Source organism: Nocardia sp. NPDC004711, assembly GCF_053601595.1.
Window position 1 is genome coordinate 99937 of sequence record NZ_JBSGCB010000021.1, and the last position, 54716, is coordinate 154652.

Consider the following 54716-nt stretch of genomic DNA (forward strand, 5'->3'; position numbering starts at 1 on the left):
GCGGGGAGACACTTCGGGACCACAACGAGGGAATCGGCTAGGGGCTGAACGGTTCCTGGCAGACTCCGCAGAGGATGGGTCCGGCGGCGATGATCTTTTTGTGCGCTCGGATCCGGCGGGGTGGCTGGCACTGGCAGGTCAGTGGCTGGCCGTTGCGATCAGGTTCGGCTGCGGTCGTGTCTTCGGCATCTTCGTCCTCGGTCTCGTTGACCGCGGTGGCGGCGTCGGTGTCCTCGGCGGTGTGCTCGGGCCGGCGGTGGGCGACGATGGCGCGGTCGAGGATCGTGATTTCGCGCTGGTATTCGGTCGAGGTGGCGTCGGGCAGGGTTGTCAATGACCATCCGGAGTGGGGGTGGCGGGCCGCGGTGAGGCCGATTTCCTCGGCGAGTTGTTTGAACTTCTTGTTGTGATAGCGGCCGTTATCGCTGGCGGCGTTGATATCTCGGGTGAGCGCGATCCCGTGGACCGCTTCGTGTAGCAGGGTGGCGAGCACGTCGCAGGCGCCGCCGGCGAGTCCTTCGGCGCCGATGAACAGCTCCGGTAGCCACTGGCCGCGGTGTTCCCAGCGGTCGGGCCCGAAGTGCCCGCGGCGCACGCTGCGCCCGCGCCCGGTCGAGCCCGACGCGATGGACACGACCGCCTCCGGGACGTCGGGGTGACGCGCGCGGATGCTGTCCCACACCTGATCGATTGCTGTGGCCAAAGGGCCGCCGATGGGCATCTAGACCTCCGGAAATGGGGGAATCTCCGCATAAGAGGGGACCTGGAACCGGTCGCGGGAGATGCCTCCATTCTATCTCGGAATACCCGCTTAAGCGGGTGAAAGATATTGCAGCAAGGCAACATTCGCGGTTCCTGGCTTCGGCAATAACTTGTCGAGTGCAGATGAAAGTGCAAGTGCAACAGTCAATTACGCATCTGTGAGACTTTCTGCTGTCTGTCGGTGTTCATGGTTATCGTTGTGCAGGTCAGTATTTCGCGACTGTCGGGGTTGGGGCATGAACGAATCCAGCACTGCTGGGCAGTGTTTTGCATCGGAGATGACTGCCGGGCTTGGCCGGTACGACGAGTTCATCGACATCGCCGTGGAGGAGAGCTTCCAAGCCTGGCACAACACGGCTGGCCTGCGGTGCCTGGTGTGCCGGCATCCGGTCGTGGTCTACCGCTCGCGGGGCAAGAACCCCTTTGTCCGTCACAGCAAGGGCCACGGTGTCACCGTTAGCGCCCGGGACCGCCAGTCAGCCGGAGAGACGTTCCAGCACCTGCGGTTCAAGTACTGGGTCCGCGACGAACTCCGCAACCGTGGTGTCGACGCCGAGATCGAAGTATGGCAAGACGGGCGCCGCCCGGACGTGTTCGGCAAACGCGACGGCCGCGGCTACGCCGTCGAAATCCAATGGTCGCCACTGACTGTCGAGGAAGCCCACGCCCGCACCGAGCACCACCGCACGGCCGGCGCCGACGAGGTGCTGTGGCTAACCCGCTCGTGCAACTGGGTCGAGCAGCTGCCCGCGCTCGGGATCAAGAGCTTCACCCCGACCTCGGGCGGGCACTACTTCGCCCACACCGGATACCTACGCCACGGCCGCCGCGCCGAACTCCGGGTCGAGCCGATCGCCGTGCGCCAGTTCCTCGACGCGTGGATCGAGGGCGAACTCGCCTGGGGATATCGAGAGACCGAGAAAGCAGGGTGGGCCACCGTGACTGACTGGACTGCATACACCGCCGAGCAGGCCGACGAGATCGACCAGATGCGCCGCAAGGTCGAGTCCGCCAACGCCCGCGTCGCCAAACAGGCCGAGGCGATCGGCAAGCAGAACGTACGCATCGACGCACTGATCGCGGAGGGTGCCCGGCACAAGCGTGACCTCACCGCCCGCACCGGCGAACGGGATACGGTCACCGCCGATCTCGCCGCCGCCAACACCGATCTGGCCGAAGCCAATCAGATCATCGCCGGACTCAACGCCACCCTGCAGGCGGTGCGGAAGAACCTCGACACCGCCCAAGCTGCTGCGGTTCAGCAGGAAGAGCGATACCGCGGCGCCACACAGGAGCTCACGTCTCGGACCCGCTGGGTCCAGGTTCTGCTGCTGATCGCCTTCGTGCTCGCCATCGCGGCCATCGCGGGATGGATCCACTGACCACAACGATCGATCCGCCTTACCCATCGAGGAGAGATGATGCGCCGCAACCGCTACCGAGACATCTGCGTCGATTGCAAAGGGCCTGTTGGGGAGAACCAGGGATACCTGTTCGGCAGCTGCAACGCTGTCGTGTGCGAGGCCTGCGTGTACGACTTCTACGGACTTGAGCACCGCTACTTCGTTCGTATCGAGAACCCGAGCACCGACACTCCGTAGCCCGGGCCCTCGGCAGGGCCATAGGGCTACTCTGCGGGCCTTGCGGCCAGGTTCGGCGAGCGACACGGGTGGCATGTGCCACGGGATCAGCCCGCGGTGGGTGTAGCCTTGGCGCAGTTGCAACGGGCCGGAGAGTTCGCACCCAGGCGGTGGTTCTCATGGAGTATGACCGTTCAATCCAGTGAGCCCGGAGGGCGAGCTGCAGGAATAGGCCGCCAGGCGCGGTGCCCTGAAAGTTTCTACCCGGGTAACGGTTGCTCCGCCAGACCCCGGCTAAACCCACATCCAACTGGATGGGTTCAGCCGGGCTGTGCACGTCATCTATCTATCTGCATTCGTCCGGTCTGCTCCCATCCCATGCCCTTCGGCAGGAGCAGATGACCGACAACGCTTTTCCGACCAATTCCATCTCCACGATGATCGGGTTGGGCTACGTGTGCTTGATTGCCCTGGTCGTGGGGCTGCTGGCTGTCCTGTTCTTCACCCTGCTCAAGCAGGGATGGATCCGAACGATTGTGGCTGGCAGTAGCAGCGCCTCAGTGACCTTCGCGCTCGGGTTGCAGGTGCTGGGGCTCTTCCATTAGCCGTTCGGCTCTGATTCGCGGGATCTGAATCAGAGCTCTCGCGCTGCGCAACGCGATGACCGAGCCGGCCAGCGCACCCCGTCGGCGCGCTAGATGATGTCGTCCGGCGGGGGCAGCAACGGGTACGGCCGGGTGCGGTTCTGCTCTTCGATCCGCGCCCGGCACTCCGGGCACATCATGGACATGTAGCCCTCGCCGACCGGGCGCTCTCCGCAGATCTGGCACATTTTCTGATCGTCCGACACGCGCAGATCATAAGCGACCGCTCGGCTATCATTCGCACATGGGTTCGAATAACCGGCGTCGTGTCTGGTATCTGCACCCGGACGGCCATGCGATCGACAACGACCGGCTCGTCGAGACATCGCATGGATGGGTGCAGCCGAGGCCGATGTTCTGCACGGGCCCGGCCCGCCATGTACTGGCGGACGGTGGATTCACCCTCGGATGGACGGCATGCCGCCGCGAGGGATGCCGCCGCGGCCATCTCCTCTATACCTGTGGTCGGTGCGGTGCCCGGGTATATCAGCCGGAACTCGCGGCGGGCTGTAGCCCATTGGCTTTCGATGGACGGGACGGTGTCAGCGATGACATTTGACCATCTCCTCGCCGCGGTCCTCGACGTCCTTGCCGAGGTCGATCCGGCCGAGTTGTTCGACGGGCGCGATGTACTGCGCGCGGTCCGGCCCGCGGTCGACCCGGCACCGAGCCTGGACGATGTTGATGAGGTGCTCGCGCTGCTCGCCTTGCCGATGCTCGGTGGCATCGTCGCGGTGTGCGACGGCGTCTATCGGACCGGGGCGGCGGCCGAGATCGTGGTCGCGAGGTTGCGGCGGCTCGCCGATGCCGTGCGCGTGGTCGACGACGAGGATCTCGCCGACCGGTATTGAACATGCCGGGAGGCATTGCCGCGCTACCGATGTCGACCGGGGCGTGCCGGCCACCGCCGTCCACACCGAAGCCCGCGCGGCATCGTTGTAATGATCAGGATCCGGATCTGATGAAATCGCCACCTGCTAACGGGGTCGGTCAGGTCGAGACCCGCACGCCGAAGGCAATGGCTCCGTTCGTCATTCATGCCTGGTTTGACGTCGAGCACGGGCCGGACGTTGCGGCGGACACGCAAGTGTCCGCTGTTGGCTCGGACCTCGCTCCGCCTTGTGCTCGGATGTCCAGTTCTGGGACTGTCGATCGCCCGGAATTGGCACGTATCTGGCATTTATGCGCGTCTGTGTGCAAATGCCCAGGTCAGGATGTGCCCTCGGCAGGATTCGAACCTGCGAACCGTCACTTGAGGCTCCGTCGCATGGGTCGATGGTCGTACGTTGAAGATGGAACCAATGGGTGGGGAAGGCTATGTCTAGCACCATATCTCAGAGCTCGAATGAGGTTGCGGCGTCTTCGGTAAGGTACGCGGTTTACATCCCCGTGTCGGTCCCCGGTGATGATTGTGACGACTACGCCCTTCAGTTCGTAATGAACGGATTCGCTCTGCCTCGGATGGGGGAGATGCTTGGTTTCGATTCGGCAGGCGGTGGGCTGAGGGTAGTTGTGTGTCCACACCTTCTTCTGCTCGAATCGATGTTCCCAGACTGACCTCAGCGTGCTCGTTGTAGGCGGTGGACGCCTTTGAGCCATCAGCGGGAAGGTGAGCCGCACGGGTTCACCGTGCATAGACAATGGCGGGTGCGCCCGCGCGGCGTAGCGGTCGAAGCTGCACCCGGCGAAGGCTCGAACCGATCGAGCGCGGGCTGACTACAAGGCCGAGTCGATCAATCGTGATCTTTAGGACGAGATCTAGAGATCGAGAGGTCGGACCTCGCGGCCGGAACCGCTGCCTGCGCAATCCTCCTGGCGAAGTCGCCATGAAACCGTTTGATGCGGCTGATCCGCCAGCGACGCGGTGCGTGATGGATCTGCTGTGCGAGGTGCGAGTCTGGCCTGCACCCCGTGGACGACGGCAGTTCGACCACGGGACGTCGAGATCGTCCCAAGGTAGCCTCACGTAGGGCTTTGTCCTCAAACCCGTAGTCTGCGTTGCCGATCGGATGACCGGTGAGTTGAGGTGTTCCGCTCTCCGTGTTGATTCCATTTGGAAGGATTGCTGTGAACAACGTGGACGATCATGGTGCTTGTGGCGAAAGGGTGGCAGTGGCTGAGTTGATGGGATCCGAGGAACAGCAGTTCTCTACGGCCACCAAGGCTGCTCTTCGTAGTGCGGTAGAGGGGGTCGATACGGGAGTCGTTGTAGTGTGCGGGTTTCCAGCCTCAGGCAAGTCGACAGCGACTCGGTTCCTCGCTGACATGCTTGACGCGATCGTCTTCGACAAAGACAGCTTTGCGCCCAAGCTTGAAGAGTCTGTGATGGCCGAGCTGACAGGTAACCCGCATGACCGAGACAGTACGACTTATCGACGGGTGGTCGGTCCCTATATCTACGAAGCCTTGGTAGCAAACGCGCTGATGGTCGGTCGGCGTCACGTCGTCGTCGTGGACGCGCCCTTCCTTGAGTACGTCGGCTCAGCTGTTCGAGCCGGTCTCAGCTTGTCCAACTACCTCCGGTCGAAGTCTGACCATGCAGTCGACGTGCGAACGGTATGGATGTCGGTTGACCCCAAAGAGATCCGCGACAGGATGATCCGCCGCGGCGCCGAACGCGATCTACCGAAGCTGGCAGACTGGTCGACGTATCGATCGGAGATACTCGACTCCGGCCTCGGCGCCGAAGCCGAAAAGGTTGTCGACTCGTTCGTCATCAACGAGTGAGCGCGTTGGAGGGGCATACGAATATGACCTTGAGGCCAATCTCGTTGGACCAGCTGGCGGACAGGATCACCAATCGCGCATCGGAACTCGGGGCGGCTCGATTCATCGTCGGTATCGCCGGTCCGCCGGCCGCCGGTAAGTCAACCCTCGCATGTGGACTCCGGGACGCGATCAACGAACCTGGATCGACCGAGGCTGCCGTGGTCGCGCCAATGGACGGGTTTCACCTCCCCAATAGCCAATTGGCAGAGGAAGGTTGGCTGTCCGAGAAGGGGCAACCGCACACATTCGATGTCGCTTCGTTTCTAGATCGGCTTCGCGAACTTCGGGTTACCGCTGATGACTCCGGCGTGCAGTGGCCGGAATATGATCGCAAGCTTCATGATCCGGTCCCTGGACCAGTCATCGGTGGTCGGAACCGCGTCGTGATCGTGGAGGGCAACTACTTGCTGCTCGACTGGCCCAGATGGGCAGAGGTACGAAATCTGCTGGATGAAGCCTGGTATGTTGATGTCGAATCAGAGGTAGCAGAGCAGCGGCTCTACCAACGTCATTTGCGGAGTGGTAGAACACCTGAGGAAGCTCGACGGAAGATCGCCGAAAGCGATCTCCCTAACCTTCACTTGATTGCCGAGACGAAGAAGTCAGCAGATCTGATCCTCGTTGCGCACGTCGGCGGATACTTTACTGAGGATCTAACGTAAGAAAGTTTCGCCAAAGTCGAGTTCCGAAGTACTGGCACGACAGGGTTGCGATTTCGGCTGCCCGACTGAGGGCTTCGACGAAGTCATGCCCGCCGGTTGCATAGTGACAGAACGCGCCGTGCAAGATATCGCCGGCGCCAAGGGTGTCGATAGCGTCTACCCGTTGGACGTCGATCTCCCCCGAACCCGTGTCACAGGAGTATCGAATAGGTCCCGCCCCATGGGTTATGGCCACCTTCTGGGGCCCGAGCGAGTGGACGTAGTCGATGACATCTGTCTCGGGCTTGCCCGCCAGATCGGGAGGCTCAAAGGCTATGGAGAGGATCGCAGCGTCAACTAGGGGGAGCAGCTCCCTATGTGCCACTTTCCAGCGGCCAGCGTCCAGAACTACAGGCACTCCGGCTTGGTTCGCCGCAGTCGCAATTCCGATTGCCAGCTCGGGGTGGTGCGCGTCGACCAAGACGATATCGGCGCGGTCCAGCCCCAGGGTGAGATCGTCGTCGAAGCGGGCGGAGATGCGCGAGCCGTCCAGTGAAACGATTGTCCTGGACTGGGATTTGTGCGAGACCAGAATGGAGGACACCGGGGGCTGGTGGTCTCCGTCGGCGGTGGCGTCCACGATCGTGACACCGTATTCCAGGAGATCCTGTCGGGCAATGTCGGCAAGGCGATGCTTACCCAAGGCGGTAATAAGCCGAGGAGGGTTGCCGGATAGGATCGCGAACGCAACCGCCGCGTTGGCTGCGGGGCCACCCGCGCCTAGGAATTGGTCGCGGGCAAGGGTTTTGCTGTCCTCGGGAGGGTATGAGTCCACACCGTAGGCGATGTCTACGGTCGTCAGGCCGACGAATATTGCGGACGCCATCTCACTCCTCTGTCTGGGCTACCAGGATGTGTTCAAGGTGCGTTGTCTGGTCGGAGTACGAACGAACCTTGACCACTGCCACGAAGTCGTTTGATCCAGCTCTGTCGTGCAGGATGTTCCAGTAGTTCGCAAGGTACCAGCTTGCGCCGGTAGTACCGCGCGGCCCGAGCCCGGCGCAGTAGATCCAGTTTCGGTGCGGATGCAGCTCAGGATTCGGTCGTACGCGCGCGATGATCCCCACGTTCGTGTCATCCGTTGAGCTGTAGCGAGTTCCGTCCTGTAGTTCGAGAAACTCCAGGTAGGCGCCGGACTCTGGATCGTCCTGGATCGTGAACAGCGGTTTGCGGCTGTCTTCCAGGTACATATGCGTGCAGTCGTTGCTGCTGAGCCCGAACGAGATGAACGGGCGGTTGCACTGGGCAACAATTTCTCGATCGCTCTCAATCGCGACATCGATGGATGTGTATCGCTGCAGGACGGAGAAGACGTATAGCAGTCCGCGAACATCATTCTCGGCGAGGGCCATTGGAACGTCGATGCGGTGTTTTGCCGGGAAGACACTATCGGGCTTACCGAAGATGTGTTGGCGGGCGATACCAGCATCCGAGAGGGCTTGCGTGGATGCGCGCGCCAGCTCGAAGGTTGGATAGACCAAAGTAGCGCCGTACCTGACCATTTCGGATCCAAGGAACGATTCGAAGCCTTCGTCGGCCTCTGGTAGATGTGTCGCTGGTCTTCCTGCCGCAGCTGGTCGGGCGGCGGCTTCCTGGAACAGCATGTCGGCCGTCCAACCCGGGAACATCGCCTCTAGGACACGGCAGTGATGGCCGCGGGGGATGGCTTGAATCTCTCCCGATAGCCATTTGTAGTACTGCGCCTTGCCCGGTGTCTGTTCGGCAAGCCTCGAGTCCAACCTGCGGGCGACTTTCTTGTACTCAGCGACGAAGTCCGAGTAGCCCTGCAGATGCCGGTCCTGCAGCAGGGTCTTAAGGGTGGTCACCATGGGAACCCCTCCCGCTACGCATTGGTGACGTCGATCACTCAAGTCTACGCCTGAAACCAGACAAAACAAGACTCTTGCGCTCCAAAAGTGGACGATCACAGCCACTTTCATGTCTTCATGAGACCTTTTTTCGCGAAAAGTGCTGATTAGCAAGATATTTCGCCAATTTCGCCAAAGGAGTTGAGTCTGTTGATCAGCAGGGATCGCCCCTCTGCTCTGCCGAGCAGGGTAGGGAGCTTCATCAGCGTCAAGACGGCCGCCGACCTGGTCGGGATGAGTCCGCAGACGATCAGAAACTGGATCAAAACCGGTGACCTGGAAGGGTTCCGCGTTAAGAACGGCCCCTGGCGCGTGAACCGTGACGAGCTGCTTGACCTCGTCCAGCCTGTCCGGCCGGGCTCCGCGGGCGGTGCGGCATGAACCCTCCAAACGATCGGTCGTGCACGACAAGTCGCGTCGAAGGGTTGGCTTCGATGAAGGAAACTCCCAACGGGTGCCACGAGGAGCCGGAGCGTGATCTCGTTTCCGAACACCTCGATCGGCTAGTAGCGCTTTCGCCGCCGGTCTCGGGCACGGCGCGCGCGAAATCGTCTGCACTGCCCGGAACCACCGGCCTGTTGCGGGAGGTGGCGTGATGAGCGACCCCCGTAGGATCGACCGCGCCGATGTCATCGAGGTGTTGTGGCCACTGAACGGCCCTCACACAGCGGACGCCATCGTGACCGCCAGTGTTGCCATCGCGCAGTTGTGGCGGTACCTCGCCCATGCCACATTGCGCAGCGACGCCGAAGGGTTGGCTGCACCGGCGGATGTGTTCGTCACGGTCAACAATCTCGCAATCTCCGGAAACAGTGCTGCACAGGTGCTGTCGCAGTTCAACCAGTGGACTGATCGAGCCAAGAAGCAGCCCGAACTCGCTCACGACGAGGACCTCCCGCGCGACTTGACCCGTGGAGCCGTCACCATCGCGGGGTTCGCGCTGGGTTCAGCAGCCAACCAGTTCGATGTTGTGGCCCAACAGCTTTACAAGGCTGCTTCAATCCTTGGCCACCTCTATCTCGATCGCGACAGCGAAAACGGTGGGCGGTTATGAATCGCCTAGACCTGTTCCTGTTTGTTCTGGTCGTCCTGGGTGTCGCGCTGTTGAGTGCGCCGCAGTTCGTGGCGAGCGTGCTGATCGGCGCGGGCGTGATCGTGTTCGGTTTGCGCTGGTTCGTGCGGTCGTCGCGGAGGAGGTGGCGGCGATGAATCCGCTGGATTTCGCCCGCTACCACTCGGGGATGCCGGCGCTATCGGGCCGCGAGTACGACCCCGCCACTTTGATTGCGCCGGAGGTGTACGTCGAGTCGCTGCGGTGGCGGCTGATGTTCGCTGCGGTGGCCGTGGTGTTCGGGGCGGGTGTCGTGGTCGGGATCATGCTCGGCCAGGGCAGCCCCGCGACGGCACCGTCGCCGAATGTGTGCCGTGCGGACGAGGTTTCGCGCATCGACTGCATCCACGTCACGGTCGCTCCGACCCCGACCGAGGCGGTGTGGCGATGAACTGGACCGCGCTGTTCGGACCGAAGGCGGTTCTGGAGGCCGAGAACCAGCGACTGCGACGAGCTCTGGCCGACCGCGAGGCCCAAGTGTCGGAGCTGTCGACGGCGTTGGACGACGCGCTGGACCGTGAGCAGATGCACGCCCTATCGGCCCCGCATGAGCAGCTCACGCCGGCGGCCTGGATCGACCGGGTCGGCCAGGTCCGCGCCCAGCACCCCGCCCCCGAAGGCCATGAGGCCCGCGGGACGACCGCTCAGACGAGCGTGCGGCCGTGGATGCGGGAACTCGACAGCACCGCCACGAGTGCACCAGTCACTGCAGATCGGAGGCGGTCACGATGAGCATCGAGATCACGACCGAGCAGCAGCCGCTGACCGAGGAAGCGGCACGCGAGCTCACCGACAACATCCGTGCCCGGGTGGAGCAGGTATGGGAGCTCGTCCGGCACGCCTACACGGGCCGTGTGTGGACGGTGCTCGGCTACGACAGCTGGGACACCTACTGTGCTGCCGAGTTCGACGGCGCCCAGCTGCGTATCCCGCGCGAGGACCGCGCCGAAGTCGTGGCCTCCCTGCGCGACATCGGCATGAGCACCCGCGCCATCGCCGCCGCGACCGGTTTGAGCCAGCCGACGGTGTCTCGGGAACTGTCGTCGAGTGATTCAAATGAATCACCTGACTCGGTGGTCGGTTTGGACGGCCGGACTTATCAGCCGAAACCCATTGAACGCGAACCAATTACCGATAGCGACAACGAGATCGGCCCTGCCGAGAACGGCGAGCCGGCGGTGGCACCGCGTCGGCGGCGTCCGATCACCGATTCGTTCGACACCGCCCGCGGAGAGCTGCTGACCAAGACGAACACGCTGGTCCGGCTGACCGGTGATGACCGTTTCGACCGGCACGCGGGGCAGCTCTCGCACCGGTTCCTCGCTGATCTGCTTCGCGCACGCGACGCCCTGAACCAGGTCATCGACCGGCTCTCCGATTCTTCTGACCGTCCCGAGGAGGGATAACCCATGCATCTGGTCGACCCCGATCACACTCCCGTGACCAGCCAGGTCATGGACGTCGACAGCGCCCTGGCGCGGCGTTGGCTCGAACGTAACCCGAACAACCGGCCGATCCGCCAGGCGCGGGTGCAGCAGTACTACGACGACATGGTGTCAGGCCGTTGGCGTTTCAACGGTGAAGCGATCAAGTTCGGCCCCGACGGGGAACTCCTGGATGGCCAGCACCGCCTGCAGGCCATCGCCCGCACCACCGGCATGCGCTTCCCGATGCTGATCGTGCGCGGCCTGTCCCCGGACACCCAGGTCACCATGGACCAGGGCGCCAAACGCACCCCCAGCGACCAGCTCACCATCACCGGGATCACCAGCCACAACACCTCGATGGTCGCGGCCGCGCTGCGCGTCTACATGGTGTGGATGGAGGGCAACCTCTTCGGCGACATCGTGCGCGGGGGCGGTGTGTCCACCACGCGGGTGGTCGAATTCGCCACCGCCTACCCGGAACTGGTCACCATCGCTGACCGGTTCACCGTCGTCGCCAAGCGGTTGAAGGCCCGTCCGGCGGTGGCGTGCGCGGTCGCGATGCGGCTGTCGGAAATCGATGCGGCCGCTGCGGCGGAGTTCGTGCGGCTGTGGGACTGCGGCGCCGGCCTGGCGGCCGATTCCCCGATCCTCGCGCTGCGTGACCGCCTCGATTCCATCCGCGTCAACCGGCTGCGTATCAGCGACCGCGAACAGATCGGGCTGATCGTCACCGCATGGAACCTGTGGCGACGTGGGCGCGCGGTCACCAAGCTGCAGCGTCCCAAGGGTGGATTCACCTCCGAGAACTTCCCGGAGCCGAGATGACCACGCAGCGAGAGGAATCGGCAGAGCTCGCCGCTCTGCATGCCGAACGCGACCGTCTCAACACCGTGAACGGCGTCCTGTCCGACATCGTCAACGCCGCCTGCGACACGGCACAGCGCAAGGGCTACCGCGACTGCGCCGCCGAGGACACCAAACGCGACCACTGGCAGGCGGTTAACAAGCCCGTCCTGGCCGAGTTCCTCGCCGCCGCAGACGCGTACCACGAGGCGCGATGGGGCAGCGAGTCTGTCGCCGAATCCCGTGCCGCGATCGAACGGGCCTATGCAAACGACCCGGACATGCGTGCGTTGATCGTGAAGGCCCGCACGGATCTGGCGGCGCGTCACCAATCTGCTGAGCCGGTTGAGCGTGATCGGCGGCGGTCGCGGTGAACGCTCGATTCCATGATCCCGAAGGCAAGCGGTACGGGATCCCCACTTACCCGTGGCGGATGGCGCCGGCGCATTTGCGGACCGAAAGTCAACTGGCGCAGGAGAAACGGCGTCCGGGCGGCGAAGCCCACGCACAGGTGTTGGGCGGGATGAGCCGTCGCGGGCACAAGTTGCAGGCGTTGCTGTACGACGAGGCCGAGGCAGTACCGAAGCGCGAATGCTCTGACGCGCAGCTGGAGTCGTTGAAGATCGCCCGCTGGGTGCGGTCGGTGAACGCGTGCGAGGACCGCGGGATCGACGCCACCGATATGCGGGAGCTGATTGTGCAGGCCCGCGCCGATCTGGCGGCTCGCCGCGAAACCAAACGTCGGCGTGGTGAGCGTGATAGGAGGCGGTCACGGTGAGCTGCGCATGCGGAACCGATCAGGCCAAGGGCCGCGGGCTGTGTGCGACCCACTATGCCGAGCACCGGCGTCGCGAGATCGCGTATGGGCGTTGGAATCCTCGGGTGCCCGCCGACGCGGTGCGCGCACACGTGGAGGCGATGGCCGCGGCCGGTGTGAACCAGAACCAACTGGCCAAGCTGACCGGCGTCGCCCAGCCGTCGCTGTCCCGAATCATGGCCACCGGCCCGGAGAAGAAGATCGCCACGTGGGTGGAAGCAGCGGTGCTGGCGGTGCCCGTACCCGAGCGGGCCGCCGAGGTGACCACCGACACCGCGCTGGTCCCGATCCTGGGTGCCCGCCGGCGCTTCCAAGCGTTGGTGGCGTCGGGGTATCCGGCGGCGCAGCTGGCTCGGGAGCTGGGCGTGACCCGCACCAATCGCACGATTCATTCGCTGATGGGCCAGCGCGCTGACAGCGACGGGCGTGTCACCCATGAGATTTCGGCCGAGCGTGAGCGCGCGGTCAAAACCTTGTTCGACCGGTTTCAGATGACGCCGGGCCCGTCGGCGCAGTCGCGGGCGTTGGGGGAGCGGCGCGGCTGGCCGCTGCCGATGGAGTGGGACGAACACGCCCTCGACGACCCGAACGCCCGCCCGGTCCGCGCCCGCTGGACCCCCGGATCGGCGTGGGAGGAACGGCGCGAACAGGTCACCGCGCTGACCGCCCGCGGGCTGACCGAGGACGAGATCGCCGACCGACTCGGGATCAACCCCCGCCAGGTCGCGCGCGACCGCGCCCGCCACACCCACAACGCAGAACGCACCGACGCCGCGGCCGGCCGCGCCACCACTTCCACGCCAGAGAGGAGGCGCAGCCGATGAGCCAGGTCAATGCCGACCGTTTCGCCGCGCTGGACCGGCGTCACCGCGTCGCGATCATCGACGGGCTCCGCGTCGCCGGGCTTACCTACCACGAGATCAACAAACTGCTCGGGGTTTCGTTGCGGCAGATCGAAACCGTGCTCGGTGAGGCGGAAGCCTTGCGGGCCCAGGGTTTCCGCACCAAGGAGATCGCCGCCGAAATCGGGATACCGGTCGGGTCGCTGGGGCGGGTGTTGCCGCCGCGGCGGCGCGGCACCGTGACCGCCCGCCAGGACGAGGTACTCGCCGGAGTCACGCATATGCGCGGCATGCAGGTCGACGTGCTCGCCGAGTACCTCAACGTGTTGGAGTCCACCGCGTATGCGCTGGTGCGGGAGCTGATCACCAAAGGCATGCTCTGCGAGCTGACGAAGGTTCAGCGCGGCCGGGCGTGGGTGTACGCGCCGCCGCTGGTCGAGCAGCGGTATCTGGGGTGGAAGCCTGGCGAGTGGAGCCCGCCGCTGATGTACGCCGAGCACTACCGGGCTGTCGCACAGGCGCGGATCATGCTCGTCGGCAGCGATCGCCGCGCATTCATCTCCGAGCGCACCCTGCGTCACGACGCCAACCGCTCCGCGCGGGTCACGGCCGAGAAGCGCCGCACCGCAACGATGTTGGAGTTCTCCACCGGGCGTGAGCCGATCCCGGGATGCCCCCACATCCACGACGGCCGGTTCCTGGGTGTGGTACGCGGCACCTACGGCTGGTGGGCCCTGGAGGTCGAGCTTTCGGTCAAGGACCGCGCGTCGATGGACACCGCATTGCGGGGTGCGATCCGCGCCGCCCAGGACGCGCACCCGTACTCGATGGTCGGCCTGCTCTACCTGTGCCGCAGCGAGGCCGTGCTGAAAAACGTGGAGGCTGCGGCCAACCGGCTGGAATCCGAAGCCGAATTCGCGGACTCGCCGCTGGCACTGCACATCCAGGACTTCGACAAGCAATGGAAGTCCTTCCTCGACGCCCGCAATGTGCTGCGCGAAGCCAAACGCAAAGAAAAGCGTGAGCGCGAGGCAAAACGCCAGTCCAGCAGCACCTTTCAAACCTTTTAGGAAACGTCATGACCAACGACTGTGTCGCCCTGATCACTCCCACCGACTGCGGCCCGACCACCACCGCCACACCACTGCCCGCCGACTCGACGCCCACGGCGAACGAGTTCGCCCCGATGACCCCAGAGGCCCCGCCCGGCACCCCGCCGGCGGTGCGGGCGGTCACCGACCCGGTCACCCACTTGTCGGGCCCGAACCTGGCGCATGCCGGACAGGCCGCCGAGACCGCGCTGGTGTGCGGGGCGGCGCTGGCGGCGATGCTTGTGTTGATCGTGGCTGTGGCCGCGGTCCGGCCGCTGGAGCCGCACCGGCTACGCAATTTCGCTGCCGCCGCATGGGCATTGCCACTGACCTCGGCGCTGGCGGGCGGGTCGTGGTCGACCCCGTTGAGCCTGCTGTGGGACGGCGCGCAGCACCTCGCCGGCGGGCAGCTGGGCGGGCTGTCGATGATGCTGATCATCGGCTTGCCCGCGACCATGGTCGCCGCGTCGCTGTGGTGGGCGCATTTCCTGGTCAAGACCGAGACCGTCGGGTTGAAGTCGCTGCGGCGCACCAAACGCGTTCAGGACTCCCTCACCATCCGCCGGCATCAGGCGGCGGCGCGGGCGGCGAAACTCGGTGCGCCCCTGCACCGCGGCCACGACATCGTGCTGGGCACCCTCGTCGAGACCGTCAGCTACAAATCTCCCGGAGTGTGGCGGTCACTGACCAAGCGGCACGAACCGTGGCTGGCCATCCCGTACGCCGATGCCAAGAAGCAGCAGGCCCTGTTCGGCACCACCGGCAGCGGCAAAACCACTCTCTACGAACAGTATTCCGAAGCACTGTTCGACTACGAATGGCGGGCCTGGCAGAAATGGGCCGGCGTGCCGGGCATGGCGGGCAAACACTCGCGTCCGCTGCTGGCGATGATCTCCTGCAAGGGCGGGGTCGACGACCACGAACTCGGGCTCAGCATCCGCAAGACCATGATCGCCCGGGGCGTGGACCCGAAACGCATCGCGTTGGTGGGTGTGCCCGGGATGGACACCCTCGACGCCTGGGACAAGACCCCGGCCCGGGATCTGCGCGCCATGGTCGCGGCACTGCTGGCCGCGACCAGCGAGGCCACCACCGCCGAAGGCCAGCACTTCGAGAGCATGCAAACCCGCATCGCCGCCCTGGTGGTGGACAACCCGACCGGCAAGCCCCGCAACCACACCGAGTTTCTGGACCTGCTGGTCGAGGACAACCTCAAGAAGGCATGGAACTACGCGCCGGATGTGGTGCGCCAGATCGATGCCATGCAGGCCGAGAAGGTCCCGCAACTCGACGACGCACTGATCAAGTGCACCAACCTGTTCGAAGACCTCAAAGACGCCAACGGGCGCATGGTCTTCGACGACGGCGTCGACCTCGACGACCTCGACGTGCTGTTCATGACCGTGCCCGCCCTGGACAAGGACGCCGCCCGCGCCCAGGTCGCGATGACCCTGCGACTGTTGATGCAGCGCGCCGGACGCACCGCGAAAGCGCTGCGGCGCAGCGTGATCCTGTTCATCGACGAACTGTCGGCCCTGACCACCAAGCACGGGTCGATCGGGATCGAGGACATCGCCGAGCGGGGCCGCTCCCAGAAGATCGCCATGGTGTTCTGCGGCCAATCCCCGGAATCGGTCGCCCCCGACGAATGGTCGCTGAACCGGCTGCTGAAGACCTGCGCCGGCGGAGTCCTGCTGGGCTACATGGAAAACGCGGGCGAGCTGTGCAAACACGCCGGATCCGTCCCGGCCATGCTGCCGTCACGGCACCTGATCAAAGGCCAGCGCCACGGCGACGAAGGCCAAGTCTCCATCGGCGAGAAATGGCTGGTCGACCCCGCCCGGGTCAGCCGATTCGACACCGGTGAGTTCGTGTTCTTCAAACAGGGCCGCGCCGACTACGGCCGCGTCGTACTGCGCGACAAATCCGAACAGACCCGCCTGCCCGGGACCTCACCCGCCCCTGCCCCACGCACCGGCGACGACCCCACCCCCGCCACCGCATAACCCGCCCGATCCAGGCGCGAATCGATTGGAGCACAACAACTATGCGCATTTTCCGTGACCACGACGACGACCACGACGGCGACGACCACGACAACGACCAACCCCGCGCCGGCATCAACCGCGACGAGATCGCCGCCCACGCCGACCTGCTGGCCGACGAGATCGCCGACTACCTCGCCGACCCCACCGCCTACGACACCGACCCCGCCGACGAGACCGTCCAGCGCCCGCCGGCCAAACCGATCCTGCGGCTGGTCCCGCCCCTGCCCACACAGGAGCAGCCCGCGACCGCCGCGCCCGTGGAATCGGGCGACCCGGCACCGGTCCCGTCGGCGAAACCCCATACCCGTGGCCAGATTTGGCGCGCGAGCGCGGCCGGTTCCTTCGTTGTGGTCGGTCTGGCCACCACCGCGGCGTGGGGACAGCCCGCCGACGTCGGCGGCCCCGTCGTCGTCTACGGGCTGGGCTGGATCGCCTACCTGGCCTGGAATGCCGCCCGCCGTCCCTCCCCGTCGATGGCGCTGGCCACCTTCACCGAACACCGCGCCGCTCGCGCCCAGCAGCGCGGCATCCACTGACCCCCGCAATTCACCACAAAAGGAGAGGAAACACCTTGCACACCAACACCTCCGGAGCGATCGGCCTCGGCATCGCCGCCGGCGTCGTCGCCGGGATCGCGACCGTTGCCACGATCATCGCCATCGACGATTTCGATCTCGACACCCGAGTCTCGGAAGCCATCACCCGGTCGCGGATGACGGAAGCCGAGCGCACCGAACTCGCCGCGACCCGACGCCTGATCGACCACCAGGCCCAGCAACAGCGCGAACAGCGCGAACGCGGCGAGAGCTACAAGCGCTCCAAGTTCCGCCCTGACCTGCTGTCGGGCACCCGCAGCGAGTTGGTCGACCTGTCGCTGTCCGGGCTGATCTGCGAAATCCTGCACGCGCGCCGCCAAGTCCGCCACGCCTGGACCGCCGACCCGGTCACCGGCGGCCTCGACTACGCCTCGCTCAATACCTGGACCGACCAGCTGCAAGCCATGCGCTCCGAATTCGACCGCCGCCGCGACAACCCCAACGCCGGGCAGGCCCTCAACCTGCTGGACCGCATGCGCTGGCAGGCCGCCTACAGCGAGGTGCACGGCTTCGACGAGCTCACCACTGAGGTGCCCAGCCCCGCAGCCGACACCACCACCGCCGTCGCGCAGTCCTGACGAAAACCCCTATCCCCGAAAGGAATCCGATGTTCAAGAACCGAAACGAACCGATCCCGCCCATCCCCAGCGACCTCTACAACGAGATCGGCCAGCTCGCCGACCGAGTGCAGGCGCTGCGGGCGGACGTCGCCCGAATCCGCGGCGAGTAAGCGCAACTGGCGCAGTCCCCGAAGTCGCTGCGCGTCGACGAGCTCGGCGCCCCGACCGACCCGCGCGAGGCGGTCATCCTCACCCACTCCGCGTTGCGGGCGGTGGACCGCGATCTGGAAACCGTCGAGATGGGCATCACCTACGCCCACGGGCCCGCGTCCCGCATCAGCCTTACCGACGCCGCCGCCGAGCACCGCGAACAGCAACTCGGCCAGCAGCGTCCCCCGATCGAACGCACGCGATAGCTCAAAACCCTTGTGAAGGAAAGGAATACCAACCGCATGACCGACGAACTCGACCCTGCCGAAGATCTGATCCACACGCTGGCGACCGTCGCCGCCGCGACCGCGGACATGACCGTGTGCTGGCGGCGCGCGGCGCATCGGGAGCTGATCGAGCCCGAGCACAACCGCGATCACAGCGACGGCGTGCTGTCGGGGCTCTGGCTGGCGCTGCTGACCCTCGTGGTACTCGGACCCGGAACCGACATCGACAAGGGCCGCCACCTGCTGAGGGTCGAACAGCGGCTTCCCGAGCATCTTCGAGCGCTCACCCACGACAGCGACGACCTCACCGGCCCGGTCGAGGACCTGCCCGACGACCTCGCCATCGATGCCTACTGCGACGCCGTCCACTACCTGCGCAAGACCACCACCGCCACCCGCAAGCAGTGGGACCTGTGCAAGCAACTGCTCGACCAGGCCATCGTCGCGGTCACACCGTGCGACCCCTCCCTGAACTGACCAAACCCGCTACCGCCGAAAGGAATTCACACCCTCATGTCCGAAATGGATGACATCACCCGCGAAGCCGGACGCTTCACCGCCCAGATCGCGCAACTGCTGGCGCGGCTCTCCCACGCCAAGGGCTGGCGGGAGAAGCGCCAGATCAAGAGGGGCATCAACCTGCTGGTGCGCGAACAGACCCGCACCGCCGAACAGCTGCGCACCGTTGAGTTGCAGGCCACCGCCGGCGCGATCGACAACTATCGCCAGCACTCCGCGGCGGTCAATGCCCGCGCGATCGATCCGGGCACCAGCGCCGAACAGCGGGTGCGTGACCGGGAATCGCTGGCGCGCCACCACGGCGACCTGGAGGCGCGGGTCCTGGAATCGGAGATGCTGACGCCTATCGAGCAGGGTATCGCCCTCGATGGGATGGCTGCGGCCACCCGGTTCCCGGACTTCAAACTCGGCAACCTGTTCAAACACGCCCGCAAGGTGCGCGGCCTGGACGCGCTGCGCTACCGCGCCCAGGTCGCCCGCGCCCACGCTGCCACCGGTATCGCCCGCACCCCCGCCTACTCCCGGCCCGTAATCACACAGTCCCACAACGGGAACGGTCAGGCCCATCCGGGCCGTCAACTGGGCAGCGGGTATTCGATGGCGCAGGCCGATGCCGTGCAGATGATCCGGCGCAGCCAGGCCGTCGACCGCCCCTGGGCGCCGCACCCGCAGCAACGGGACGCTGCCGCACAACAGGCCGCCCGGGCTGCCGCGCAGGCCGGGCTGTCGGCTGAGCAGATCACCTGGGAGTTCAACAACGCCACCGCGAACTCCCGCGCCGAGGTCGCCATCGTCGCCCGCTACCCCGGCCCCAACGGTGACCTCGAAAAGGTGGACAACCAAGTCGGGTTGCACCCGAACGAACGGGAAGCCGCTGCGTGGGCCGCGATGCGGCAGGGGCAGATCGCCCAGTTCGGCACCCCGAAGGCGGTGCGGTTGTCCGGGACCGAAAGCGGTCACAGTGAGCCGTTCTTCACCACCGAGGGCAGCCATGCGTTCGTCACCGACGAGGTCAACGGCTGGCGCGCCGAGGTCGACCGCCCCGTCCACGACCAGCCCCCGGAAACCACCGGGCAGGACAGATCCCGCGAAAAGTCTTCCAGCAGTGGAGGTTCGGAGGATCTGGAGCGTCGGGTGCTGATGTTGCAGCGTGGCCTGGACGCGGTCACCGCCGACCGCGACACCCACAAGCAGCAGCTGGAATCGGTGCGCGCGGAACTGGACACGTTGAAAAACACCCAGTTGCGCACCAACCGCGAGTTGCGGGAGGCCCGCGAACAGCTCGACACCGTCGGCGCCGAGCGGGACCGCTACCGCGGTGAACGCGACGAAGCGGTCGAGCGGCTCAAGCAGCAGACCCCCGAACGCGACCGGTACGGCAGCCCAGAACGGCAAGCCGAGCAGGCCAAGGCCGCCGCGCACGGGCGAGCCCTGGCGGAGGACACGCAGATCCAGGACGCGACGGATCAGATGCGACACAGCCAGGGCGGCGACTTCGACCAGACATACCGCCACGGACGAGGCAACGGATTCGGTCCGGAGAAGCCGCGTCCGCCGATCCAGCGGGAGCGGTGATCATGCACAGCGAGCACGAAGAAGCGATGCGCGCGGACTTCCATGACCGCCAGGCGCAGATGTTGAAGATGGCGCAGCCCGAGGTCAGCGACGACCAGCGCTACGAGATCGCCGACCGGATCGTCGATTACGACCGTCGGTGGCAGTCCGGACCGTACGCCGAGGACTGGGAGTTCCTGCGTGCCGCGCACGCCGACTGGCGCGACCGCCCCGAAATGATGGCCCGCTTCGCCCGCGACCTGGATGTCAGCCGCAACGTCTGGGAGGACTACGGGCTCAGCGACGTCAGCCGACGCAGCGTGACCCAGGCCCGCCACATCGCCGATGAGGAACGCGCCGCCATCGCTGCCCTCGCCCATCGGCAGCCGATCCGAAGGGAGCGCTGAGCCATGGAATCCGAGCACGAGGAAGCCATGCGCAGCGACTTCCGGGAACAGGCATCGCTACAGGCACGCACGTATCAGGCCGGGGTGACCGAGAACGAGATCGGGGAGAGCTTCAGCAAAGTCCGTGAGATCCACGGCCGCTGGAACTCCGGCCCGTACGCCGAGCAGTGGCGCTACCTCGCGGATGCGTACACCGACTTCCGCGATCGACCCGACACAATGGACCGGTTCCTCGACAACGTCGAGCACAACCTCGCCCAGGGTTGGGACGGTGGCCTGGACGAGGTGCAGCGTCGCAGCCTGTATCAGGCCAAGGAGCTGACCGAACCGCAGCGGGTGCGCCCGTGGGGCCGGATCCAGCGGGAGCGCTGATCGGTCATGGATCGCGATCCGGCTCACGGGCGTTCGTGGCAGCTGATCACCGCTGCCCTGACTGCCACCATGGGTCCGGGCCGGGACCGGGCACGGTGGACATTGTTCCTGTGCCCGGTCCACGAGGCCGACGGGCAACACCACACCCCTTCCCTCGGGGTCCGCTACGACCCCACCCAGGGCAAAACCATCGTCCGCTGCTTCGCCCACTGCGACGACAAAGACGTCCTCGACAAGATCGGACTCCGCGTCCGAGACATGTGGGATCGCCTGCCCGAACGCAACCCTCACCAGCCGCAGCAGCGCGGGCAACGTCGCCCGCCGTCGGCGGCTCAGCAGGCGCATCAGCAGCGAGTGTCGTTGGTGGACAAGGCGATCGATTACGCGCGGCTGCCGATCCCGTCCAAACCTGATCTCGGCGAGGCGATCGGGCCGACGGAGAGCGTGTGCGGCTACCTCTACCGGCGCGCCGACGGCGGTGAGGAGGGTGTGGTCGTGCGGCACACGACCCCGCACGAGCACGGCGAGAAGAAGTCCTTCACCCAAGCGCACTGGACCGGAACCAGTTGGGAACCCACCGGTTTCGTGCCGATCCCGTACCGGCTCCCGGAACTCCTCGACGGCGTGCAGGCCGGGCGGGAGATCTACGTGGTCGAGGGCGAGAAGGACGTCGGGCGCGCCATGGACGCAGGCCAGGTCGCCACCTGCAACGCCATGGGCGCCGGTAGCTGGACTCCCGAGCACGCGAAATGGTTGCACGGGGCGGGGCGGGTGATCGTGGTCGCCGACCGCGACCGTCCCGGCTACCACCACGCCGCCAAGGTCGCTGAAACCCTGCACGGCCACGTCGGTGAGGTCCGGGTGCTGCAGGCCGCCGCGGGCAAGGACCTGTCCGACCACCTCGACGCCGGCCACGGTTTCGCCGAGCTGGAGATGGTGCCCTACCTCGACCGCCACTACCGCCAACTGCGGCCGGGCCCGCAACCCCGGCGGCAGGTCACCCGCAGCCGCTGACCCTTTCCACTTCTATCCCTGATTGATCACAAAAGGAGAAAACCGTTATGACCAGCACCAATTTCGGACAGCGCTTCACTGCCGCCGCCGCGAAGATCCCGTCGGCGTTCGGCAAGAACAGCACGCCGGGCACCACCGTGTACGGGCGCATCACCAAGATCGGTGAACAGCCGAAGCTGAAGTACGGCGGCGCGCCGGGCGAGGTCGACACCGACGATCACGGCAATGTCATCCAGCAGTTGTTCATCACCATCGAGACCCCGAACGGGACGCGCAACCTGTATCCGACCAGCCGCATGGAACAGGCCATCGGACAGGCGATGAACGCCTCGGGCGCAACCAGTTTCGACGTCGGCGCCACCTTGTCGGTCACCTACACCGGCCCCGATCCCGACAACGACAAGGCCCGCCTCTACACCGCCGTCTACACCCCCGCGGTACTCGCGAACGGCGGTGGCAGGTGACCGGCAACGACGCCGGATCGATCGTGGGGCGCACCAATGCCGTTGCGCCCCACGGCACACCCCGCGTCGACACTGTCGCACCACCGGCAACCAGCCAGCACGGACGCGACACCACCCCACCCGCGCCCCGCCCAGGGCTGGGCGAGGCGCTCACGACCTTCCGTGAGGAGGCGATCATGACCAACGTCCGCGACAGCCGCGACAGCGTGTCGCAGCAGCCGCGCGACACCCGTCGCATACGCGACACCGATGCGACAGACCGCGGCGGCAAGGTCGTCGCCTGGGCCGGATTCATCTTCGGATCGGTCCTGTCGATCGTGATGAACTGGCTGCACACCTGGTTGCCCGCCGCATCCAAGCCACACGGCTGGTCGCCGGGAGTATGGCCGCAAATCGGTTCCGCCGTCTGGCCTGTCACGCTGTTGCTGGCCGTCGAAGCGCTCTCGCGAGTCCGCTGGCGACCCGGTTTGGCGTGGTCGCTGGCCCGCTACGGCGGTGTCGGCACCGTCGCCGCCGGCTCGGCGCTCATCTCCTACGGCCATGTCCACGACGTCCTGCAAAGCTGGGAGTACGGCGCCGTGGGCTCCGCCGTCGGCCCGCTGGTGCTGGACGGGCTGATGGTCGCCTGCGGCTTTGCCCTGCTCTCCGAATCCAGTTCCCGCGCCACCGGCAGGGATGCCGCACGCACTCCTGCGGTTGTGGTCGATGTTCGCGCGCACACCGCGCCCGGCAGCGTTCCGGCTGCGGAGGTCGGCGAACCGTCCGCCGCATCCGTCAACGCGGTAAGCCACCATGACAGCCCTGGAGCGTTTGCTGGGGATGTCCTCGGGTCGGAATTGCCTGTGCGACACCAGGATGCGACGCCGCGACAGCCTGATGCGACGGGCGCGCCACCAGGCGACAGTCCTGCGACAGCCCGCGACAGCGACGATCCGATCACGCGCGACGAGCGCATCCTGGCGCTGCATGCCGCGGGTCGTTCCACACGCGAGATCGCAGACGAAATCGGTGTCCATCACTCCACTGTCGCGCGAGTCGTCGCACGCTACGGCGGCAGCGACACCACCCGCGACACCCTGTCGGGATTGCGACTGATCCAACCTCCTGCAAACGGTGAGGAAACCGCGTCATGACCGGTATCGAATGGACCGAGACAACCTGGAACCCGGTCACCGGCTGCGACCGCGTCAGCAGCGGCTGCACCAACTGCTACGCGCTGTCGATGGCCAAGCGGCTCAAGGCAATGGGCGCGCCGAAATATCAGATCGACGGCGACCCACGCACCTCCGGGCCCGGATTCGCGGTCACGATTCATCCTGCAGCACTGGACATCCCCCGCCGCTGGCGCTCACCGAAGCTGGTGTTCGTCAACTCCATGTCCGACCTGTTCCACGCCCACGTCCCTGAAGCGTTCATCCGCGACGTGTTCGAGGTGATCGCCTCGACACCCCAGCACACCTACCAGATACTCACGAAACGCTCCCTGCGAGCACGCCGGTTGGCCAACCGACTGCCCTGGCCACCCAACCTATGGATGGGTGTCTCGGTCGAGAACCAGGACACACTCATCCGGGCCGGGCATCTGCTCGACATACCCGCAGCCGTCCGGTTCCTGTCCTGCGAACCACTCCTCGGGCCCGTCGACCTCACCGCGGTACTGCGCAGCCGGCACGACGGAATCGGATGGGTGATCGTCGGCGGCGAATCCGGCCCTGGTGCCCGCCCAGTCTCCCAGGAGTGGGTGCGAGCACTACGAGATCACTGCGTCAGCGCCGGCGTGCCGTTCTTCTTCAAACAATGGGGCGGACGCACCCCCAAGCAGAACGGCCGGAGCCTCGACGGCGTCATCTGGGACCAGCTCCCCGTCCGTCTGCCCGAAATCCACCATGCGGAGGCCCAGACCCCAGCGCACGCCGATGCGCGCCATGTCGACCACGAGATTCGAGAAGGGATGAAGCCGTGACGGCGACCAATGAGAGTGAGCGCGCGCCTATGCGCCGCTGGGTACCCACCAACGATGCGGCCGCTCACATCCACCGGCATCCGGAGGTGCTGCGGCGCTGGAATCGGCACCGTGACGAACATCCGTGGTTGCCGATGCCGCGGCGAGTGGGGAAGAACCTGCTCTGGGATCTCGACGAGCTGGACGCTGCCATCGATGGGCAAGTCGACCGACGCGAAGGGCTGTAGAGGTGCCCGGGGGACGCCCACCGCGACCGATCGGAGTGCCCGGCAAAGTGACGTTGACCGAGCTGGCACCCGGACACTTCGAGGCCCGCGTCAAGGTCCGCGACGCTGCCGGCCGACGGCGCGAAGTCTCCCGGGTGTCCCCGGAAAGGCTGGATGCACGAGGACGGAAAGTGCCGGACCGCAACGGTTCTCGCGCAGCCGACGCGGTCTTGGCCGCCGCCCGTGACGTCAAAGTCGACCACGACAGCGAGATCACCGGCAGTATGCGGGTTCGCAAGTTGTGGACGCTGTACCGGGAGCGCCTCGTTGCTCTGCAACGAGCGCCCAGAACACTCGAACGCTATGACGACGTCGCCGTGATGTTCAACAAGGCGTTCGGGGATCTGACCGTAGCGGAGGTCACCACCGGCGCCGTCGAGAAGTTCCTGACCGAGGTCGGCACCGAGCAAGGCCCTGGATCCATGGCCAGTGCCCGCTCGGTGCTCTCGGGCATGTTCCGCTACGCCGTCCGCCGTGGCGCGCGGGAGGTCAATCCGGTGCGCGAGGTGGAACTGCCCCAGAACCTGGAAGCCAAGGGGCGCACCGGCGGAGCCCGCGACATCACCGTCGACGAACTGCGGTTCATCCTCACCGCCGTCCGGGTCTCGACGCTGCCGTGCCCGCGAAAACTCACCAAGCAGGAACGCGAGCGACCCAAACCGCTCAAGGCCTACACCCCGCCCACCGTCGCCGACTACTGCGCCAGCACCGATCTGGCCGATTGGGTGACACTGTTGGCAGCCACCGGACTCCGCCGCAGCCAAGTACTCGCCCTGTTGTGGTCCGACATCGATCTCGACGACAAGACGTTGCGGACGAGTGGGAAGGTCGTGCGCGTCGCGGGGCAAGGACTCGCCCGGATGGTGCAGGAGGCCGACCCAAAGAACCGCAAGGGCCGAATTGCGCTGCCGGAGTTCGCGGTCGTCATGCTCACCCAGCGCCAGCAGCTACTCGAGGAACGTAATCGGACACGCCGACCAGCGAAGCCTCCCGAATACGACCTGGTGTTCCCCTCCACACGGTGGACGATGCGGGACCCGGACAACGTCCAGGACCAATGGCAGCGGGTGCGCGCGGCGCTCGGCATTCCCGACGACATCACCGCGCACAGCTTCCGCGGCGCAGTCGCGACGATCCTCGACGACGCCGGACTGTCCGCCCGCGTCGCCGCCGACGTCCTCGGACACGCCGACCCGTCGATGACTCAGCGCCGCTACATGGCCCGCGGGCGAGTGCATCCGGCCGCGGCCGCCGCGCTGCACAGCGCGGTCAGCGACGAATGAGTTAGTGGGGAGTTTGTGAGGGGATCGGTCCCGGTTTGCGGGTTCCCCGGTACGGGTATTGGTGTAACTGCCAGCGTTGTCGCTGGTCAGTCACCCCTTGTGCGCCCCCGGCAGGAATCGAACCTGCGACCTAGGGATTAGAAGGCCCTTGCTCTATCCAACTGAGCTACGGAGGCAGTGCGGGCATCGGCGGTGATGCGGGCTCCAAACACCTTGACCGAAATCGATCTCGGTGTCCAGCGCGTTAAGTATAGCGAGCGTCCAGATCAGCAAAGCTGGGTCGCGTAGCAACTGTTCGGCGCGTCGGGGCGGTTGTGCAGACCGGAGGACCGGAAACCCCAGGGGAGTCTGGACGGGCACTCCGAACTACGCTGGGCCCATGTCGTCAGTGCAGGACCCGCCCGCGGGATCGGATGTTTCGCCGAATCGGTCGGGTTCGGGGGTGACGTTCGCGGCGATCACGGCACTGGGTGGCGCGGCGACCGCGCTGGTGGCGGCGCTGGTCGTGGCGTTGTCCGCGGCGCAGGCGCTGACCCTGCTGGGTATTCCTGATCCGGGGCCGCTGACCACCTACGGGCTGCCGGCGGTGCGGGCGGTCGCGGATTTCTCGGCCGCCCTGACCGTCGGGTCGCTGCTGTTCGCCGCGTTCTTCGTGCCGCCGCAGAGCAGCGGGCTGCTCGACGTGGGCGGGTATCGGGCGCTGCGGCGCGCTGGGAACGCGGCGCTGGCATGGGCGGTCGCGGCAGCGTTGCTGGTGCCGTTGACCCTGTCGGACACCACCGGGCAACCGCTGCAGGATTCGCTGCGCCCGGAGGAGGTGTGGCGCGCCGCGGACAAGGTCGATGTGGCCGGGTCGTGGCGATTCACCGTGTTCATGGTGGTGGTGCTGGCCATCGGCTGCCGGGTGGCGCTGCGCTGGGGCTGGACGCCGGTGCTGCTGTGGCTATCGGTGCTGTCGCTGCTGCCGGTTGCCCTGACCGGGCACTCCTCGTCGGGTGGCGCGCACGATCTGGCCACCAACAGCTTGATCCTGCACCTGGTTTCGGCCTGCTTCTGGGTGGGCGGCCTGTTCGCGGTGCTGGCCTACGCACTGCGGGACGGCAAATACACCGCGCTCGCCGTGCGCCGGTTCTCGAAAGTGGCGACCGTCTCATTCGTGGTCATCGCGATCAGCGGTGTGATCAACGCCTATGTCCGGGTGCCGCTGTCGGATCTGTTCAGCACCACCTACGGCAAGCTCGTGCTGGCCAAGGCCGCCGCGCTGATCCTGCTCGGCGTCGTGGGGTTCCTGCAGCGGCAGCGCGCCATCCCGGATCTGGAGAAGGATCCGCAGGATCGCGGCGCGCTCATTCGCTTCGCGGGCGTCGAGGCGCTGATCTTCGCGGCCACCGTCGGCCTGGCCGTGGGCCTGGGCCGCACTCCGCCGCCGGACCTGCGCACGGTGCCCACGCCGACCGAGGTGGAGATCGGCTACAACCTGGCCGGCCCGCCGAATATCGGGCGGCTGCTGTTCGACTGGCGTTTCGACCTCGTCTTCGGGACCCTCGCGCTCGTATTGGCCGTGGTCTACGTGCTGGGCGTGCTGCGGCTGCGCAAGCGCGGCGACTCCTGGCCGGTCGGCCGGACCATTGCCTGGCTCGCGGGTTGCGCCACCCTGCTGATCGCCACCAGTTCCGGTGTCGGCCGCTACGCCCCGGCCATGTTCAGCGTGCACATGGCCCAGCACATGATGCTGTCCATGCTGGCCCCGATCCTGTTCGCGCTGGGCGGCCCGGTGCTGCTGGCGCTGCGGGCGATTCAACCGGCCGGTCGGGACGCGCCGCCCGGGCCGCGCGAGTGGATCCTGGCGGCCGTGCACAATCCGGTGTCGCGCTTCATGACGCAGCCCGTGGTGGCCTCGGTGTTCTTCGTGGCGGGTTTCTACGCGCTGTACCTGGGCGGCATCTTCGACAAGTTCGTCGGCACGCACGGTGCGCACCTGGTGATGAACGTGCACTTCCTGCTCAGCGGATACCTCTTCTACTGGGTGGTGATCGGTATCGATCCGAAGCCGCGCCCGGTGGAGCCGCTCACCAAGCTGGGCATGGTGTTCGGTTCGCTGCCGTTCCACGCCTTCTTCGGCATCGCGCTGATGAGCATGGATACCGTGATGGGCGGCTGGTTCTATCGTGGTCTGGGCCTGTCCTGGAACCATGATCTGCTCGCCGATCAGCACACCGGCGGTAGCCTCGCCTGGGCCAGCGGCGAAGTGCCACTGGTGGTGGTGATGCTGGCGCTGCTCATCCAGTGGTCACGCAGCGACAAACGCCTGGCGAACCGGCTCGATCGCAAGGCCGAACGCGACGACGACGCGGACCTGACGGCGTACAACGCCATGTTCGCCGAGCTCGCCCGGCGTGACGGAGAGGTGCGCAAGTGAACGACGTCGCCATGGCGACCCGGAAAGTCAAGCGGCTCTATCGATCCGATGTGCGGCAGGCCCGCCGCCTGCTGCGTGGTCACACCCGCAAGACCCCCGTCTTCCACACCGACATCCTGGGCCCGCGCGGCCCGGTCCCGGTGACCCTCAAGCTGGAACACCTCCAGCACGGCGGCACCTTCAAGGTGCGCGGCTGTCTCAACGCGCTGTTGCAGGCGCGCGGTGACAAGACCCATGTGGTGCTGGCCTCGGCCGGCAATGCCGGGATCGCGGCGGCGCTGGCCAGCGCGTTGCGCGGAATGTCGTGCACCGTGGTGGTTCCCGAGTCGGCCTCGCACACCAAGGTGGCGGCCATGTGGTCGCACGGCGCCGAAGTGCTGTGGCACGGAACGACTTACGCCGAGGCGCACCGGTACGCCCGCCAGCTCGCGGCCGAGCGCGGCGCCATGCAGCTGCACGCCTACGATCTGCCCGAGATCGTGGCGGGCGCGGGTGTGGTCGGGCTCGAGATCGAGGAGCAGGTGCGGGGCAGGCCGCCCGTGCTGGTCGCGGTGGGTGGCGGCGGTCTTGTCGCCGGTGTCGCGGCGGCGCTGGGGCTGCGTGGCCGGGTGATCGGGGTCGAGCCGCAGGGCGCGCCGACCCTGCACTCGGCGCTGGCGGCCGGGCACCCGGTGGATGTCGAGGTCTCCAGCGTGGCCTCGGATTCGCTGGGCGCGAACCGGATCGGCGATATCGCCATGGAGGTGGCGCAGCGCTACGCGGTGCGTTCCATCCTGGTCAGCGACGATGCCATCGTGATGGCGCGCGAGTATCTGTGGCGCGAGTTCCGCATCGTGGTGGAGCCGGCCGGCGCCACGGCGGTGGCGGCGATCCAGAGCGGCGCGTACGTGCCGGCACCGGGGGAGCGGCCGGTAATCGTGTTGTGCGGGGCCAATACCGACCTGGCGACGCTGTAGCGCGCCGCGAACCTATCCACACCCCGCGAGTTGTCCACACTCGCCGATCCGGTCCTGTCGCCGCCCGCGCTTGCGCGGGAACCTTGAGATCGACGGCAGGCACAGGCTCGAATCGACAAGGGGGAGTGCAATGTACGAGGCGAACACCGCGGTGATCGGCCGGATCGTCACCCATCCGGTGCGGCGCGCGCTGCAGAACGGTGAACAGCTGTTGAGTTTCCGGCTGGCCAGTACTGCCCGCCGCTACGATCAGGGCGCGGGGGACTGGGTGGACGGTGGCACCCTGTACCTCACCGTAAACTGTTGGCGACGGGGGATCATCGAAGGAGTCGAGGCGTCACTGCAGCGAGGTGATCCGATCATCGCGTACGGGCAGCTGCGCTCGAACGAGTACACCACCCGAGATGGCGCGGAGCGCACCGACCTCGAGATGCGGGCCCTGGCGTTGGGCCCCGACCTGGGTCGTTGCACCGCCCCGGTGGTGCGCAAAACCTTCGGTCGAACCGACCGGACCGAACCCGTGGAACGGCTGTCCGTGGATGCGGACACTGCCGGAGAACCCGCTACTACACACAGTTAGGCTTGCCGATATGGCTGAGTTCATTTACCAGATGGTGAAGGTGCGAAAGGCGCATGGCGACAAGGTCGTGCTCGACAATGTGACCTTGAACTTCCTTCCCGGCGCCAAGATCGGTGTCGTCGGCCCGAACGGCGCGGGTAAGTCCAGTGTGCTGAAGATCATGGCGGGACTGGACCAGCCGAACAACGGTGATGCCTGGCTCGCGCCGGGCGCGACGGTCGGCATCCTGCAGCAGGAGCCGCCGCTGAACGAAGAGAAGACCGTGCGCGGCAACGTCGAGGAGGGCCTCGGCGAGATCAAGGTGAAGCTGGACCGCTTCAACGAGATCGCCGAGCTCATGGCGACCGACTACTCCGACGAGCTGATGGAGGAGATGGGCAAGCTCCAGGAGGAGCTCGACCACGCCGACGCGTGGGATGTCGACTCCCAGCTCGAGCAGGCCATGGACGCGCTGCGCTGCCCGCCGCCGGACGAGCCGGTGACCAACCTCTCCGGTGGTGAGCGCCGTCGCGTCGCGCTGTGCAAGCTGCTGCTGAGCAAGCCCGACCTGCTGCTGCTCGACGAGCCCACCAACCACCTCGACGCCGAGTCGGTGCTGTGGCTGGAGCAGTTCCTCGCCTCCTACCCGGGCGCGGTGCTGGCCGTCACCCACGACCGGTACTTCCTCGACAATGTGGCGCAATGGATCCTCGAGCTGGACCGCGGCCGCACCTTCCCCTACGAGGGCAACTACTCCACCTACCTGGAGAAGAAGGCCGAGCGCCTCGAGGTGCAGGGCAAGAAGGACCAGAAGCTGCAGAAGCGCCTGAAGGAGGAGCTGGCCTGGGTCCGCTCCGGCGCCAAGGCACGGCAGGCCAAGAACAAGGCGCGTCTGGGCCGGTACGAGGAAATGGCCGCCGAGGCCGAGAAGATGCGCAAGTTGGACTTCGAGGAGATCCAGATCCCGGCCGGTCCGCGCCTGGGCAATGTGGTTGTCGAGGTCGAGCACCTGGACAAGGGTTTCGGCGACCGGCAGCTGATCAAGGATCTGTCGTTCACCCTGCCGCGCAACGGCATTGTCGGCGTCATCGGCCCGAACGGTGTCGGTAAGTCGACGCTGTTCAAGACCATCGTCGGTCTGGAGCAGCCGGACAGCGGCGCGGTGCGGGTCGGCGAGACGGTCAAGCTGAGCTACGTCGACCAGGGCCGCTCCGGCATCGACCCGAACAAGACGGTGTGGCAGGTGGTCTCCGACGGGCTGGACTTCATCCAGGTCGGCAATCAGGAAATGCCTTCCCGCGCTTACGTTTCGGCGTTCGGCTTCAAGGGTCCGGATCAGCAGAAGCCGGCCGGTGTGCTCTCCGGTGGTGAGCGCAACCGCCTGAACCTGGCGCTGACCCTCAAGCAGGGCGGCAACCTGATCCTGCTCGACGAGCCCACCAACGACCTCGATGTCGAGACCCTGAGCTCGCTCGAGAACGCGCTGGAGAACTTCGCCGGCTGCTCGGTGGTCATCTCCCACGACCGCTGGTTCCTCGACCGCACCTGTACCCACATCCTGGCGTGGGAGGGCACCGAGGACAACCCGGCCTCCTGGTTCTGGTTCGAGGGCAACTTCGAGGCATACGAGGCCAACAAGATCGAGCGCCTGGGTCCGGAAGCGGCGCGCCCGCACCGCGTCACCCACCGCAAGCTGACCCGCGGATAACGGGCCACCCCAACCGAATTCACCGCCGCCCTCACCCACCGACGCGGGTGAGGTAGCCGGATCGCGTCCGTCATCGGTCCGCTATCGAGCGCTGGATTCCGTACGGTCCATCGAAGGACGGTCGATTGATCACCGTTTCGTCGGACCGAAGACGTTTACCGGACGGTTCACGGCCCGCTGGATGGCGGGCCGTGACCGGCCAGATGAACGGTTATCGAATAGCGAACTCAGCGGTTTCGCATTCGCAGTTGTGCGTGAAAACTGTTTTGGTGCAAGGTTTGTCGTATGCGACCTGGCGATATCGGACGAAGTCGGCGACGGCCGAACCGTCCGGTTCGTCCGTATGATAGACGCGGCGCGGCATTGAGAGGAATTCAGCCCGGCAGTTCTAGCGCCCAGCTACTCTCGCATCGGCGTCACTTTGTTACGGAACCGAATCCGAGGAGTTGGCGAAATGACGGTCTCGTCCGAATTGTCCAGCGCGGCCTGGGCTGCGAGTTTGCCCGCGTCTCTGCGGGGCAATCTCGTATCCCTCGAGGAGGCGTACTTCCGCCACGTCGACGCCGGCGATGCTGACTGCGCGATCCCCGCGACATCCACCCACATCTTCCGCTGCCATCTGGATCTCGGCATCCAGCGCACCCCCGGCACCGCGAATGTCCGTGTGTACCATGCGGATGACGAGGCCGGGCTCGGCGTCGCCATCCAGCTCGTGACCGATGACATGCCGCTGCTGGTCGAATCCGTGACCTCATCGCTGAGCCGGATCGGCGTCAGCGTCAGTGAGGTCGTGCACCCCATCTTCGAGGTGACCCGAGACGCCGCGGGCCGCCTGGAGAAGGCGGTGCCGCACGAGGTCGACTCCAACGGCACCACGGGCCTGCCCGAGTCCTGGATGCACGTGCAGCTGCACCCCGCCACCAGCCGCGCCCAGCTCGAGCAGATCGAGACCGCGCTGCCCGACGTGCTCACCGACGTGCGCCGGGTCATCGAGGACACCGAGGCCATGCGCGAGACGCAGGAGCGGGTCGCCGCCGAGCTCGACACCGCGGTCACCGCGGGCAGATCCGCCTTTCCCGCAACGGATCTCACCGACTGTGCCAATCTGTTGCGCTGGCTGGCCGACGGTCACTTCACCGTGCTGGGCTACGCCCGCTACGAGCGGAGCACCGTGGACGGTCAGGCCAAGTCCATCATCGTGCCGGAGACCAGCCTCGGCGTGCTGCGCCCCAACGTCGGCACCGACTTCCGGGTCCCCGACAACAGCGGCGACCAGCCGCTGCTCATGCTGACCCAGGGCCTCGTCCCGGCCACCGTGCACCGGGCGGTCTACCCGTACTTCGTCGGCGTGGCCGAGATCGACGACTCCGGTGCCGTCACGGGCGAGCACCTGTTCATCGGCGTCTTCACCGTCACCGCCCTGCACGCGAACGTGCTCGACATCCCCGTCATCGACCGCCGGGTGCGCTCCATCATCGAGTCCAGCGGCTTCGACCTGGACTCCTTCTCCGGCCAGGAGATGCTGGAGGTCATCCAGGCCTTCCCGCGTACCGAGCTGTTCTCCTCCGAAGGCGAGGCACTGCGCCGCACCGCCAGCGCGGTGCTGAATGTCGGTATGCGCCGCCAGGTTCGGCTGTTCATGCGCATGGACGGCTACGGCCGCTTCGTGGCCTGCATGGTGTATCTGCCGCGTGACCGCTACACCACCCGCGTGCGCCTGGAGATGCAGGACATCCTGGTGCGCGAGCTGGGCGGCGTATCCATCGACTATTCGGCGCGCGTGTCCGAAAGTGACCTCGCCAGTGTGTATTTCACGGTCCGGCTGCCTGATCAGGGCATCGTGGCCGACACCGGCGAGCCCAACCGGCTGCGCATCCAGCACCTGCTCGCCGAGGCCAGCCGCACTTGGGACGACCACCTGCGCGACGAGGTGGCCAACTCCACCGTGCTCGACCCGGCGGTGGCGCAGCGCTACGCCGAGTCGCTGCCGGAGAGCTACAAGGAGGACTTCGAGCCCACCCGTGCCGTGGCCGACATCCTGCGGCTGCAGCGGCTGCCCGACGGGGGCATCGACCAGCATCTGTACCGCTGGTCCGACTCCGACCCGGGCTCTTGGCGTTTCACGCTCTATATCGGTGGTGGTGGCGGCATCTCGCTGAGCCAGGTGCTCCCGCTGCTGCAGAGCCTCGGTGTGGAGGTGATCGACGAGCGCCCGCACCACGTCGAGCGCGATCAGGGTCCGGAGCAGTGGATCTACGACTTCGGCCTGCTGGCCCGTCCCGAGCTGCTGCGCAGCGCCCTGGACCGGAACATGGATGCCGAACTGGTGGAGTCCGCGAGCCGGCTCGACGTGCTCGACGCCCAGGTGCGCGGTTTACGCGAACGCTTCACTGAGGCGTTCGCAGCGCTCTGGTACGGCCGCGCCGAGGCCGACGGACTCAATGAGCTGGTGCTGCGCGCCGGCCTGCACTGGCGCGGCGTCGCGATCCTGCGCGCCTACTCGAAGTACCTGCAGCAGGCCGGATTCCAGTACAGCCAGGCCGCCATCACCCGCGTGCTGCTGGCCTATCCGGAGGCGGCGAGCATGTTCGTCGAGCTGTTCACCGCGCTCTTCGATCCGGACTCGGCCAACCCCGACCATGCCACCGAGCTGGAGGCCGTGGTCCGCTACCGCATCGACGAGGTGGTGAGCATGGACGCAGACCGCATCCTGCGCGCCATCCTCGGCCTGATCAAGGCCACCCTGCGCACCAACTACTACGTCACCGACGCCGAGGGCACTGTGCGTGACTACCTGTCGTTCAAGGTGGAACCGCAGGAGATCACCGAATTGCCCAAGCCCAGGCCGCAATTCGAGATCTTCGTCTACTCCCCGCGGGTGGAGGGCGTGCACCTGCGCTTCGGCCCGGTGGCGCGCGGCGGCCTGCGCTGGTCGGACCGTCTGGAGGACTTCCGCACCGAGGTCCTGGGCCTGGTCAAGGCGCAGGCGGTGAAGAACGCGGTGATCGTCCCGGTCGGCGCCAAGGGCGGTTTCGTGGTCAAGCAGCCGCCGGCCGCGACCGCCGATCCGGTCGCCGATCGGCAGGCGCTGCAGGCCGAGGGCATCGCCTGCTACCGCACCTTCATTTCCGGCCTGCTCGACGTCACCGACAATGTCGATCGCGCCACCGGCGCGGTGCTGCGGCCCGAGCGGGTGCTGCGCCGCGACGCCGACGACACCTACCTGGTGGTCGCCGCCGACAAGGGCACCGCGTCCTTCTCCGATATCGCCAATGATGTTGCCCTGCAGTACGGTTTCTGGCTCGGCGACGCCTTCGCCTCCGGCGGTTCGGTGGGCTACGACCACAAGGCCATGGGCATCACCGCCAAGGGCGCGTGGGAGAGCGTGAAGCGGCACTTCGCCGAGATGGATATCGACACCCAGTCCCAGGACTTCACGGTGGTCGGCATCGGCGACATGTCCGGTGACGTGTTCGGCAACGGCATGCTGCTCTCGCGCCACATCCGGCTGGTCGCGGCCTTCGACCACCGCCACATCTTCCTGGACCCGAACCCAGATGCCGCAACGTCTTTCGCCGAGCGCGAGCGCATGTTCGCGCTGCCGCGCTCGTCGTGGGCCGACTACGACCGGTCCCTGATCAGCGAGGGCGGCGGGGTCTACGACCGCACGGTGAAGGCCATCCCGGTCACCGACCAGGTCCGCGAGGTGCTCGGCCTGGCCGCCGACGTCGTCTCGCTGTCGCCGCCGGAGATGATCCGCGCCATCCTGCAGGCCCCGGTGCAGCTGCTGTGGAACGGCGGCATCGGCACCTACATCAAGGCCAGCACCGAGACCAATGCCGAGGTGGGCGACAAGTCCAATGACGCGGTCCGGGTGAACGCGAACGCCTTGCGGGTCAAGGTGATCGGCGAGGGCGGCAACCTCGGCGTTACCGCTCTGGGCCGCATCGAGTTCTGCCGCCACGAGGGCAAGATGAACACCGACGCGCTGGACAACTCCGCCGGTGTGGACTGCTCCGACCACGAGGTCAATATCAAGGTCCTGCTCGACGGCGTGGTCTCCTCCGGCGAGCTGCCCGAGGCCGAGCGCAATCCGCTGCTGGCCTCGATGACCGACGAGGTCTCCGCACTCGTGCTGCAGGACAACGTCTCCCAGAACATCCTTATGGGCATGTCCCGGGCCGAGGCCCCGCACATGCTCAATGTGCACCAGCGCGTCATCGAGGATCTCGAGGAACGCCGTGGCCTGGACCGCGAGCTCGAGGCGCTGCCGAGCGACGCGCAGATGAAGTATCGCGCCGAGGAGGGCACCGGCCTCACCTCGCCGGAGCTGTCGAATCTCATGGCGCACGTGAAGCTTTCGTTCAAGGCCGATCTGCTGGCCAGCGATCTGCCCGATATGGCGTACTTCTCCGCACGGTTGCCGCTGTACTTCCCGACCCCGCTGCGCACCCGCTTCGGTGTGGCCATCAAGCGGCATCGCCTGCGCCGGGAGATCACCGCCACGATGCTGGTGAACGAGGTGGTCGACCTGGGCGGCATCACCTATGCCTTCCGTCTGGGCGAGGAGATCGGGGCCTCGGCCTCCGACGCGGTCCGCGCCTTCACCGCGGCGACCCAGATCTTCGATCTGCACTCGGTGTGGGGACGTATTCGCGCCGCGGAGATCTCCACCGGGACGAAAGACGTGCTGGAGCTGGAGACCAAGCGCACCCTGGACCGGGCCTCGCGCTGGTTGCTCAACAACCGCCCGCAGCCGGTCGCGGTGGGCGCCGAGATCCATCGCTATGCGCAGGGTGTGCGCACGCTCTCGCCCAAGGTGCCGGGCTGGCTGCGCGGTCACCACATCGACAGTCTCAATGCGCAGTCCCAGGCGATCGTCGAGCAGGGCGTGCCCTCGGAGCTGGCCACCGAGGTGTTCGGCCTGCTGAACCAGTTCCCGCTGCTGGATGTGCTCGATATCGCCGACATCACCGATCGCAGCGGTGAGGAGGTGGGCGCGCTGTACTACGCGCTCAACGATCACCTCAAGATCGACTGGCTGTTGCAGGCGGTCAGCCACCTCGAGCGCGGTGATCGCTGGCACGCGCTGGCCCGGCTCGCGCTGCGCGACGATATGTACGGCTCGCTGCGCTCGCTCACCCTCGACGTGCTCTCCGGCGGTGACCCGGAGGAGACGGCCGAGGAGAAGATTGCATACTGGGAGTCCAAGAACCAGTCCCGGCTGGGCCGTGCGCGCTCTGCCCTGTCGGAACTGTTCGAGTCCGGAACCCACGATCTGGCCACGCTGTCGGTTGCGGCGCGGCAGGTGCGCAGCATGGTAAGTGGGGTGGGTGCGCAATCGGAGGTACCGCGTTGACAAGTGTCGGTTCGCTGAACGGCCAGGCGAAGACGGCAGCACCGAGTCCGGGGGAGTCCCCGGTCTCGGCCGAGCCGAAGCGTTTCCACACCACGGTGGAGGTGCGCTGGTCGGATATGGACGCCTTCCAGCACATCAACCATGCCCGCATGGTCACCCTGCTGGAGGAGGCCCGCATCCCGTGGCTGTTCCTGGATGAGCGACCGACGGTTGCGCTGCGGTCCGGCTGTGTGCTGGCCGATCTGCGGGTGCAGTACAAGGGCCAGCTCCGCCATGAGGATTCGCCGCTGGACGTGTCCATGTGGATCGACCGGCTGCGCGCGGTGGACTTCACCGTCGGCTACGAGGTGCGCGCGGCCGGCGCCGCCCCGGACTCCCCGCCGGCGGTGATCGCCTCCACCCAGCTGGCCGCCTTCGATATCGACACCCAGCGCCTACGCCGCCTCACCGCCGAGGAACGCGATTACCTCGCGCAGTGGCTGGCCGACTGACCGAGAACGACCGTTGTCGGGACAACTGACCCTGCACGTTCCGGATCCCGCGGAACGCGAGAACCTGGCCACCTTCATCACGCACGCCATCCGCCTCGACCCGGCGGCCGTCATCCGGCTGCGCCGGCGCGGGGACCGCTACGTCTCCGCCTGGGCGACCACCGGATTCGAGGCGCTGGCGGTGCGGACGGTGGTGGCGGAGCTCGGGATGGACGACGTGTCCGTCGGCGCGGACGCCGTCCTCGCCGGGCTGCACGGGCCGGACGCGGGCGCCGCGTTCGGGCTCGGCTATGCCATGGACTCCGCCTGGCGCGCTGCGCTGCCGCCGGAGGCGGGCTTCGTCCACGTGGAGGACGTGCCCGCCCGCATGCTCGTCGAATTGGCCGAGCGCGGCGCCGAATTGGCGCAGGAGCACGGCAGCCAGCACGGCCCGCCGGCCGCCCTGCTGGATCAGACGGTGCTGACCGTATCCGGCGGCGGCGAGCAGGTCGAGGTGCCAATGCGGGTGGTGTTCGCCCTCGCCGCCATGGATTTCATTCCGCACGGCGGCGAGAAGACCGACTCCCGCCGCATCCCGGTGGACGAGATCGTGCGGGTGCGCGCGGCCCGGACCTGGCTGCGCCTGGACGCCCGCTACGGTTCGGTGGCCCGCCGTCGCGGCCCCGCCATGCCGCTGCTCCCGCACTGATGCTCTGCCGCTGCTCCCGCACTGAGGCTCTGCTGTTGCTCCCGCATGGAGGCTCTGCTGTTGCTCCCGCACGGAGGCTCTGCCGCGCTTCCGGCGCCGAGTCCCGCCCGAACCCGCCCCCAATGCGCGGGGCACCGAATTTCCTGGCTCGTAAGGTTTTTCGAGCCCAGCTACGTTCGAGTCGGGCCGAACGTAACCACAGTGAGGGGCCATCATCATGACGATCCTGAGGTGCATTCTCGCAGGTGTGGCGCTGGGCATCGCCCTGCTGGCTCCGGCCTTCGCGCCCGTGGTGGGTGGCTGACACGACAGCCGGTCCGTCGGCCATCGGAATCGCGATGGCCGGCATAGCCGCAACGATTGGTCGCCCCGCCCCGTGCCGATTACCTTGGCGGCATGAGCGATGCCGCGATCGTGACCGAGTGGACCGACCTGAAGGTCGGCGATGCCGTGATGAGCGCCTATGTGGCCCGTCCGGCGGAACCGGGTGAGTATCCCGGAGTCGTTGTGGGACACGAGATCTACGGCCAGCACGCCACGGCGCGAGCGGCCGCCGACCGCCTGGCGTCCCTGGGCGTCATCGCCGTCCTGCCGGACCTGTTCCACCGCGTCGCGCCGCGCGCCGAGCTGGAATTGCACGTCGACCGGGAACGTGGCCTGGAACTGCTGCGCACCCTGACCCGTCCCGGGGTGGTCGACGATGTCTCGGCCTGTCTCGACGAATTGCGCGGCCGCGGCGCGGTCTCGCTGAACATGGTCGGCTTCAGCGCGGGCGGGCATGTCGCCTACTACGCCGCCACTCAGCTCCCGCTGGCCGCCACCGCCGCGTTCTACCCGGGTTGGCTCACCAATACCGATATCCCGCTGTCCACACCCGAACCCACCGTCGAAGCCACCCCCGGCATCACGGGCCGGGTCGTGTTGTTCTTCGGCGGTGGGGATCCGCTGATCGATGCCGAGGCTCGCGACGAACTCGAAGAGGCGCTGAGCACGGCCAATATCCAGCACGAGATCGTGGTTTACGACGACGCCCCGCACGGCTTCCTCTTCCCCGGCCGCGATTGGTACCGGCCCGAGGTCGCCGAGGATTCCTGGGCCCGGCTCGCGGACCTGTTGCGCGGCTAGCGAATACGGCACGCCGAAGGTGCGCTCCTCAGCAGACACCGAGGACTCGTTCCTCAGTGCACGCCGAGCATCCGCAGCCCCGCCGTGACCACCGCCGCGGAGAGGATCACCACCAGCAGCGGCGCGCGCTTCCACGCCAGCCCCGCCGCGACCAGCACGCCCGCGGGCAACGCCCACCCGAATTGGCCGCTGCCCGTGGGCACCAGCGTGGTGACCGCCAGCGCGGTGAGCAACACGACCGACGCGATCTCCAGCAGCCGGATGGTGCGCGGCGAAATCCTGACCCGGCTGCGCAACAGCGGCCCGGCGAATCGGAATGCGAAGGTGCCCATGGCCAAGGCCATGGCACCCACCAGGAGAGTCTTGGTCATCGGCGCGCGCTCCTGGAGCCGAACCGTCGAAAGATCGCCCGCATCACACGGTCCCGGCCGCAGCGGGGGTGCACTCGGTCCTCGTCGCCTGATCCGCGTTCGCGGTGGTGGTGGCTTCGCTCGCGCCCGCGCGGCGCACGACCAGCAGTACCGCTGTCAGCGCGAGCAGTACCGGCAGCCCCGCGCCCAGGAACGGCGTGGTCGCCGCGGCGACCACCGCGCCGGCCAGAGCGGCTGTGCGGGTGAGGGGTTCGCGCAGGGCGGGCAGCACCAGCGAGAACAGTACGGCCGGGAAGACGGCGTCCAGACCGAACGCATTGGGGTCGGGCACCACCGCCCCGAGTATGGCGCCGAGCGCCGCGCCCAGCGGCCACGCGGCCAGCACCGAGAGCCCGCATACCCAGTAGGCGGCGCGCCGCCGATCCCGATCCGGCTGGGTCAGGGCCATGGCCACCGATTCGTCGTTCATGACGTGGGTGCCCAGCAGCCGCCGCCAGCCGGTGCCGACCACATCGGGCACGGACAGTCCGTAGGGCAGGTGCCGGGCGTTGACCAGCAGTCCCGCCAGCACGGCGGCGACCAGCCCGCCGCCGGCGGTGAGAATGCCGATGAAGACGAATTCCGAGCCGCCCGCCAGGACGGCGACGCTCATGAGCACCGGCAGCCAGCCGGGCAGTCCGGACGTCACCGCGGTAGCGCCGTAGGATACGCCGATCATGGCGACTGCCAGGCAGATCGCCGCGATACCTGTGAGCACACCCCGATCGAGTGTTCGCCATGCCGAACGCATGTTTTCTATAATGAACACAACCGGCCAGGTTCGTCAAAGGGACGTGCCGACCTCCCGGTACTGTGAACGCCACCATGACCCAGCAGTCCGACCGCTCCGAGCCTGTGTCTGCCCCGCAGGTGCCCGAGTCTGCCCCGCAGGCGCCGGCGTCCCCGCAGCAGGCGCCCGCGTCGCCGCAGGAGGCGATCGCCGCCGCTCTGCGCCGGGAGCGGGCTCGCTCCGGACTCTCGCTGACCGAGGTCGCCCGTCGCGCGGGGATCGCCAAATCCACACTGTCCCAACTCGAATCGGGCTCCGGCAACCCCAGCATCGAAACGCTGTGGGCGCTCTGCCTCGCCCTCGACATCCAGTTCTCGCGGCTGCTGGATCCCCCGACCCCGCAGGTCCAGGTGATCCGCGCGGGTGAGGGCCCGGTCCTCGCCTCGGCGCGGTCCGAGTACCGGACCACCCTGCTGGCGGCCTCCCCGCCCGCGGCTCGCCGTGACGTGTATCGCGTCACTGCCGAACCCGGCCACCCCCGGGACTCCGCCCCGCACTCCCGTGGCGTCGTCGAGCACATCGTGCTGTGCGCCGGTCGCGCCAAGGTCGGGCTCGCCGAGGATCCGGTGGAACTCGGGCCCGGTGACTACATCTGTTACCCCGGCGACCTGCCGCACGTCTTCGAGGCCCTCGAGCCGGGCACCTGGGCCCTGCTGGTCAGCGAATACAGCTGATCCGCGAATCCGGCTGCGGCGCAGCCGATCTCACTGACCGGCCACCCACCAGGCGGACAGCAGGTGCACGGCCGCCAATCCGACGCAGGTGGCCGCCATCGGCCAGTTGCGCCGTCCCGCACCGATGACCGCGTCGCCGATCTGAGCCAGTCCGGCGACCACCAGGATCGGCGCCAGTCCGCTGCGGGCCCCGACCGCGAGCAGGATCAGCATCACGATGCTCAGCGGCACCGCCCGCGCCCCGTACGCATACGCGAAAAACAGTGTGCCCGTATTGATCTGGGTACCGTCCGGCACCGCCATCGCGGGCCGTGCCATGCCGACCACGCTGGAGACTCCCGAGATCAAAGCGACCGCCGCGTTCGCGATGGCGATTCCGGTGTACGCGTCCATTTCCTTCACTCCTTAAATCATTCAGTGTCTGAATGTTTCGAGGGAAGTATCATCTGACCCGTGAACGATGTCAAGAAGCCGACCGGACTCCCGAAGACCGTCTCGTTCCGGCTGGGCACGGTGGGTTCGGTGGTCGCCGACCGCTTCGCCGCGCGCATCGAAACCCTCGATCTCAAGCCCAAGCATGCGGGGCTGATGACCGCGCTGAGCCACGGCGAGGCCGCGTCACAGCAGGAATTGGCGAGCCGGCTCGGCGTCGCGCCGAGCCTGGTGGTGGCGCTGGCCGATCATCTGGAACGACTCGGCGCGATCGAGCGCGTGCGTGATCCCGGGGACCGGCGGCGGCAGGTGCTGACGCTCACCGGGCACGGCTACGCGCTGCTGGCGGAATGCGAAAAGGCCGCGCGAGACCTCGACGACGAACTCACCGCCGGGCTGACCGACAAGGAGCGCACGGCCTTCCTGCGCGCGCTCGGCGTACTGGCCGCCGAAGCCGGTCTGCCCACGGGGGAGTGACGCGTCAGGCCGCGCCTTCGCCGAGGTACTGCAGCCACATCGGATCCAGTTCCGAGCTGGCCGACAGCAACCGCCAGTGTGGACCCTTCGGCGCGACCATCGGATGGTGCAGTGTCCAGCCCAGTTCGCTCAGGAGCTTGTCGGCCTTGCGGTGATTGCAGGGGGCGCAGGACGCGACGCAGTTCTCCCATGAGTGGGCGCCGCCACGGCTGCGCGGAATGACGTGATCGATGGTTTCGGCCTTGCCGCCGCAGTAGGCGCAGCGGTAGCGGTCGCGATGCATGAGGGCGGCTCGGGTCATGGGGACCCGTGCCCGGTAGGGGACGCGCACGTAGTTGCGTAGTCGGATGACCGAGGGGAGCGCCACCGAGGTGCCGGCGGAATGCACGACCGGACCCTCCGGATTGTCGTGCACGGTGTCGGCCTTGTCGCAGATCAGCAGCACGATGGCGCGACGTGCGGACAGGGCGGTGAGCGGCTCGTACGTGGCGTTCAGCAGCAGCACGCGGCGTTTGGCCCAGGCGGGAACGGGTGCTGCGGTGGGCGGATGATGCGCGTGCTCGCGGTGGTCGCCCGGATGGGCGGGCTCGGGATGAGCGCCCAGGTGATGCTCGGAATGAGAATGTTCGGACAGCAAGTGCAGCGGAGTAGCCCCCGACCCACGATTGTGGACGTCGGCGGGCTGGAGTTGTCGATGGGTCCGCGCCTCGTGTCGGGCGCCGTGCCGCTGCTTCATGGGCCATACCCCGGTTTCGTATTCGTCCGATTGTGTGGTATCTCGGCAGACTGCCACCCAGTTGACCATGACTTGCCGCATATTGCACGGTGATTTCGCACATTGTCGGGCACATTCGGATGAACGGGACGTGACAATCGTGCACGCGGGCCGCCCGGGCGTCGAGAAACGCTGTTCCGGGCTGCGAACGGTGTGCTGGGAGGCGTCGATCGGCCGCATCGAGGGTGCACCCGGGCCGGACGTCGCGGGAGTGGGCACAATGGGGACGTGACTTCCGGCGAGCAGACTGCAACCTCCTTCTATCAAGCCGTGGGCGGCGAGAAGACGTTCCATCGGATCGTCGCGGCGTTCTACCGCGAGGTGGCGCAGGACGAGGTGTTGCGGCCGCTGTATCCGGAGCAGGACCTGGGCCCGGCCGAGCGACGCCTGCGGATGTTCCTGGAGCAGTACTGGGGCGGGCCGCGGACCTACTCCGACGAGCGCGGGCATCCGCGCCTGCGGATGCGGCACATGCCGTTCAAGGTCGGGCCGATCGAGCGGGACGCGTGGCTGCGGGCCATGCGCATCGCGGTGGCGGAAATCGAGCCGGAGGTGCTCGACGATGCGCACCGGCAGCAGCTGCTCGACTACTTCGAGATGGCCGCCAATTCGCTGATCAACTCGCCTTTCTGAGTTGGATCCGCAGAAATCCCAGCGCCTCACAGTGTTTCCGGGCGCCCGCAGCTGTCCGCTGATCATTTGCTGAAACTGGACAAGTCCATTCGACGTGGCCGCGAAAGTCACTGTGCTTTGGCACCATTACGGCTGTGACTGATTTTTCCGCCGCAGCCGGGGGCGGGGCCGGTCCGGCTCCGTGGTGGCGATCTGCTGTGTTCTACCAGGTGTACCCGCGTTCCTTCGCCGATTCCGGCGGTGACGGTGTCGGTGATCTGGGTGGGCTGCGTGACCGTTTGGGGTATCTCGAGCTACTCGGGGTGGACGCGCTGTGGATCTGCCCGGTGATGCGCTCGCCCATGGCCGACGGCGGCTACGACGTGTCGGACCCGCGCGACATCGACCCGCTGTTCGGCGGCCTCGGGGCGCTGGACGAGATCATCGCCGAGGCGCACGACCGGGCCATGCGGGTGACCATGGACCTGGTGCCCAACCACACCAGCGATCAGCATCCCTGGTTCCGGGCGGCGCTGGCGGCGGGGCCGGGGAGTCCGGAGCGGGCGCGGTACTTCTTCCGCGACGGTCGCGGGCCGGACGGCGCTGTGCCGCCGAACAACTGGCCGAGCATCTTCGGTGGTCCGGCCTGGACCCGGGTGATCGAACCGGACGGTCGACCGGGGCAGTGGTACCTGCACATCTTCGCCGCCGAACAACCCGACCTGAATTGGGAAAACCCCGAGGTCGCAGCCGATTTCGAACAAACCCTGCGGTTCTGGCTGGACCGCGGCGTGGACGGCTTCCGGATCGACGTGGCGCACGGCATGGCCAAACCCCCGGGCCTGCCCGATATGGAGCGCGTCGACACGCGGATGCTCCATCTCGAGGACGACGATCCGCGCTTCAACAACCCCGGCGCGCACGACATCCACCGGCGGATCCGGAAGGTGATGGACGAGTATCCGCACGCGGTCGCCATCGGCGAGGTGTGGGTCGACGACAACACCCGCTTCGGCGAATATGTCCGGCCCGACGAACTGCACCTGGCCTTCAATTTCCGGCTCGCCCAGACGCCCTTCCGGCCGGATCGGATCCGCGCGGCCGTGGACAATTCGCTGCGCGCGGTGGCCGAGGTCGGCGCGACGCCCACCTGGACGCTGTCCAACCACGACATCGAGCGCGAGGTCACCCGCTACGGCGGCGGGCCCGTCGGGCAGGCGCGGGCGCGGGCCATGATCCTGCTGGAGCTGGCGCTGCCGGGCAGCGTATTCGTCTACAACGGAGCCGAATTGGGGCTGGCCAATGTGGACGACCTCCCCGAGTGGGCGCTACAGGACCCCACCTGGGAACGCTCCGGGCACACCGAGCGCGGCCGGGACGGCTGCCGGGTGCCGCTGCCGTGGGAGGGGGAGTCGCCGCCGTTCGGGTTCACGACCGGGGTGCCGTGGCTGCCCATGCCGCCGGAGTGGGCGGCGCTGACCGTGGAGGCGCAGCTGGAGCGACTGGATTCCATGCTGTCGCTGTACCGGATGGCGATCGAATTGCGGGCCGTCCGGACGGAATTCGGGGGGTTCGAGCTGGAGTGGTACGCGAGTCCGCCCGGCTGCCTCGCGTTCCGGCGCGAGGGCGGTCTGCTGTGCGTGCTCAATGCCACCGATGCGCCGATCCTGCTCCCCGCGGGTGAGGTGCTGCTGGCGAGCGCGGCGATCAATGCGCGGCGGGAACTTCCGGCGAACTCGACGGCCTGGCTGGTCTGAAAGGGGTTTGTCACGACACGGCCGCACTAGCCCTTACCGGTCGTAGTAGTCATACGGGCATCGACTACCGTTGGGCCGTGAGCATTCTCCAGACAGTGCTGATCTACGTCGGCATCCCGGTCGCGATCTATCTGGTGATCGCCGGATTGTCGTTCCTCGGCAAGCCGCTGCCCGGCAAGAAGCCGGAACACTACGAACTCGGTGCGAAGTGGACCCAGCCCCCGGTGCTGTGGAGCGCGACCGACGAGGTGACCGGATCCGGCCACCACGACACTGCTGATTCGCATGGTGACCATGCGGCTATCGAATCCGCCCACGCGGAGCTGATCGGAGGCCGGGCAAGTGGCAAGTTCTAATTGGCCCGCGGTGGACGAGGCCGACCTACCCCACGGTTACGCGATCACCACGAGTGGACGTGTCTCCGGTGTGCACGAGGCCGGCGACGTCTTCAAGGAAGCGCCGTTCAGCGACCGCGAGCGGCTACTCATGGACAATGCGCTCACCGACGCCACCCGCGCCACCAAGGTGCGCTTCAACATCTACATCGGTGACCTGGGCTCCGACTCGGCCGCCGGCGTGGACGCCATGTTCCCCTCCACCCCCGAGGCCGCCCGCTCGGTGCTCATCGCGGTGGACCCGAACACCAATTCTGTCGAGGTGCGCTCCGGCCGCGACGTCGCCGACCGCGCCAACGACCGCGTCTGCCAGCTCGGCGCCACCGCCGCCACCAGCTCCTTCCGCCAGGGCGAGCTGATCGACGGCCTGGTCTCGGCCGTGCGCGTGATGGCCGCCGCCATCGGGCGGGTCTAGCCGACTTCCGGCACTTCTCGGGGGCTTCGCCCCTGAAACCCCAAGGGACGTTTGGGGGCTCGGCCCCCAAACCCCGAGGGGTGAAGGTCGCGCACCGACCCCCGCACGCCTCGACGACATTTCGCCCTGAGCAGATCGGGGCGCGGGGGCGGGGTGGGGGAATTTACGCTCGGGAGATGGCCGAGCATCCGCGTTTGCAAGCAATTCCCGGTGGTCTCGACGAAGGGGCCGTGGCGCGACGTGCGATGCGTCCGGCGCCGGTGCGCGAGCCGCTGTGGCGGGAGGCACTCGGCGGTCAGTTACGCTCACTTCGGCTGGAGCGGGGGGAGAAACTGACGGAAACGGCTGGGCGGGCGGGTATTTCGCCGCAGTATCTGTCCGAGGTCGAACGGGGGCGCAAGGAGCCGTCCAGCGAGATGATCGCGGCCCTGGCGGGGGCTCTGGGCACCAGCTTGGGTTCGCTCACACGGCAGGTGGCCGAGGACCTGCTTCGCGCCCGTCCCGCCCCGGCCCGGCACCCGGCCATCTCGCCGCTGGCGATCTCCCCCGTCCTGCTGGCCGCCTGATCCACGAGCATGCGTTGGCGCACCTGCCTTTTCGGCGTTGTGCGTGCACCAGCGCATGCTCGGCGGCGTTCAGGCGCGGGGGCCGAGGAGATGGTCGGCCAGGCCGTAGTCGAGCGCCGTTCGCGCGGTGAAGACCCGGTCCCGGTCGGTGTCGCGGCGCAGGGTTTCCGCGGACTGGCCGGTGTGGGTGGCGAGGATGGCTTCGATCTGGGCGCGCATGCGGACGATTTCGTCGGCCTGCAGGATCAGGTCGGGGATGGTGCCCTGACCTCGAATCGCGGGCTGGTGCAGGACGATTCGAGAGTGCGGGAGGACATTGCGGCGGCCCTTCGCGCCGCCGGCCAGCAGCACGGCGCCGACCGCGATCGCCTGGCCGACGCAGGTGGTCACCACGGGGGACTGGATGTGCTGCATGGTGTCGTAGACCGCGAGCATGGCCGGCAGGTCGCCGCCCTCGCAGTTGATGTAGAGGTTGATGTCCTGGCCCGGGCTTTCCGCGTCCAGGTGGAGGAGCTGGGCGATCAGGGCATTGGCGACACCGGAGTCGATGGGCGTGCCGAGATAGACGATGCGTTCGGTGAGCAGATGCGAGTAGACGTCCATGATCCGCTCCCCGCGCGGGTCGCGGGCGATGACATTAGGAATCGTGTAGCTGCTCATGCCGAGATCCCCAGCTTCGGGCGCTGTGGGACGACCTGGTGGAAGGAGTCCACGATGCCGTCGATGAAGCCGTACTCCCGGGCCTGCGTCGCGGTGAACCAGCGGTCGTGCAGGGAGTCCTCGAAGACCTGGTCGTAGGGCTGGCCGGTGTCGGCGGCGATCAGGCCGAGGACGGTCTGCACGGTGTAGCGCAGGTCGTCGGCCTGCACCTCCACCTCGACGGCACTGCCGCCGATGCCCGCCGAACCCTGGTGCATGAGGATGCGGGCGTGCGGCAGGGCGTAGCGGTGCCCGGGTGTCCCCGCCGACAGCAGGAATTGTCCCGCGCTGCAGGCCAATCCGAGGGCCAGTGTGGACACCGTGCCCGGCACCAGCCGCATGACGTCGCGGATGGCGAGCATGGCGGGCACGGACCCGCCGGGCGAGTGGATCCACAGCGAGATGCCGGCCTCGGGATCCTCGGCCGCCAGCGTGAGCAGCTGGGTCATGAGCAGCGTGCCGTTGTCGTCGTCGAGCGGCCCGTCCAGTACGAGCACCCGGCGCGCGAAGAGCTGTTCCCTGGTGTGCCAGTTGAACATCGGAGTCTTGTTCTCTGCCATGCCTTCACGGTGCCGCAGCGGATCGCCGGAAGTCCTGCCGCGCTGCTGTGGGCGGATCCGCCCACAGCAGCGTCTGCCGGGCTAGTGCCGGTGGCAGGTGTCGGCGACGCGGTCGAACTTGGCGCGCACGGGTTCGCTGCCGGGGGCGTGGTCGTGGCGGATCTGCTCGATGCGGTCCTCGACGTCGGGGTACTGGGACACGATGCGGAAGAAGGACTCGGGCCGGGCCTCGGGCGGCAGCTGGTACATCACGGCGAGCCCGGAGGTGAGTTCCGGGTGGCCGTCGATGAGCCGGGCCAGCACTGGATCCTGATCGTTGAGAGTGGTGTCGATCTGGGCCCAGCTGCAGGTGGAGCGGGTGAGCGAGTCATCGTCGTCGGCGGCCGCCACCCCGGTACCGGAAAGCACTGCGGCGGAGCAGATTCCGGTGACGGCGAGAGCGGCGGCGGCGTGACGGGTCCAGGATGTCATGGTGGATGGCCTCATTCGGTCGGGATGGCTTGCGGCACCGATCATGTCGGACTCCCGGCCCCGCGGACCTGTCCGGCGGGGGTTCTTCAGCGACTCTTCAGTCGGCGGCCCCGCACCGACACAGCCCCTCCCGAATGGATTCGGGAGGGGCTGTGCCGGTCGAAATATGCTGCCGTGCAGTGCTTTCTAGCTGCGGTCGAAGGCGCGGGCGCGCAGCGAGCGCTCGATGCCCGCCTTGCCCTCCACCACCAGGCGGCGCAGGGCCGGCGGGTGGTCATCGGCGAGGAACTTGTCGGCCACCGCGACGGCCTCCTCGGTGACGGCCCAGTGCGGGTACAGCCCCACCACGACCGTCTGGGCGACCTCGCTGGAGCGCCGCTCCCACACCGACGCGATCTCGGCGAAGTAGCGCTCCACGTACGGGGCCAGCAGCGCGGCCTGGCCCGCCGGGGCGAAACCGGTGACGATGGCGCGCGCGGTGATGTTCGGCACCGTGTCGTCGCCGATGACGGTGTCCCACGCCGATTCCTTGACCGCCGCCTGCGGGCGGGCGGTGGCCGCGGCCGCGGCCTGGCGGCGGCCCGCGGCGGTGTCGTCGCGGGTGAGTTCCGCGTCGATGACCGGGGTTTCGATGCCGTCGGCGTCGATGGCCCCCGCGGCCGCGAGCGCCTGGGTGATGCGCCAGCGCAGGTCGGTGTCGACGGTCAGGCCCGGCAGGCCGACGCCCTCCGGGTCACCGGCGTGCAGCCGGCGCAGCACCTCGATGTGCTGTGGCGAGAGCAGCGCGCCGGTCAGCGCGTTGACGAACGCCAGCTGGTGGTCCGAGCCCGCGCCGGCGGCGCGGGCCAGTTCCAGCAGGCGGTCGGCGTAGGCGGGCCAGCCCTCGGCGCGCGCCCACTCGGGATCGGCGTAGGCGCCGAGCGCGGTGGCGGCCTGCATGAGCAGCCGCTGGACGACGCCGATCTCGGTTTCCGCGCCGACGCCGCGCTGCACCAGCGCCACGAAGTCGCGGGCCTTCATCTCGGCCTGCCGGGTCATCTCCCAGGCGGCCGACCAGGCCAGCGTGCGAGGCAGCGGCTCGGCGATGTCGGCGATGCGCGCCACCACCGTGTCGAGGGAGCCGGCGTCCAGGCGGACCGAGCAGTAGGTGAGGTCGTCGTCGTTGACCAGCACCAGCTTGCCGCGGCCGACGCCGACCAGCTCGGGCACCTCGGTGCGCTCGGCCGGATCGATGTCGAGCTCGACGCGCTTGGTGCGCACCAGCTTTCCGTCCTGGTCGTCGTAGACGCCGATGGCCAGGCGGTGCACGCGGCGCTCACCGGCGCCGGGCTCCGCGCCCTGCTGGACGACCGCGAAGGAGGCGAAGTTGCCGTCCGCGTCGACGGTGAAGTCCGGGCGCAGGATGTTCAGGCCGGTGGTCTTGAGCCACTGCGCGCCCCAGTCGGACAGGTCGCGGCCGGACGCCTTCTCCAGCGCGCCCACCAGATCGTCGAAGGTGGCGTTGCCGTAGGCGTGTTCGGTGAAGTAGTCGCGCAGACCGGCCAGGAACGGCTCCTCGCCGACGTAGGCCACCAGCTGCTTGAGCACGGACGCGCCCTTGGCGTAGGTGATGCCGTCGAAGTTCACCTCGACCGCGGCCAGGTCCGGGATGTCGGCGGCGATCGGGTGGGTCGAGGGCAGCTGGTCCTGCCGGTACGCCCACGACTTCTCGACATTGGCGAAAGTGGTCCAGGCATTGGTGTATTCGGTCGCGCCGACCTGGCACAGCACCGAGGCGAAGGTGGCGAACGACTCGTTCAGCCACAGGTCGTCCCACCACTTCATGGTGACCAGGTCGCCGAACCACATGTGCGCCATCTCGTGCAGCACGGTCTCGCAGCGGCGCTCATAGGAGGCGCGAGTCACCTTGGAGCGGAAGACGTAGTCCTCGAGGAAGGTGACCGCGCCCGCGTTCTCCATGGCGCCCGCGTTGAATTCGGGCACGAACAGCTGGTCGTACTTGCCGAAGGCATAGGGCACACCGAAATTGGCGTGGTAGAAGCCGAAGCCCTGCTTGGTCTCGGTGAAAAGCCGTTCGGCGTCCATGAATTCGGCCAGCGAGGCGCGGCAGTAGATGCCGAGCGGGATCTCGCCGTGCGAATCGCTGTACGAGTCGGTCCACTTCGCGTACGGACCGGCGATGAGCGCGACCAGGTAGGTGCTCATGCGCGGGGTGGGGGCGAAGGTGTGGCGGACCACGGTGCCGATGGTGTGGGTGTCGGCGACCGCGCCGTTGGAGATGACCTCCCAATCCTCGGGCGCGGTGACGATCACGTCGTAGGTGGCCTTGAGGTCGGGCTGGTCGAAGCAGGCGAACATGCGCTTGCAGTCGGCGGTTTCGAACTGCGAGTACAGATAGACCTTGTTGTCGGTGGGGTCGACGAAGCGGTGCAGGCCCTCACCGGTGTTCGAGTACTCGCCGTCGGCCTCGATGACGAGCTCGTTGTTCGCGGCCAGGTTCGGCAGGGTGAGGCCCTGCTCCTCGTCGTAGCCGCTCACATCCAGGGCCACGCCGTTGAGCACGGCCGAGCGCACACCCGCGCCCACGAAGTCGATGAAGGTCTGCGCACCCGGGGTCGCGGTGAAGGTCACGGTGGACTTCGAGTGGAAGGTCTCACGGCGCGGCTCTTCGGCACCGGTGGGCTGTCCGGTCAGGTCCAGTTCGACCCGATAGTTCTCCACCTGGACCGTCGCGGCGCGTTCGATCGCCTGCTCGCGGGTGAGATTCGGTGCGGACAAGGGGGCTCCTTAGCTCTCGGAGAACTTCTGCCGTGCAGGTGCACCCGGCTCGCTGAGCGGCGCTGCCCAGGGCTCGGTGCGGAATGCGATGCGCCCGCGCGAGGCATCGAGCGGACCGAACAATTCTCCACTCGTGACCCGGCGCGGACACGACGTTCCCCACAATGCCACGTCCCGCCGACCCGTGGCGCGGGCCCGCGCGGGCCGATCGTTCCCGGCCCGCGCGGGCCGGTTGCTCCAGGTCGACTGCGATCGGGCGTTCGACCGGGCGTCGGGGCGGGCGGTGCCCGTCGGTAAGCTCTGCGGCGGCAGCAATCGCCCAGCACGAGGAGGACCGTTGAAGCACATCCACGCCGGTAAGGTGCGCGACCTGTACGAGGACGGCGATTCGCTGATCCTGGTCGCATCCGACCGGGTGTCGGTGTACGACGTGGTGCTGCCGACCCCGATTCCGGACAAGGGCGCGCTGCTCACCCAGCTGTCCAACTGGTGGTTCGGGTTCTTCTCCGATGTGCCCAACCACATTCTGTCCACCACCGACGTGCCCGCCGAGTTCGCGGGCCGCGGGGTGCGGGTCAAGCCGCTGAAGATGCTGAAGGTGGAGTGCATCGCGCGCGGCTACCTGACCGGCGGCGGCCTGGCCGAATACCAGCGCTCCGGCACCGTGTCCGGTATCGCGCTGCCGCCCGGCCTGCGTGACGGCGACAAGCTGCCCGAACCCATCTTCACCCCGACCACCAAGGCCGACGCCGGGCACGACGAGCCCATCAGCTTCGCGGACGTGGTGAACCAGGAGGGCAGGGAGGTCGCCGAGCGGCTGCGCGACCTGACGCTCGAGATCTATGCCCGGGGCGCCGAGCATGCCGCCGCGCGCGGGGTCATCATCGCCGACACCAAGATCGAACTCGGCTGGGACGGCGACGTTCTCACCGTCGGCGACGAGGTGCTGACCTCGGACTCCTCCCGCTTCTGGCCCGCCGACGACTACGAGCCCGGCCGCCCGCAGAAGTCGTTCGACAAGCAGTTCGTGCGCGACTGGTCCACCTCCACCGGGTGGAACAAGGAGTACCCGGGCCCGGAGATTCCGGCCGAGGTGATCGAGGTGACCCGCCAGAAGTACGTCGCGGCCTACGAGCTCATCACCGGCAATACCTGGAGCGGCGTTCCGGGCTAGGCCGGAACCGCTTCGGCGGCAAGGAAGTTCGTGACGAAGGCGTCGGCCCGACGGACCCTGCGGGACCGAAGACTCCGGAAGGTTGCCGGGACGCGAAGCCCACCGAATACGAGATCTCCTGCTTCACCGGCGATTCCGCGTGCACCGTCGAGGAGCTGTCCGGAATCCATTGGGGCAGTGAGGCGAATGCCACCGCCCTGATGGTCGGTGCCTACCGCACCTCGGCCCGCCGGCACGAACGCCTGCTGCATTCGCTCCCGCCCGTCCTGGTCGTCACCGACGACTTCGACACGTGCGGCTGGATCGAATCCGCCGCGGCCTCCGCCGTCGATCAGAGCGCCGGTTCACAGGCCATGGTGGACCGCCTCCTCGACTGGAGCCTGGTCTGCACCCTGCGCACCTGGTTCGACCAGGCCGGGCCCGCCGCCCCGGGCTGGTTCCGCGGCCTGTCCGACCCGTTCGGCTTCTCCGCCGCCTTCAAACGCCACCGCGGCCAGAGCCCCACCGCCTTCCGCGCCACCGCCGCCTGACCTGCCGCCGGTCGGTCACTGGCGGCGCAGGCGGGCGGCGCGGATGGTGAGGTAGTCGCGTTCGGGGAGGCTGGTGGTGTGGCGGGCGGCGGCGGTGTAGGCGGCGATGGCTTCGTCGGAGTCGCCGGCCATTTCGTGGAGGTGGCCCCGGACGGCGTCGAGGCGGTGGTTGCCCGCGAGCGAGTCGGTGAGGGTGTCGGCGAGGTCCAGGCCCGCCTGGGGGCCGTGGACCATGGCGGTGGCGACCGCGCGGTTGAGGGTCACCATCGGGTTGGGGGACTGGCGTTCGAGGGCGTTGTACAGCAGCAAGATTCGGGGCCAGTCGGTGTCCTCGGGGCGCAGCGCCTGGGCGTGCAGGGCGGCGATGGCGGCCTGGATCTGGTACGGGCCGATGAGGCCGCTGCGCACCGACGCGGTCGCCAGCCGCACACCCTCGATGATCATTTCGCGATCCCAGAGGCCGCGATCCTGTTCGGCGAGCGGGATCAGCTCGCCGCGGCTTCCGGTGCGTGCCGCCCGCCGGGCATCGGTCAGCAGCAGCAATGCGAGCAACCCGGTGACCTCCGGATCGTCCGGCAGGACGCGGAACAGGGCCCGCGCCAACCGAATCGCCTCGCTCGACAGATCGCCCCGCCGCAGTCGCTCGCCACCGCTGGTGTGCCCCTCGGTGTAGATCAGATAGAGCACCCGCAGCACACTGCTCAGCCGCTCATTCCATTCTTCCCGTTGCCCGTTCGATCCCGCAGGCATGGCGAAGGGCCGCTCCTCGGCTGCCAGACGCTTCTTGGCCCGCGTAATCCGCTGCGCCATGGTCCTTTCCGGTAGCAGGAAGGCTCGCGAGATCTCCTCGGTGGTGAGCCCGCCCACCGCCCGCAGCGTCAGCGCGATCGCACTGGCCGGCGACAGGGCCGGATGGCAGCACAGGAAGAACAGCGTCAGCGTGTCGTCGCGATCCTCGGCGATGACGGCGTCGGCCGGATCGGGGGCGGCGGCGCCGAGTCGTTCGGGTTCGCGGATGGCGTTGGCGGCCTCGCGGTTTCGACGGGCCGACTCGGCGCGGATGGTGTCGATGAGACGCCGCGCGCCGACCTGGATCAGCCAGCCGCGCGGGTTGCCGGGCACGCCGTCGGCGGGCCACTGGGTGGCGGCGGCGAGCATGGCCTCCTGGAGGGCGTCCTCGGCGGCGTCGAAGTCGCCGTAGCGGCGGACGAGGCTGCCGAGGACCTGCGGCGCGAGGTCGCGCAGCAGATCCTCGATCGCGGTGTCCGGCATCAGAGATCGGCGGCGGGGGCGCTCATGATCGGGCGGATCTCGATGTACTCGCCGATCGGCTTGCCGCCGGGGCCGGGCGCGGCCGATGCCTTGGCCGCGATCTCGAGCGCACGGTCCGGGCTGTCGACATCGACGATCCAGAACCCGGCCAGGAACTCCTTGGTCTCGGGGAAGGGGCCGTCGGTGACCACCGGCGCGGAACGGCCGTCGGACGTGACGGTGCGCGCCTGGCCCGGATCGGCGAGGCCCTGGGCGTCGACGAGTTCGCCGGACTTGGCCAGCTCCTCGCCGAGGGCGCGCTGGAAGTCGATGTGGGCCTGGATCTCCTCGGGCGCCCACTCGTTGATCGGGGTGTCGCAGTAGGCGGCGGCGGAGTAGGTCTTGATCAGGATGTACTTCACGGTCGGCTCCTTTCGTCGGTGCACCCTTGCGGGCGCTCTCGTCCAGAGGTCGGAGCCCAGTACGCCGGGACGACGCACTCCGTACTCCGGATCATATGAGGGTCGTCACAGCTCCTCGGGGTTCACGGCCTCGCCGCTCAGGATCAGCTTCTTGATCTTGTCCTGCATATCCCAGATGTTCACGTTCATCCCGGCCAGCACCCGGTTTCCCGAGTCCAGCCAGTACGCCACGAACTCGCGCTCACCGAGGTCGCCGCGCACCACCACGCGCGCCTGCTGCCCTCG

General features: G+C 67.4%; 65 protein-coding genes and 1 tRNA gene (1 of these 66 running past the window's edge). 50 read left to right on the top strand and 16 right to left on the bottom strand.

Translation table 11 applies throughout. The features are described 5' to 3' along the window. Nucleotides 1–37 precede the first annotated feature (37 nt). Nucleotides 38–721: a hypothetical protein gene (locus tag ACWEKS_RS22475; RefSeq protein ID WP_452341886.1), complete on the bottom strand. Its 684-nt coding sequence runs from the start codon at nt 719–721 to the stop codon at nt 38–40. A 319-nt stretch (nt 722–1040) separates the two neighbouring features. Here ACWEKS_RS22475 and ACWEKS_RS22480 point away from each other — a divergent pair, with 319 nt between their 5' ends. The 3 genes from ACWEKS_RS22480 (at nt 1041) to ACWEKS_RS22490 (ending at nt 2947) form a co-directional block, all read left to right on the top strand. Beyond that, nucleotides 1041–2144, top strand: a complete 1104-nt coding sequence (locus tag ACWEKS_RS22480) for a competence protein CoiA family protein (RefSeq protein WP_452341887.1) — start codon at nt 1041–1043, stop codon at nt 2142–2144. A 36-nt stretch (nt 2145–2180) separates the two neighbouring features. Further along, nucleotides 2181–2363, top strand: coding sequence for a hypothetical protein (locus ACWEKS_RS22485; RefSeq protein ID WP_452341888.1), 183 nt, complete (start codon nt 2181–2183; stop codon nt 2361–2363). Nucleotides 2364–2740: 377 nt separating this feature from the next. Then, complete coding sequence (locus ACWEKS_RS22490; RefSeq protein WP_452341889.1) at nt 2741–2947, top strand: hypothetical protein; 207 nt, start codon at nt 2741–2743, stop codon at nt 2945–2947. An 89-nt stretch (nt 2948–3036) separates the two neighbouring features. Here the strand turns inward: ACWEKS_RS22490 and ACWEKS_RS22495 are convergent, their stop codons facing one another. After that, the gene (locus tag ACWEKS_RS22495; protein ID WP_379405449.1) at nt 3037–3192 is read right to left on the bottom strand and encodes a hypothetical protein; all 156 of its coding nucleotides are present in this window, start codon (nt 3190–3192) and stop codon (nt 3037–3039) included. A gap of 342 nt (nt 3193–3534) precedes the next feature. On the opposite strand from ACWEKS_RS22495, the gene ACWEKS_RS22500 reads away from it, so the two are divergent. The 3 genes from ACWEKS_RS22500 (at nt 3535) to ACWEKS_RS22510 (ending at nt 6417) form a co-directional block, all read left to right on the top strand. After that, complete coding sequence (locus ACWEKS_RS22500) at nt 3535–3837, top strand: hypothetical protein (protein WP_452341890.1); 303 nt, start codon at nt 3535–3537, stop codon at nt 3835–3837. Nucleotides 3838–5053: 1216 nt separating this feature from the next. Then, complete coding sequence (locus ACWEKS_RS22505; protein ID WP_452341891.1) at nt 5054–5713, top strand: AAA family ATPase; 660 nt, start codon at nt 5054–5056, stop codon at nt 5711–5713. Next, the gene (locus ACWEKS_RS22510) at nt 5710–6417 is read left to right on the top strand and encodes a nucleoside/nucleotide kinase family protein (protein WP_452341892.1); all 708 of its coding nucleotides are present in this window, start codon (nt 5710–5712) and stop codon (nt 6415–6417) included. The genes ACWEKS_RS22505 and ACWEKS_RS22510 overlap by 4 nt, the downstream gene beginning before the upstream one ends. Here the strand turns inward: ACWEKS_RS22510 and ACWEKS_RS22515 are convergent. Next, on the bottom strand, nt 6398–7282 hold the full coding sequence (locus tag ACWEKS_RS22515; protein WP_452341893.1) for a PfkB family carbohydrate kinase: 885 nt from the start codon (nt 7280–7282) through the stop codon (nt 6398–6400). The genes ACWEKS_RS22510 and ACWEKS_RS22515 overlap by 20 nt on opposite strands. 1 nt (nt 7283) lies before the next feature. Beyond that, nucleotides 7284–8285, bottom strand: coding sequence for a hypothetical protein (locus tag ACWEKS_RS22520; RefSeq protein WP_452341894.1), 1002 nt, complete (start codon nt 8283–8285; stop codon nt 7284–7286). A 189-nt stretch (nt 8286–8474) separates the two neighbouring features. On the opposite strand from ACWEKS_RS22520, the gene ACWEKS_RS22525 reads away from it, so the two are divergent. The 27 genes from ACWEKS_RS22525 (at nt 8475) to ACWEKS_RS22655 (ending at nt 25938) form a co-directional block, all read left to right on the top strand. Beyond that, nucleotides 8475–8705: a helix-turn-helix domain-containing protein gene (locus tag ACWEKS_RS22525; RefSeq protein ID WP_452341895.1), complete on the top strand. Its 231-nt coding sequence runs from the start codon at nt 8475–8477 to the stop codon at nt 8703–8705. Between the two features lie 53 nt (nt 8706–8758). After that, nucleotides 8759–8920: a hypothetical protein gene (locus ACWEKS_RS22530; RefSeq protein ID WP_452341896.1), complete on the top strand. Its 162-nt coding sequence runs from the start codon at nt 8759–8761 to the stop codon at nt 8918–8920. Next, nucleotides 8920–9378, top strand: a complete 459-nt coding sequence (locus ACWEKS_RS22535) for a hypothetical protein (RefSeq protein ID WP_452341897.1) — start codon at nt 8920–8922, stop codon at nt 9376–9378. The genes ACWEKS_RS22530 and ACWEKS_RS22535 overlap by 1 nt, the downstream gene beginning before the upstream one ends. Continuing rightward, nucleotides 9375–9533, top strand: a complete 159-nt coding sequence (locus tag ACWEKS_RS22540; RefSeq protein ID WP_452341898.1) for a hypothetical protein — start codon at nt 9375–9377, stop codon at nt 9531–9533. Before ACWEKS_RS22535 ends, ACWEKS_RS22540 begins: the two co-directional genes overlap by 4 nt. Further along, nucleotides 9530–9826 (top strand): hypothetical protein, encoded by a 297-nt coding sequence (locus ACWEKS_RS22545; RefSeq protein WP_452341899.1) that lies wholly within the window; start codon nt 9530–9532, stop codon nt 9824–9826. The genes ACWEKS_RS22540 and ACWEKS_RS22545 overlap by 4 nt, the downstream gene beginning before the upstream one ends. Further along, on the top strand, nt 9823–10167 hold the full coding sequence (locus tag ACWEKS_RS22550) for a hypothetical protein (RefSeq protein WP_452341900.1): 345 nt from the start codon (nt 9823–9825) through the stop codon (nt 10165–10167). Before ACWEKS_RS22545 ends, ACWEKS_RS22550 begins: the two co-directional genes overlap by 4 nt. Further along, nucleotides 10164–10841, top strand: coding sequence for a hypothetical protein (locus ACWEKS_RS22555; protein ID WP_452341901.1), 678 nt, complete (start codon nt 10164–10166; stop codon nt 10839–10841). Before ACWEKS_RS22550 ends, ACWEKS_RS22555 begins: the two co-directional genes overlap by 4 nt. Before the next feature lie 3 nt (nt 10842–10844). Continuing rightward, a complete protein-coding gene (locus ACWEKS_RS22560; RefSeq protein ID WP_452341902.1) occupies nt 10845–11687 on the top strand; it encodes a hypothetical protein in 843 nt (280 codons plus the stop codon). Continuing rightward, nucleotides 11684–12079, top strand: coding sequence for a hypothetical protein (locus ACWEKS_RS22565; RefSeq protein WP_452341903.1), 396 nt, complete (start codon nt 11684–11686; stop codon nt 12077–12079). Before ACWEKS_RS22560 ends, ACWEKS_RS22565 begins: the two co-directional genes overlap by 4 nt. After that, nucleotides 12076–12483, top strand: a complete 408-nt coding sequence (locus ACWEKS_RS22570) for a hypothetical protein (protein ID WP_452341904.1) — start codon at nt 12076–12078, stop codon at nt 12481–12483. The genes ACWEKS_RS22565 and ACWEKS_RS22570 overlap by 4 nt, the downstream gene beginning before the upstream one ends. Continuing rightward, a complete protein-coding gene (locus tag ACWEKS_RS22575; protein ID WP_452341905.1) occupies nt 12480–13346 on the top strand; it encodes a hypothetical protein in 867 nt (288 codons plus the stop codon). Before ACWEKS_RS22570 ends, ACWEKS_RS22575 begins: the two co-directional genes overlap by 4 nt. Next, nucleotides 13343–14434, top strand: coding sequence for a hypothetical protein (locus ACWEKS_RS22580; RefSeq protein WP_452341906.1), 1092 nt, complete (start codon nt 13343–13345; stop codon nt 14432–14434). The genes ACWEKS_RS22575 and ACWEKS_RS22580 overlap by 4 nt, the downstream gene beginning before the upstream one ends. A gap of 8 nt (nt 14435–14442) precedes the next feature. Further along, nucleotides 14443–16461: a hypothetical protein gene (locus ACWEKS_RS22585; protein WP_452341907.1), complete on the top strand. Its 2019-nt coding sequence runs from the start codon at nt 14443–14445 to the stop codon at nt 16459–16461. Between the two features lie 41 nt (nt 16462–16502). After that, nucleotides 16503–17039, top strand: coding sequence for a hypothetical protein (locus ACWEKS_RS22590; protein WP_452341908.1), 537 nt, complete (start codon nt 16503–16505; stop codon nt 17037–17039). Nucleotides 17040–17074: 35 nt separating this feature from the next. After that, a complete protein-coding gene (locus ACWEKS_RS22595; protein ID WP_452341909.1) occupies nt 17075–17677 on the top strand; it encodes a hypothetical protein in 603 nt (200 codons plus the stop codon). A 29-nt stretch (nt 17678–17706) separates the two neighbouring features. Continuing rightward, nucleotides 17707–17829 (top strand): hypothetical protein, encoded by a 123-nt coding sequence (locus ACWEKS_RS22600; protein ID WP_452341910.1) that lies wholly within the window; start codon nt 17707–17709, stop codon nt 17827–17829. A 102-nt stretch (nt 17830–17931) separates the two neighbouring features. Then, nucleotides 17932–18075 (top strand): hypothetical protein, encoded by a 144-nt coding sequence (locus tag ACWEKS_RS22605; protein ID WP_452341911.1) that lies wholly within the window; start codon nt 17932–17934, stop codon nt 18073–18075. A gap of 36 nt (nt 18076–18111) precedes the next feature. Further along, on the top strand, nt 18112–18573 hold the full coding sequence (locus tag ACWEKS_RS22610; protein WP_452341912.1) for a hypothetical protein: 462 nt from the start codon (nt 18112–18114) through the stop codon (nt 18571–18573). A 36-nt stretch (nt 18574–18609) separates the two neighbouring features. Beyond that, nucleotides 18610–20190 carry a hypothetical protein gene (locus ACWEKS_RS22615; protein WP_452341913.1) on the top strand — a complete coding sequence of 527 codons (1581 nt, stop codon included), beginning with the start codon at nt 18610–18612 and terminating at the stop codon, nt 20188–20190. A 2-nt stretch (nt 20191–20192) separates the two neighbouring features. Then, a complete protein-coding gene (locus ACWEKS_RS22620) occupies nt 20193–20576 on the top strand; it encodes a hypothetical protein (protein WP_452341914.1) in 384 nt (127 codons plus the stop codon). A gap of 3 nt (nt 20577–20579) precedes the next feature. After that, nucleotides 20580–20948 (top strand): hypothetical protein, encoded by a 369-nt coding sequence (locus ACWEKS_RS22625; protein ID WP_452341915.1) that lies wholly within the window; start codon nt 20580–20582, stop codon nt 20946–20948. 6 nt (nt 20949–20954) lie between these two features. Continuing rightward, entirely contained in the window at nt 20955–21962 is a 1008-nt protein-coding gene (locus ACWEKS_RS22630) for a toprim domain-containing protein (RefSeq protein ID WP_452341916.1), read from the top strand. Nucleotides 21963–22009: 47 nt separating this feature from the next. Continuing rightward, nucleotides 22010–22426: a hypothetical protein gene (locus tag ACWEKS_RS22635; protein ID WP_452341917.1), complete on the top strand. Its 417-nt coding sequence runs from the start codon at nt 22010–22012 to the stop codon at nt 22424–22426. Then, complete coding sequence (locus ACWEKS_RS22640; protein WP_452341918.1) at nt 22423–23559, top strand: helix-turn-helix domain-containing protein; 1137 nt, start codon at nt 22423–22425, stop codon at nt 23557–23559. Before ACWEKS_RS22635 ends, ACWEKS_RS22640 begins: the two co-directional genes overlap by 4 nt. Next, nucleotides 23556–24389, top strand: coding sequence for a DUF5131 family protein (locus tag ACWEKS_RS22645; RefSeq protein ID WP_452341919.1), 834 nt, complete (start codon nt 23556–23558; stop codon nt 24387–24389). Before ACWEKS_RS22640 ends, ACWEKS_RS22645 begins: the two co-directional genes overlap by 4 nt. Next, the gene (locus ACWEKS_RS22650; protein ID WP_452341920.1) at nt 24386–24616 is read left to right on the top strand and encodes a hypothetical protein; all 231 of its coding nucleotides are present in this window, start codon (nt 24386–24388) and stop codon (nt 24614–24616) included. The genes ACWEKS_RS22645 and ACWEKS_RS22650 overlap by 4 nt, the downstream gene beginning before the upstream one ends. Before the next feature lie 35 nt (nt 24617–24651). Further along, the gene (locus ACWEKS_RS22655; RefSeq protein WP_452341921.1) at nt 24652–25938 is read left to right on the top strand and encodes a site-specific integrase; all 1287 of its coding nucleotides are present in this window, start codon (nt 24652–24654) and stop codon (nt 25936–25938) included. A 102-nt stretch (nt 25939–26040) separates the two neighbouring features. On the opposite strand, the gene ACWEKS_RS22660 is transcribed toward ACWEKS_RS22655, so the two are convergent. Beyond that, nucleotides 26041–26114, bottom strand: a tRNA-Arg gene (locus ACWEKS_RS22660). 203 nt (nt 26115–26317) lie between these two features. Here ACWEKS_RS22660 and ACWEKS_RS22665 point away from each other — a divergent pair. The 8 genes from ACWEKS_RS22665 (at nt 26318) to ACWEKS_RS22700 (ending at nt 39243) form a co-directional block, all read left to right on the top strand. Beyond that, the gene (locus ACWEKS_RS22665; protein ID WP_452341922.1) at nt 26318–28357 is read left to right on the top strand and encodes a cytochrome c oxidase assembly protein; all 2040 of its coding nucleotides are present in this window, start codon (nt 26318–26320) and stop codon (nt 28355–28357) included. Between the two features lie 11 nt (nt 28358–28368). Then, a complete protein-coding gene (locus ACWEKS_RS22670; RefSeq protein ID WP_379399035.1) occupies nt 28369–29313 on the top strand; it encodes a threonine/serine dehydratase in 945 nt (314 codons plus the stop codon). A 130-nt stretch (nt 29314–29443) separates the two neighbouring features. Next, on the top strand, nt 29444–29893 hold the full coding sequence (locus ACWEKS_RS22675) for a single-stranded DNA-binding protein (protein WP_354834641.1): 450 nt from the start codon (nt 29444–29446) through the stop codon (nt 29891–29893). Between the two features lie 10 nt (nt 29894–29903). Beyond that, entirely contained in the window at nt 29904–31580 is a 1677-nt protein-coding gene (gene ettA, locus ACWEKS_RS22680) for an energy-dependent translational throttle protein EttA (protein ID WP_452341923.1), read from the top strand. 454 nt (nt 31581–32034) lie between these two features. Further along, complete coding sequence (locus ACWEKS_RS22685; protein ID WP_452341924.1) at nt 32035–36939, top strand: NAD-glutamate dehydrogenase; 4905 nt, start codon at nt 32035–32037, stop codon at nt 36937–36939. A gap of 95 nt (nt 36940–37034) precedes the next feature. Further along, nucleotides 37035–37430: an acyl-CoA thioesterase gene (locus ACWEKS_RS22690; RefSeq protein ID WP_379382851.1), complete on the top strand. Its 396-nt coding sequence runs from the start codon at nt 37035–37037 to the stop codon at nt 37428–37430. Between the two features lie 13 nt (nt 37431–37443). After that, nucleotides 37444–38118, top strand: a complete 675-nt coding sequence (locus ACWEKS_RS22695; protein ID WP_452341925.1) for a hypothetical protein — start codon at nt 37444–37446, stop codon at nt 38116–38118. A 396-nt stretch (nt 38119–38514) separates the two neighbouring features. Beyond that, the gene (locus tag ACWEKS_RS22700) at nt 38515–39243 is read left to right on the top strand and encodes a dienelactone hydrolase family protein (RefSeq protein ID WP_452341926.1); all 729 of its coding nucleotides are present in this window, start codon (nt 38515–38517) and stop codon (nt 39241–39243) included. A gap of 53 nt (nt 39244–39296) precedes the next feature. Here the strand turns inward: ACWEKS_RS22700 and ACWEKS_RS22705 are convergent, their stop codons facing one another. Both ACWEKS_RS22705 and ACWEKS_RS22710 read right to left on the bottom strand, forming a co-directional pair. Beyond that, nucleotides 39297–39614, bottom strand: a complete 318-nt coding sequence (locus tag ACWEKS_RS22705) for an AzlD domain-containing protein (RefSeq protein ID WP_379444312.1) — start codon at nt 39612–39614, stop codon at nt 39297–39299. A gap of 43 nt (nt 39615–39657) precedes the next feature. Beyond that, nucleotides 39658–40404, bottom strand: a complete 747-nt coding sequence (locus tag ACWEKS_RS22710) for an AzlC family ABC transporter permease (RefSeq protein WP_452341927.1) — start codon at nt 40402–40404, stop codon at nt 39658–39660. 74 nt (nt 40405–40478) lie between these two features. Between ACWEKS_RS22710 and ACWEKS_RS22715 the strand changes: the two genes are divergently transcribed. Then, nucleotides 40479–41117 carry a helix-turn-helix domain-containing protein gene (locus ACWEKS_RS22715; RefSeq protein WP_452341928.1) on the top strand — a complete coding sequence of 213 codons (639 nt, stop codon included), beginning with the start codon at nt 40479–40481 and terminating at the stop codon, nt 41115–41117. 30 nt (nt 41118–41147) lie between these two features. Here ACWEKS_RS22715 and ACWEKS_RS22720 read toward each other — a convergent pair whose 3' ends face one another. Then, nucleotides 41148–41510: a hypothetical protein gene (locus ACWEKS_RS22720; protein WP_452341929.1), complete on the bottom strand. Its 363-nt coding sequence runs from the start codon at nt 41508–41510 to the stop codon at nt 41148–41150. 60 nt (nt 41511–41570) lie between these two features. On the opposite strand from ACWEKS_RS22720, the gene ACWEKS_RS22725 reads away from it, so the two are divergent. Next, nucleotides 41571–42026 carry a MarR family winged helix-turn-helix transcriptional regulator gene (locus ACWEKS_RS22725; protein ID WP_452341930.1) on the top strand — a complete coding sequence of 152 codons (456 nt, stop codon included), beginning with the start codon at nt 41571–41573 and terminating at the stop codon, nt 42024–42026. A 4-nt stretch (nt 42027–42030) separates the two neighbouring features. Here ACWEKS_RS22725 and ACWEKS_RS22730 read toward each other — a convergent pair whose 3' ends face one another. Beyond that, nucleotides 42031–42762 (bottom strand): HNH endonuclease, encoded by a 732-nt coding sequence (locus ACWEKS_RS22730; RefSeq protein WP_354834668.1) that lies wholly within the window; start codon nt 42760–42762, stop codon nt 42031–42033. A gap of 267 nt (nt 42763–43029) precedes the next feature. Between ACWEKS_RS22730 and ACWEKS_RS22735 the strand changes: the two genes are divergently transcribed. From ACWEKS_RS22735 to ACWEKS_RS22755, 5 genes are all read left to right on the top strand, one after another. After that, nucleotides 43030–43434, top strand: coding sequence for a globin (locus ACWEKS_RS22735; protein ID WP_379398967.1), 405 nt, complete (start codon nt 43030–43032; stop codon nt 43432–43434). Between the two features lie 134 nt (nt 43435–43568). After that, nucleotides 43569–45170 (top strand): glycoside hydrolase family 13 protein, encoded by a 1602-nt coding sequence (locus tag ACWEKS_RS22740; protein ID WP_452341931.1) that lies wholly within the window; start codon nt 43569–43571, stop codon nt 45168–45170. A 77-nt stretch (nt 45171–45247) separates the two neighbouring features. After that, nucleotides 45248–45526, top strand: a complete 279-nt coding sequence (gene ctaJ, locus ACWEKS_RS22745) for an aa3-type cytochrome oxidase subunit CtaJ (protein ID WP_328289985.1) — start codon at nt 45248–45250, stop codon at nt 45524–45526. Then, nucleotides 45513–45980 (top strand): DUF5130 domain-containing protein, encoded by a 468-nt coding sequence (locus tag ACWEKS_RS22750; RefSeq protein WP_452341932.1) that lies wholly within the window; start codon nt 45513–45515, stop codon nt 45978–45980. Before ctaJ ends, ACWEKS_RS22750 begins: the two co-directional genes overlap by 14 nt. Before the next feature lie 176 nt (nt 45981–46156). Continuing rightward, nucleotides 46157–46546: a helix-turn-helix domain-containing protein gene (locus ACWEKS_RS22755; protein WP_452341933.1), complete on the top strand. Its 390-nt coding sequence runs from the start codon at nt 46157–46159 to the stop codon at nt 46544–46546. A 69-nt stretch (nt 46547–46615) separates the two neighbouring features. Here the strand turns inward: ACWEKS_RS22755 and ACWEKS_RS22760 are convergent, their stop codons facing one another. The 4 genes from ACWEKS_RS22760 to pepN all read right to left on the bottom strand — a co-directional run bounded on the left by ACWEKS_RS22760 (nt 46616) and on the right by pepN (nt 51054). Beyond that, nucleotides 46616–47206, bottom strand: a complete 591-nt coding sequence (locus ACWEKS_RS22760; protein WP_354834683.1) for a ClpP family protease — start codon at nt 47204–47206, stop codon at nt 46616–46618. Then, the gene (locus ACWEKS_RS22765; protein WP_452341934.1) at nt 47203–47805 is read right to left on the bottom strand and encodes a ClpP family protease; all 603 of its coding nucleotides are present in this window, start codon (nt 47803–47805) and stop codon (nt 47203–47205) included. The genes ACWEKS_RS22760 and ACWEKS_RS22765 overlap by 4 nt, the downstream gene beginning before the upstream one ends. 81 nt (nt 47806–47886) lie before the next feature. Continuing rightward, nucleotides 47887–48276, bottom strand: coding sequence for a hemophore-related protein (locus ACWEKS_RS22770; protein ID WP_354834689.1), 390 nt, complete (start codon nt 48274–48276; stop codon nt 47887–47889). A 186-nt stretch (nt 48277–48462) separates the two neighbouring features. After that, nucleotides 48463–51054, bottom strand: a complete 2592-nt coding sequence (gene pepN / locus ACWEKS_RS22775; protein ID WP_452341935.1) for an aminopeptidase N — start codon at nt 51052–51054, stop codon at nt 48463–48465. A gap of 337 nt (nt 51055–51391) precedes the next feature. Here pepN and ACWEKS_RS22780 point away from each other — a divergent pair, with 337 nt between their 5' ends. Together ACWEKS_RS22780 and ACWEKS_RS22785 are read left to right on the top strand one after the other, a co-directional pair. Further along, a complete protein-coding gene (locus tag ACWEKS_RS22780) occupies nt 51392–52228 on the top strand; it encodes a phosphoribosylaminoimidazolesuccinocarboxamide synthase (protein WP_452341936.1) in 837 nt (278 codons plus the stop codon). Between the two features lie 164 nt (nt 52229–52392). After that, the gene (locus ACWEKS_RS22785; protein ID WP_452341944.1) at nt 52393–52758 is read left to right on the top strand and encodes a cupin domain-containing protein; all 366 of its coding nucleotides are present in this window, start codon (nt 52393–52395) and stop codon (nt 52756–52758) included. Between the two features lie 15 nt (nt 52759–52773). Here ACWEKS_RS22785 and ACWEKS_RS22790 read toward each other — a convergent pair whose 3' ends face one another. The 3 genes from ACWEKS_RS22790 to ACWEKS_RS22800 form a co-directional block, all read right to left on the bottom strand. Continuing rightward, nucleotides 52774–54030: an RNA polymerase sigma factor gene (locus ACWEKS_RS22790; protein WP_452341937.1), complete on the bottom strand. Its 1257-nt coding sequence runs from the start codon at nt 54028–54030 to the stop codon at nt 52774–52776. Continuing rightward, nucleotides 54030–54431: a YciI family protein gene (locus tag ACWEKS_RS22795; RefSeq protein WP_354834706.1), complete on the bottom strand. Its 402-nt coding sequence runs from the start codon at nt 54429–54431 to the stop codon at nt 54030–54032. Before ACWEKS_RS22795 ends, ACWEKS_RS22790 begins: the two co-directional genes overlap by 1 nt. 105 nt (nt 54432–54536) lie before the next feature. Then, nucleotides 54537–54716, bottom strand: the 3' portion of a protein-coding gene (locus ACWEKS_RS22800; protein WP_452341938.1) for an NAD(P)/FAD-dependent oxidoreductase. Its footprint extends 1017 nt past the window's final position; only the last 180 of its 1197 coding nucleotides appear in the window; its start codon lies off the right edge, out of view; the stop codon is at nt 54537–54539.

Coding starts and splice junctions, on each gene's coding strand:
- ACWEKS_RS22545 (WP_452341899.1), top strand. CDS start 9,530: ATGAATCCGCTGGATTTCGCCCGCTACCACTCGGGGATGCCGGCGCTA.
- ACWEKS_RS22670 (WP_379399035.1), top strand. CDS start 28,369: ATGGCGACCCGGAAAGTCAAGCGGCTCTATCGATCCGATGTGCGGCAG.
- ACWEKS_RS22485 (WP_452341888.1), top strand. CDS start 2,181: ATGATGCGCCGCAACCGCTACCGAGACATCTGCGTCGATTGCAAAGGG.
- ACWEKS_RS22490 (WP_452341889.1), top strand. CDS start 2,741: ATGACCGACAACGCTTTTCCGACCAATTCCATCTCCACGATGATCGGG.
- ACWEKS_RS22620 (WP_452341914.1), top strand. CDS start 20,193: ATGCACAGCGAGCACGAAGAAGCGATGCGCGCGGACTTCCATGACCGC.
- ACWEKS_RS22530 (WP_452341896.1), top strand. CDS start 8,759: ATGAAGGAAACTCCCAACGGGTGCCACGAGGAGCCGGAGCGTGATCTC.
- ACWEKS_RS22760 (WP_354834683.1), bottom strand. CDS start 47,206: ATGAGCAGCTACACGATTCCTAATGTCATCGCCCGCGACCCGCGCGGG.
- ACWEKS_RS22520 (WP_452341894.1), bottom strand. CDS start 8,285: ATGGTGACCACCCTTAAGACCCTGCTGCAGGACCGGCATCTGCAGGGC.
- ACWEKS_RS22765 (WP_452341934.1), bottom strand. CDS start 47,805: ATGGCAGAGAACAAGACTCCGATGTTCAACTGGCACACCAGGGAACAG.
- ACWEKS_RS22515 (WP_452341893.1), bottom strand. CDS start 7,282: ATGGCGTCCGCAATATTCGTCGGCCTGACGACCGTAGACATCGCCTAC.
- ACWEKS_RS22535 (WP_452341897.1), top strand. CDS start 8,920: ATGAGCGACCCCCGTAGGATCGACCGCGCCGATGTCATCGAGGTGTTG.
- ACWEKS_RS22675 (WP_354834641.1), top strand. CDS start 29,444: ATGTACGAGGCGAACACCGCGGTGATCGGCCGGATCGTCACCCATCCG.
- ACWEKS_RS22600 (WP_452341910.1), top strand. CDS start 17,707: ATGTTCAAGAACCGAAACGAACCGATCCCGCCCATCCCCAGCGACCTC.
- ACWEKS_RS22580 (WP_452341906.1), top strand. CDS start 13,343: ATGAGCCAGGTCAATGCCGACCGTTTCGCCGCGCTGGACCGGCGTCAC.
- ACWEKS_RS22625 (WP_452341915.1), top strand. CDS start 20,580: ATGGAATCCGAGCACGAGGAAGCCATGCGCAGCGACTTCCGGGAACAG.
- ACWEKS_RS22685 (WP_452341924.1), top strand. CDS start 32,035: ATGACGGTCTCGTCCGAATTGTCCAGCGCGGCCTGGGCTGCGAGTTTG.
- ACWEKS_RS22710 (WP_452341927.1), bottom strand. CDS start 40,404: ATGCGTTCGGCATGGCGAACACTCGATCGGGGTGTGCTCACAGGTATC.
- ACWEKS_RS22555 (WP_452341901.1), top strand. CDS start 10,164: ATGAGCATCGAGATCACGACCGAGCAGCAGCCGCTGACCGAGGAAGCG.
- ACWEKS_RS22705 (WP_379444312.1), bottom strand. CDS start 39,614: ATGACCAAGACTCTCCTGGTGGGTGCCATGGCCTTGGCCATGGGCACC.
- ACWEKS_RS22715 (WP_452341928.1), top strand. CDS start 40,479: ATGACCCAGCAGTCCGACCGCTCCGAGCCTGTGTCTGCCCCGCAGGTG.
- ACWEKS_RS22730 (WP_354834668.1), bottom strand. CDS start 42,762: ATGAAGCAGCGGCACGGCGCCCGACACGAGGCGCGGACCCATCGACAA.
- ACWEKS_RS22585 (WP_452341907.1), top strand. CDS start 14,443: ATGACCAACGACTGTGTCGCCCTGATCACTCCCACCGACTGCGGCCCG.
- ACWEKS_RS22615 (WP_452341913.1), top strand. CDS start 18,610: ATGTCCGAAATGGATGACATCACCCGCGAAGCCGGACGCTTCACCGCC.
- ACWEKS_RS22645 (WP_452341919.1), top strand. CDS start 23,556: ATGACCGGTATCGAATGGACCGAGACAACCTGGAACCCGGTCACCGGC.
- ACWEKS_RS22590 (WP_452341908.1), top strand. CDS start 16,503: ATGCGCATTTTCCGTGACCACGACGACGACCACGACGGCGACGACCAC.
- ACWEKS_RS22475 (WP_452341886.1), bottom strand. CDS start 721: ATGCCCATCGGCGGCCCTTTGGCCACAGCAATCGATCAGGTGTGGGAC.
- ACWEKS_RS22630 (WP_452341916.1), top strand. CDS start 20,955: ATGGATCGCGATCCGGCTCACGGGCGTTCGTGGCAGCTGATCACCGCT.
- ACWEKS_RS22500 (WP_452341890.1), top strand. CDS start 3,535: ATGACATTTGACCATCTCCTCGCCGCGGTCCTCGACGTCCTTGCCGAG.
- ACWEKS_RS22550 (WP_452341900.1), top strand. CDS start 9,823: ATGAACTGGACCGCGCTGTTCGGACCGAAGGCGGTTCTGGAGGCCGAG.
- ACWEKS_RS22665 (WP_452341922.1), top strand. CDS start 26,318: ATGTCGTCAGTGCAGGACCCGCCCGCGGGATCGGATGTTTCGCCGAAT.
- ACWEKS_RS22720 (WP_452341929.1), bottom strand. CDS start 41,510: ATGGACGCGTACACCGGAATCGCCATCGCGAACGCGGCGGTCGCTTTG.
- ACWEKS_RS22480 (WP_452341887.1), top strand. CDS start 1,041: ATGACTGCCGGGCTTGGCCGGTACGACGAGTTCATCGACATCGCCGTG.
- ACWEKS_RS22755 (WP_452341933.1), top strand. CDS start 46,157: ATGGCCGAGCATCCGCGTTTGCAAGCAATTCCCGGTGGTCTCGACGAA.
- ACWEKS_RS22540 (WP_452341898.1), top strand. CDS start 9,375: ATGAATCGCCTAGACCTGTTCCTGTTTGTTCTGGTCGTCCTGGGTGTC.
- ettA (WP_452341923.1), top strand. CDS start 29,904: ATGGCTGAGTTCATTTACCAGATGGTGAAGGTGCGAAAGGCGCATGGC.
- ACWEKS_RS22560 (WP_452341902.1), top strand. CDS start 10,845: ATGCATCTGGTCGACCCCGATCACACTCCCGTGACCAGCCAGGTCATG.
- ACWEKS_RS22700 (WP_452341926.1), top strand. CDS start 38,515: ATGAGCGATGCCGCGATCGTGACCGAGTGGACCGACCTGAAGGTCGGC.
- ACWEKS_RS22790 (WP_452341937.1), bottom strand. CDS start 54,030: ATGCCGGACACCGCGATCGAGGATCTGCTGCGCGACCTCGCGCCGCAG.
- ACWEKS_RS22770 (WP_354834689.1), bottom strand. CDS start 48,276: ATGACATCCTGGACCCGTCACGCCGCCGCCGCTCTCGCCGTCACCGGA.
- ACWEKS_RS22565 (WP_452341903.1), top strand. CDS start 11,684: ATGACCACGCAGCGAGAGGAATCGGCAGAGCTCGCCGCTCTGCATGCC.
- ACWEKS_RS22610 (WP_452341912.1), top strand. CDS start 18,112: ATGACCGACGAACTCGACCCTGCCGAAGATCTGATCCACACGCTGGCG.
- ACWEKS_RS22635 (WP_452341917.1), top strand. CDS start 22,010: ATGACCAGCACCAATTTCGGACAGCGCTTCACTGCCGCCGCCGCGAAG.